Below are 57,510 nucleotides of genomic sequence, written 5' to 3'. Positions count from 1 at the left end.
GCTTCATTTTAAAACGTTAAGTTAGCTAATAGTCATTAAATGAATGTAGATAACTTATCAAAACAGCCAGTTGATTGAGCTTTTTGCCTCACCTCCTTGGAACTGGAGCGCATTGTAGAGATTTTATTGGTAAGGTCAACACTTATTTTAAAACTTTTATTTGTTCGGTTGAAATACAGACATAATGAGCAATAATCATCATTATTGCTCATTATGTATCTTGTTTGGGCAGGCTAAGTATAGAAGTAGTTATTTATTAAGCAAACAAATCAAACCAGTTAAAAAAACTTATTACTGCCTAAAGTTTTACGCTATAATCATAGTTCTTCTGGGGTGTTTGTATGTAACTATGTCCCTGAGCCGATAAGTTTTACCTTAGGATGTTGACTATTAGCTATTGTGCAAGCCCGGCTCGTATCGGGAAGCCTACGGTTAAAATGATACTTCCGCCCTGAACACACGGTGTTCAGGACTACGGTCTACTGCGGCACCTTGGAAGAACCTTTATTAATAATACATCATGACTATCAATCTATAAACACGACACTTCCGCGCTATCCTCAAGAAAGCACACGATGTACCGGACTACGGTCTACTGCGGCACCTTGGAAGAACCTTTCTTAATAATCTATCATGACTACCAATCTATAAACACGACACTTCCGCGCTAACCTTAAACAATGCACAGTGTTCAGGACTAAAGTTTAGTGCCCATATTGAAAGAACCTTCGCTTATATTCTCTAGCTTAATCTTAAAACTGATAATAGTGAATTTTAGCATTTAATACGGCTACTTAGCTTTGTTGATTTATCTATCAATAAGTAAACTTACCGGTTAACCTTTTAAGATCTTCTGCCTTATTAGATGCGATCCCTGCACTATCAGCAATTACTTCTGCTGTTTCTTTACTACTACAAACTTCAATTGCTACTTGCTCTAAGCTTTTAGTTGTATCAGATATTGTTGTGCTCATTTGATCAATAGCGGCCGCGATCATTGCAGTGTGATCACTGGCTTTTTCGGTATTCGCTTTTAAGCTATCAATCACCCCTCTCGCTTTGATGCCTTGTTCTACACCATGCAAAACCGCTTGTTGTCCTTGACTCATGATATTACTTGCACTTTGACTTAACTTTTGAATGGCAACTACTGTATCTGTAATCTTAGTCGTTGCTAATACTGTTTTAGAGGCTAAGGTTCTTACTTCATCAGCAACAACAGCAAACCCTCTCCCCGCTTCGCCCGCTCTTGCTGCTTCAATCGCAGCATTAAGTGCCAACAAATTTGTTTGCGCCGCAACTTCATCTATAACATCAACAACATTGCCAATGTCCTTAGCACTATCCCCAAGCGCTTGAACAATGTCAGTGGCTTCATTCACGACTTTCAAAACTTGGTTAATGGCTTCTTCAGTTTGGTGCATTAGCTGTGCGCCCTGATTACCGGCCTGTGATGTTTCTGAAGCAGCACGATGTAATTCGTTTGTCGTGCGTGCCACTTCATTCGCTGTAACACTCATTTGCTCTGATGCTGATGCTAATTGTGTGGTTTGCTCGGTAATTTCTTCATTATTTTTTGCTAGCAATACTGTAGAATTCGACAAATCAGTGGCAATATTTGTCATTTCCTGACTAGCATTATCCGTTTGTTTAACTAGGTGTTGTAAGTTTTTTGCCATGTTATTCACCGACTCGATTAACTGCGCAAACTCATCATGTTTATTTGAAAAACGCGTGATGACGTAGGAAAAATCTCCTGATGAAATTCTCCCAAGTACCTTAATTGTTTCTATTAGCCCTCTATTGATGCTTCGGCCTGTCCATATTAATAGTATGATTATCACTGAAGCAGTGACAACGGCGGAAATAAGTTGGATCAAACGTGCATTAAATGTAGCCATATTTGAGGTGGCGATCGATTCTGGCAAAATTTGCTCTACTATAAATTCACTCGCTACTTGTGCCTCATGTTCGAGCGCAGGCAACAGTTTCATCAACATGATTTCTTGTTTTTGCATCAAGAGATGCTGTTCAAAAGCATGATTAAAGTTTGCTTTATAATTATCTATCGCTGGTAACATTTCAGAAAAATCTAACTCCGTTACTAACGCGTTAAGTACTTCAATTGCAGCTTTGAATCCTGCCTGATCAGTAAGTGAGTTATTCGTAAAGTGCTCTTTTTCAATGTACATTACCCGTCGCATTTGTTGTTCCATTTGGGCAAAACCAGACACTTGCGCTACCGCTAATTGCGCACTTTTATTTAATTGTGCTAATAAACCCGAATTTTCATCAACACCAAGCTTGCGCTTTATATTAATCCAGACAATCATTTCTTCATTATATTGGTTGAGCAAATAGGCTAGCTGGTTAACATATTGCTTCAATTGTTCTGAGTCTGATGAATTTTCAATACGTTTTAAGGCTTGTTGTTGAGTTTCAGCGAATTCTTGCAAAGCTTGTTCAAATGAATCGATTTGCTGGTAAGCCAGTTTTGTTCGCCTTAAAGAAAGTGAAAAAGCCCCTATTTGTGAGTCGCCAATTATGCGCGCAACACTTTGTGTTTTGGCAACTTTGGCCGAAGTTTCATTTAATTGATTTAACGCGCTAAATGCTATAACACCCTGAAATACGAATCCAATTGTTGCAACAATAACGACTAAAATGAATTTTTGCTTTATTGATAGTGACACAGATACTCTCCGGTTTATTAATTATTATTGGAGAAAGAAGATGGCACTTAGTTAGGTTACCTAACACTCTATACTTGTAATAGAAACTAACTTGGCTCATCGCTAGCTTCACTCTACCCACTAAAAACTAGGTTATAAATACGTAATTGCACTTATATATGCTAAGGGTTTACACTTAGAGGCTATACTTAAAGTATTACCCAAACAACTCAACTTTATATTAGTTTGATTGTTCCGATTGTTTTGTACTAAGTAACATCTCAGCAACAAGGTTATAATTTTGAAAAAACAATTTGCACTCAAAAACCAAGATGATACAGAGTTTGTTCAACCTAACGTAATCCACCTTTTTTCATTGGTGGGTATGTTTATTACGTTGGTAATGGGAATTATTGAGTTGTTCAATGAACATACAATGTTAGCTTCTATTCTATTCGTGGCGAGTTTTGTCTATTTTCTTGGTTATTTTGCTTTTACTCGGTTAAATAATTCTGCTTTAAGCGCTGCAATTATTCTGTATTCTCTATACCTGTTAATGTTTTATCTTGTTTATTCAGGAGGCGTTGAAAATACTGGCCCCTTATGGATTTTTATGGTTGCACCTGTGTCTGTGTTTATACATGGATTGAAGCGTGGTCTGATTGATATCGCAGGGTTTCTTATTATTATCTCCCTAATCATGTTTTTTCCAATAGAGATAATGGATCATGCGGTGTATAGCATAGAATTTAAATTACGATTAATATATTCTTTTTTAACTGTCACTTTCTTATCGGCCTTATATGAGTACTCCCGTGAGAAGTCGTATTTACACACTGTCGAGTTAAGTAAAAAATACCGACAACTTGCCAACCTTGACCCGTTAACCCAACTATCAAACCGCCGTGACGCTCTGAATATTTTAAAGCGAGAACAAGTAAGAATGAAACGAAACAAAGAGCCCTTATCGGTAATTTTATGTGACATAGATTTTTTCAAAAAGATCAATGATCATTACGGGCATAATGCTGGTGATACAGTGTTAGTTGAGCTCGCTAAGCTATTTAAACACAGCATTAGAGAGCAAGATTGCGTCGCCCGATGGGGCGGTGAAGAGTTTTTATTTATTTTACCTCAAACAACAGCTGAAAATGCCAATATTATAGCTGAAAAAATTCAAGAAAACATTCATGAGTTTGCTGTACCTATTGAAGGAGAAGAAGTCAGCATCACCGTCAGTATGGGCATAGAGCAACTGGATAGGAGTAAAAATATTGATAATGTAATCAATAGTGCGGATAAATACTTATACCAAGCAAAAGATGCGGGTAGAAATCAGATTTTCCCTAAACATAAGTAGTGGAGTCGTAAGATTCGATTTTTACCTGCCACCACGTTTGATTTTACTATTATGACTCTGGGTTGTAGATACTCAAGCCATTTAGACGTCTAGGCGTAAAAATGCTAGAAAAGTATTACATATCAGAGTAGAATCTGCTTATTGCTATTGTACTAATGTCAATTTTTGATATTTTACCGCTGATTTTTTAAATAAATCATTGTTATAAAAGCAGATATTTAACGTTAAAATTCAAATTGCTGAGGATTTATGTCTAAACATTTTTTTACTTCTGAGTCTGTTTCTGAAGGTCACCCAGATAAAATTGCCGATCAAATTTCTGATGCGGTTTTAGATGCGATTATTGCAAAAGACAAATTTGCCCGTGTGGCATGTGAAACCATGGTCAAAACGGGTGTAGCCATTATTTCTGGTGAAGTAAGTACTGACGCTTGGGTTGATTTAGAAACCATTACACGTAATGTTATTAGTGATATTGGATACACTTCTTCTGATGTCGGTTTTGATGGTGAAACTTGTGGCATTATGAATTTAATTGGCCAGCAATCACCCGAAATTGCTCAAGGTGTTGACCGTTCTAAACCAGAAGATCAAGGGGCTGGCGATCAAGGATTAATGTTTGGTTATGCGACTAATGAAACCGAAACCTTAATGCCTGCACCACTATATTACGCCCACCGCTTAGTTGAGCGCCAAGCTGAAGCACGAAAATCAGGTGTACTTCCGTGGTTACGACCTGACGCCAAATCACAAGTTACCTTTGTTTATGAAAATGATAAACCCGTAGCCATAGATACAGTGGTACTTTCAACTCAACATAACCCTGATATAAAGCAAGATGATCTTGTTAATGCGGTAATGGAAAACATTATTAAGCATGTGTTACCAGAAGCGCTTTTAACAAAAGAAACTAAATACTTTATAAATCCTACCGGTCGTTTTGTCATTGGTGGTCCTGTAGGTGATTGTGGATTAACCGGCAGAAAAATCATTGTTGATACCTATGGTGGTATGGCTAGGCATGGCGGTGGCGCATTCTCGGGCAAAGATCCATCGAAAGTTGATCGTAGTGCTGCTTATGCCGGTCGTTATGTTGCTAAAAACATTGTCGCTGCTGGTATTGCTGATCGTTGTGAAATTCAAGTTTCATACGCAATAGGTGTAGCTGAACCAACTTCAATCTCTATTGATACGTTTGGCACGGGTAAGGTAAGCGAAGCTCGATTAGTCGAGCTGGTGCGTGAGCATTTTGATTTACGCCCATTTGGCATAACCAAAATGTTAGATTTACTCCACCCGATGTACCAACAAACGGCAGCTTATGGTCACTTTGGTCGTGACCCTTTTGAAATGACGGTAGGTGACGATACTTTCACCGCATTTAGTTGGGAAAAAACAGACAAAGCTGACGAATTACGTAAAGCTGCTGGCATCTAAACCCTACGCTTTAATAGCACCTTATAGGTGCAAACGTTAAGACAATTCGTATATAACCAGCACTTATCTATTAGGTTGCTGGTTTTTTTATCCTAATCACAACCAATTAGTTTTCTGCTAACATTGTTTTTTGCCACTTCTACCCTTATCTTCTAAGTATTGACAACAAACACTTAGCTTATAAATAAAAACATGTCTAAAACACGGATTTACCAAAATAGTGACTTGATTATAAATGAAACCATGAAATTATCTGATGATGCTTTTGGTCATATCATTAGGGTGTTACGTTTAGTTGAAGGCGATATTGTTACTCTGTTCAATGGTAATAGCCCTTACCAATACACTGCTAGGTTAGTTGATGTTAAAAAGAAACAAGCCAGTGTTGAGATAATAAATAAAACACAGGTAGCAAATGAATCACCGCTAAATATTCATTTGGGGCAAGGAATTTCACGCGGAGATCGCATGGACTATACCTTGCAAAAATCAGTTGAACTTGGGGTAAACAAAATTACCCCCTTATTTACCGAACGTTGCGGTGTAAAATTGTCTGGAGATCGTTTGGTCAAAAAACGTGAACAATGGCAAAAAATTGTCATTAGTGCTTGTGAACAAAGTGGCCGTTGTATCGTACCTGAAGTAACAGAGCCTCTGCTGCTTCAAGACTGGTTAGCACAAGAGACTGAGGCATTAAAAGTAAACTTACACCCAAAAGCTATGCATTCTATTATGACATTCCCAATGGCTGCAGAAATCGCTCAACAGCGGGTTAGATTGCTCATCGGCCCTGAAGGCGGGTTAAGTCAGACAGAAATAGCGCAAGCCAATCAGGCTAATTTTCAAGAGGTATTATTGGGTCCAAGAGTGCTTAGAACTGAAACTGCCGCACTGACGGCAATCACGGCATTACAGTGTCGCTTTGGCGACTTAGCATAACGTTATTGCAATGTTATTAAATCTGCTTTTAAACAAAGCCCTGTGGTAAGAATCATCTCGGTGTTTTTTTAGTATTTGAAACAGCCTTAATTCAACTACCGAGCCAGATAATATGAAGATAAAAATTTAACGATAGGAACAAAAATGACTGCAGCACCATCTAAAAAAATCAAACTCGGCATTGTGATGGATCCAATATCGCAGGTTAAAGTAACTAAAGATTCCTCTATGGCAATGATGTTTGAAGCCCAAAAGCGAGGCTATGAAATCTATTACATGGAAATGAAAGATTTGTATCTTGATCGAGGTCAAGCACGTGCTAGTACCCAAAAGTTATCGGTATTTGATGATACTAAACATTGGTATGAACTATCAGATCAACAAGATATTGCGTTGCATGAACTCGATGCCATTTTAATGCGAAAAGATCCTCCGTTTGATACCGAGTATATTTATGCTACTTATATACTTGAACGGGCTGAAGTTGAAGGAACGCTGATCGTTAACAAACCACAAAGTCTCCGTGATTGTAATGAAAAGTTATTTACTGCTTGGTTTGCCGATCTCACGCCACGTACTTTAGTCACCAGAAACGATGCGCAAATTCGTGCTTTTCATCAAGAACTAAAAGATATTATTATTAAGCCGCTCGATGGCATGGGAGGCTCTTCTATATTTCGCATCAAGGAACATGATGCCAATGTTGGCGTTATTATAGAAACACTAACTAACCTTGGCCAACAATATGCCATGGTACAAGCTTACATGCCGGAAATAGTTGATGGTGATAAACGAATTCTCATTGTCAACGGCGAACCCATGCCCTATTGTTTAGCTCGCATTCCGGCAACTGGAGAAACACGCGGTAACTTAGCGGCAGGAGGTCGAGGTGAAGCACGGCCATTGAGTCCAAGTGACAAGCTAATTGCTGATACCATTGCCCCTGAGTTAAAGAAACGTGGCTTATACTTTGTTGGTTTGGATATTATTGGCGATAAAGTAACAGAGATTAACGTAACGAGCCCTACTTGCATACGTGAAATCGAAGCCGCTTACCCAATTAATATCAGTGGTAAGTTAATGGATGCCATAGAAGAAAATATCAGACAGTAACCGTCAATATAAGGTACATAAATGCAAAGTTTAGAGAACCAATTTTTAATTGCTATGCCTTCACTAGGCGATGATTATTTTAATAAAACTGTCACTTATATCTGTGAGCATAATGACGATGGCGCTATGGGCCTGATAATTAACATGCCGGTCAACATCACATTGCATGACTTGTTGAAGCAAATAGAAGACAACGATAAAGAAGAATCCACACATATGGCGAGTGAACAACCGGGCGATGATGACACAGAGCAACACCTCGAGCACTCAAACACGATGCAACCTAGCGATACGGATATGATAGTAGAAAAGTTCTATCGCGATAATAGTTTAGAACAATTAGTATTATCAGGTGGCCCAATAGCTCAAAATCGTGGCTTTGTTTTACATCGCACACAAGCCGGTTGGAAAAGCTCACTAGCCTTGAGTGAGGATATTATGATCACCACCTCAAAAGATATTTTAATGGCACTGGGTACTGAAAATGCCCCTAAACAATTTATGGTCACACTTGGCTATGCAGGCTGGGGGCCCGGCCAACTAGAAGCCGAATTAAAGGCAAATTCATGGTTAACCATTGATGCTGACAGCGATATTCTATTTAACACCCCCATCGAGCAACGTTGGCAAAAAGCAACTGAAAAACTCGGTATCGATATCGCCCATTTATCTTCGGATGTTGGGCATGCGTAAACAATATCGAGACAATTGTCATGGCAAATAAAAACACACCAGTTGGTCAACGCACTATCATAGGCTTTGATTTTGGAAAAAAATTTATCGGCGTTGCTGTCGGGCAAGAAGTCACTGGCAATGCTTCTCCGCTTGGCTCAATCAAAGCAAACGATGGCATACCTCATTGGGACACGCTTGCTCGTTATTTAGAAGAATGGCAACCTGATTTCATTATAATTGGTTTACCACTTAATATGGATGGTAGTGAACAACAACTGACTAAGGATGCAAGAAAATTTGGCAATCGAATTGCTGGCCGTTTTGGTATAAAAGTTGAATTTCAAGATGAACGTTTAACCACCGCAGATGCCAAAGCACAGTTATTTTCCCGCGGGGGCTTTAAAAATTTAAAAAAAGATAACATTGATGCTGAGTCTGCTCGGCTAATTATTGAAAGCTATTTGGAGCAAAGTTATCAGTAACGACTCTCGTCAACATCAATCAAACTAGCCAAATGAACATATTTTCAATAATTTCTCCTTTAATACTGGTGGCTTTACTTGGCTTTATTTGTACAAAGAGCCGATGGCTCACCAGAGAGCAACTCGACGCATTAAGTAAATTTACCTTTTCAGTCAGTATTCCTGCTTTCTTGTTTTACCAAATGGCTAAAGCTGAATTCAGCGAGCAAGTAAGCCTTGAATTATTTGCTGCTTTTTATTGTCCAGTATTAATCTGTTATTTTATTGCTTACCTCATTAATTATTTTTTTTATAAAAGTGACCAATGTTATAAAGACGGCACCAGTGCTATACAAAATAGTGCTGCTTCGGCAGTGTTTGCGTTAGGTGCTAGTTACTCTAATAATATCATTGTGGGTTTGCCATTATTATTAGCCGCTTTAGGAGAACAGGTGATTGGTGTTATTTTTCTCATTGTTACTTTTCATAGCGCGCTACTTTTTGCAATAACAAGTAGCATCTGCGCTAAATCAACATCTAAACATAATGCAATTCCATTTAACTATTTCAGTTTCACAAAGCAAACTCTTAATAATCCACTCATTATTAGTATCTTGTTAGGTTTAGGTGTCAATGTGTTAGGAGTGACCTTGCCCGATTCATTGCAAGCGGGCTTAGTGCTAATTGCAAAACCTGCTATTGCTTTAGCACTTTATATTTTGGGTGCATCACTTGCTTTTTACCAGGTTCGCCAAGAACTCTCTTTTATCAGTATCTCCTGCTTAGTAAAATTAATCTTGCTGCCAAGCCTAGTATTCGTTGCTAGTCGTTATATTTTCGAGCTTGAATCCTTTGTTGTCACTGTTTTAGTGATGTTAAGTGCTTGCCCTACAGGCGTAAATGCATATTTGATCGCAGCAAACCATCAAAAACATCAACAGACAGTCGCCGGCTCTATTGTAGTAAGCACACTTATTAGCATTGTAACTCTCCCATTATGGTTGCACTTTTTACTATAACAATGACATTCTCTGCGTGAACAATAAATATCGCTTTGTTTTGACGTTAGTGCTCACAACGATAAGGTTTTTTTGACAAATAAGGCTAGCTCGCTCGAACTGAGCGATTACTTTGATCGCCATATTAAAACCACCTTAAATTTTGATGCCATAACTGCCTTGAAAAACAGCGCTGACAGTCAAAAGTTTATAGCCAAGCTACTTCAAAATGCAGAATGAGCTTACTATCTTGGGTTATCATTAAGTTTAATAAAGTATTAGCTGTAATATTCTGAATAAGTAATAATGTGAACCAAGTTTTTACTCGTTTTCCATGAAAACGACCTTATTAAAGATAATCACATGAGCACACAAAAGCATTTCCCTTATGTAAATAATAAAATGTTTGCTGAAAAGGTTGACTTAAGTAATATTGCCCACCATGTTGGTACGCCTTTTTATTGTTATTCAAATACCGCCATTCGACAGAACTTTCAAGCCTATGAGCACGCTTTTTCATCGCAAGACACGCTAATTTGCTATGCTGTTAAAGCCAATGGTAATCAAGCTGTGCTCTCTACCCTAGCCAAAATAGGGTCAGGTGCTGATGTGGTGTCTATGGGAGAAATCTTACGCGCCCGTGCCGCTGGTATTCCAGCGGAAAAAATAGTGTATTCTGGTGTCGCCAAAGCAGAAGTTGAAATTGAATACGCATTAAATGAAGGCATTTTTCAATTCAATGTTGAATCAGAGCCAGAACTTGAGCTAATTAGTCAGGTTGCAAAGCGATTAGATAAAGTGGCTGCTATTGCTATTAGAATTAACCCTGACGTCTGCGCTAACACACATGCTAAAATTTCAACAGGAAAATCTGAAAACAAATTTGGTGTGCCTATTAGTAAAGCTCGACTTGCATATAAGCAAGCCGCATCATTACCTAATATTAAAGTGCAAGGGGTTGATGTACATATTGGTTCACAACTGACCGAGCTTGCACCATTTCAAGAAGCTTATCAGCGTATTGCCCAATTAATCGTTGAGCTTAGATCGGACGGTCATGATATCAGTGTTGTAGATATAGGTGGCGGGCTAGGTATCACTTATCTCGATGAATCCATTCCAAGCAAACAAGCTTATGCAGATGTGGCGCAAGCACAATTAAGCCATTTAGGTTGTAAAATTGTTATCGAGCCGGGGCGCTCATTATTAGGCAATGCAGGGGTCTTAGTTTCTAGTGTTGTTTTTGTAAAAACCGGAGAAGAACGACAATTTTTGATACTTGATGTTGGTATGAATGATTTAGTTCGACCGAGTATGTACGATGCTTATCATGAAATCCTCGCCGTAGATAACTCAAGCACAGAACTTAAAACCTATGATGTTGTCGGTCCAGTTTGCGAAACAGGTGATACATTTGCTAAAGCACGAACCGTGAAAGAGTCCAAATCTGGTGATCTTATTGCCATTATGAGCTGTGGTGCATACGGCGCGGTAATGTCATCAACCTACAATACACGCATGCTAGCTCCCGAGGTGATGGTCAAAGAGAATGAGTTTGCCATCATTCGTCAGCGCCCAAGTTATGAAGCAGTGATCAATGCTGATAACGTACCAAGCTGGGTTTGATAAAAAAAACTTAACACCAACTAGCTTCATCCGCTGGTTGGCGAAGCTGCTCTTCGATATTAGCCAATAGCACTCGATAACCAACATTACCATACAGTATCTGCCGCCCATTATCGATAATATACGTCGGGCTTCCTTTTAACCCGAGGGACCTTGCCTGCTGATAATTTTGCATTAAACTTGCCATCGCACTACCGTCACTAATGGCTTCAGTTATCCTTTGACGGTCTAAACCCATGGTTTGGGTAATAGTTAATAATGTGTCTAAATGGCTAATATCTATAGCTTCAATAAAAAATGCTTGTCTAAATTTTAATGCTAAATCTGTACTATGCTGGCTTGAATAGGCTAATTCAATTGCTTTTAACACTAAATGAGGGTTAGCAGAAGACGTTGGACGGGTTTTAGACCAGATATCTGTATTGACAGGGGCATCTTGATAGCTTGCTGCTGATTCTTGCACATGCTGAGCAAAACCCTGAAAACCATCACGATCTCGCCATTGTGTAGGTATTTTGTTGGTTGCATCACCAAACACATCAAGATAATGATATTTGAGTGCTATTTGATCACCAAGTTGTGTGTTTAACTCATCAATTCGACGTTGCGCAATCCATGCCCAAACGCATAAAATATCACTATAGTAATCAACCCTTAATGGTAAATTCATAACTGGTACTCTATTGATAATACTGTACTGTATTTAATGATATCACTACTATTTATTAACACACACAGCAAACATCATCAATCATGCTGGTTATTACCCAGACATTTTGGTAGCCAACTCGTTTTAATTGCTCTGCAGCAAAGGTTGCTCTTGCCCCTGTGGCACAATGAATAAAAATAGCCAAATTTTCATCTGGATATTTTTGTAACATAGTCATCTCAAGTAAACCACGCGGAATGTTAATTGTATTGCTGCCAGACTTTTGTGCAAACTCTTCAGGCTCTCTAACATCAATCATAATACCATTTTTATGCTTACATTTTTCAACCGCATCTATAGCAGAAATTGTGTTGAGTGATTGTCTCGCCTGAGCTATCACTTCAGGGATTGTTTTTAACATAGTTACTCCTTAATAAATTAGTGTTAGCAAACAACTAACGGCATTGCGCACTACTGTCTTTTAAACCTAATTTTTTCAAAATTGTCATCATTAAACACCATTTTGTTAATGACGATTGTAATAAGTTCACACCTATAAAAGCCGTTAACCACATCCAGTTTGGTGAATGAAACTGGGTAAGAACTAGCGAAACCAAAATCATAGCGCCTGCAATCAAACGAAGTGCTTCATTTACTGTCATAGTTTTCTCCTCATAATATTAAAACTTACTTAAGAACACAATATTAGCATATACTAATTTATATTTTTCTTATTTACATTATATTAGCCTTTACTAAATTAAAGTACAATAGTAGAATCAAATAAAATTAAATAACAAAAACTGGCTTTAAGATGGCTTCAGATCAAACAAAATTATTAGAAAATGCTCAACAAGTTGCGACTATTTTAAAACAACTGGCGAACCCTTATCGGTTGATGATTTTGTGTAGCATCGCTACGGGTGAACTAACTGTTGGCGACTTAAATGAACAAGTGGACTTATCACAATCAGCACTGTCTCAACATTTAGCAAAATTACGCGAAAGTGAAATCGTCACAACCAGACGCGAGTCACAAACTATTTATTATCGGATTGCCAACCCCAAAATTAGATACCTTTTAGAGGTTTTACAGCAACAATTTTGTGAGGATATTGGCAACAATTAGAAAACAAAAGGCAATTTAGCTGCCTAGTCAAGCATTTTTAACAAGGCAAACAAACACCACTAAGCTGACCAATTATGCACACTCAAAATAATTATACTTCTCAATTACTCAGTCGCGTTTTAGCAAGTAAAATACCTTTTATTATGTTAATCCTATCAATGTTTGCTGGCATGGCAGCATTGCACTTCACCCCACGCGAAGAAGAGCCTCAAATTGTAGTGCCAATGATAGATGTTGTTGTTACTGCGCCTGGTATAAGTGTTTCACAAGTTGAACGACTAGTTACGACCCCTTTAGAGAAGTTATTAACACAAGTGAGTGGTGTTGAGCATGTCTACTCCGTGACACATAACAGTCAAGCCGTAGTGACCTTAAGGTTTCATGTTGGTGAAAACCGTGAGCGAGCACTGCTTAATACCTACAATAAACTCTATTCTAATACCGATAAAATTCCTAACATTGTCAGTAATTGGCGTGTACAACCTATTGAAGTGGATGATGTGCCTATTGTGATGCTGGGTTTATGGAGTAGTGATAGCAATGCTGTTGATGACTATAGTTTACGGCGCTTAGCTGAGGAGGTATCCACCTTCTTACAAGCCATTGACAATACTAGTGAAGTAAATATTATTGGCGGTCGCTCAAGAGAAATTCAAGTTAATTTAGATCCCGAACAGTTGACTGCAAGAAAAATTGCCATTGGCGATATACTCACCGCCATTCGGGCTTCAAACACATTGCAGCACCATGGCAATTTAGCATTAGAAAACCAGTCTTTTCGCTTTGAGAGCGGTGATGTCATTCGAGATATTGAAACGTTAAAAGCAACACCAATAAGCGTGATAGATGGAAGTGTGGTGCTACTAAACGATATTGCCAGTATTGTTGATGGCCCTAGTGAGCAACTCAACTATACTTGGATTGATTTTGCCAATGACCATCAACAAGCGCTATATTCACAAACGCCTGGCAATATAAATAATGGTGATTATCCGGCTGTCACCATTAGTGTAGCCAAACAACGTGGCAGTAATGCGGTGACGGTAGCTCAAGCAGTACACGACAAAATGGCTCAGCTACAACAATCCATATTTCCACATGGTGTCCATGTTGAAATATTGCGTGATTACGGTGAAACAGCCAATGAAAAAGTAAACAACCTCACCACCAGCTTGGCATTTGCCGTATTTACTGTAGTGGTCTTTATTGCCGTTTTCTTAGGTTGGCGCTCTGCTATTGTCGTTGGCCTAGCTGTACCGGTATGTTATGGCATAACATTATCACTAGACCTAATTTTTGGTTATACCATTAACCGAGTCACTCTGTTCGCCTTAATTCTAGCATTAGGTTTATTAGTCGATGACCCAATAACTGGTGTGGATAACATTGAGCGATATCTAAAAAAGATAAAAGGCAAAACCACAAAAAAAGAGCTCAACGGTGCAATTGTTCATGCTATAAATGAAATTCGCGTGCCGTTATTAATGTCAACATTAACCATAGTATTAGCCTTCGTACCACTCGCCTATATCACTGGTATGATGGGCCCTTATATGGCGCCAATGGCCTTTAACGTTCCCTTGAGTGTTATTAGTTCAACACTTGTTGCTTTTCTAATTACACCTTGGCTAGCAGCGAAATTTATCAAAGCAAAACCTCATCAGCAAATAAATAATACTAATACCGCAGAACAAGGGTTTAGTGTCTTTTACCGTCGCTTGCTAACACCGCTGTTAAACAGCCGTAAAAAAGGTAAGTTAGTACTCTGGCTAGTACTAGTATTGTTTGTAATAGCCGCCCTATTACCTGTGCTGCGTTTGGTTCCACTTAAATTGTTACCTTTTGACAACAAAAATGAAATACAAATTATTGTCAATATGCCAGAAAACGCGACCTTAGAGCAAACAGCTGCTATGGCGAAAAGCATTTCTGTTAAAGTGCAACAATTCCCAGAAATAAAAGCGATTTCTGCCTATGTTGGCACCCCTTCTCCAATAGACTTTAATGGCATGGTGAGACAATATTATCAACGCCTATCGCCAAATATGGCTGACTTGCGCATTATCCTATACGACAAAACCCAGCGACAGCATCAATCTCACGCCATAGTTTTAAGGTTAAGAGAGCAGCTCAAATCACTAAATAACCCAGAACAAGGTATTAATATCAAGGTGGTTGAAGTGCCACCCGGCCCACCAGTACTCAGCACCTTAGTTACTGAACTTTATGGCGATGAATTTACGCAATACAGTGAACTACAACAAGCTGCTAACATTGTTATGCAGCGATTAACACAAGAGCCGCATGTAGTAGAAGTGGATTCAACGGTGGGTGATATTCAGCACAATTTGCGCTTTGTTACCGATAAAACTAAAGCGGCATTGTCAGGTGTTTCAACACAAAATATCAATCAAACACTAGCGGTAGCCAATGCTGGAAGAGTTGGCGGTTACATGCATATAGCCAACGAAGCCTCGCCATTAGCAATTAATGTCAAAATCCCACTTGAACAGCGCGAAACCCTCGCTGATTTTTACAGGTTAACGCTCAAAGGGCAAAGCTCAATGTTACAAAAGAGTACGGCTCAAGGGATAGATATTGCCCCTCAATCTATAGTATCCCTTGGTGAATTAGGGCGGTTTGAGCACACTACTAGTGATCAACCCATTTTCCATAAAGACTTAAAGTCTGTGGTATATGTAACTGCTGATCTTTCAGGTAGAACGCCTGCAGCTGTAATTGCCGATATTAACAGCGATCTTCAGTACAAAACGGCTCCTGAGAAAATATTAACTACTGAGCAAACAAAACAGTGGCAAAGCCGAACTTTCTTGAATAGTGGCGGTGGTAACAACTGGGAATTGCCTGAAAATATACACTTATCATGGAGTGGTGAAGGCGAGTGGCGCATCACTATTCGTGTATTTCGAGATATGGGTATTGCCTTCGCTTTTGCATTAACCGCTATCTATTTTGTACTTCGCATTCAAACAGGGTCAGCAGCACTATCAGCTATTATCATGTCGGCTATCCCGCTGACAGTGATTGGTATAATGCCAGGCTTTTTTATGCTTAATCAATTAGGGGAACGTGAAATAGCTAATGCACCTGACCCCGTACTATTTACCGCCACAGCGATGATAGGCATGATAGCACTGGCCGGTATTGTCGTACGAAACTCGCTTATTTTAATCGAGTTTATTACCCAAGCACGTAAACAAGGCAGCCCTATCAAAGAGGCGCTAATACAGGCAGGAGCCGTGCGCATGCGCCCAGTTTTATTAACTGCTGGCACTACGTTATTAGGTAACTTAATTATTACCTTAGATCCTGTTTTCAGCGGTTTAGCAATAGCGATTATATTCGGTATTATTTCATCCACTATCTTCACTCTCTTGGTTGTACCTATTGTCTACTTATTAGTTTTTGAGAATAAAAGTGCTGACACTAAAACAACTAAACACATGCATTTAACAGAGGAAGCATTATGACACACAACGATGCAAAACAAGGTACTGCACAAAAACTAATCATACCGCTTATAGCCTTAGCCCTCTTGTTGTTAATGGTTGCTTGGCTTGCTGGTTATTTTAATGAGAAAATATCCCCTGTAACCAAAGAGGATTTACAGCAAAAATACAATATGGCGGTTATTGATAAAACAGACAGTTATACTGTAAATGCCAGTAAAGTACCTATTTTTGAGTCTGTTGCCGCAAGTATTGAAGCAAAACAAGCCACCATTATTTCTTCCAGAATTTTAGCTCGTATAGACAATATTCACGTCAGAGCCGGAGACACAGTTAAGCAAGGCGATCTATTAATTCAACTCGAGCAAGGTGATTTAAAATCACAAGTATTACAAGCCAAACAAAATGTGAATGCCTTACGTGCTCGGCAGAATGAGGCTAAACAGAACCTTGAACGCTCAAAAACACTTATGAAAAAATTGTTGATTTCTGAATTTGAGCTAGACAAGAAGCGCGCTGACTATCAAAGCATTAATGCAGAGTTAACGGCAGCAAAACAAGCGCTCTCTCAAAACACCACAAGGTTACAATATGCCAACTTGCTTGCCCCCATCAATGGCATTATTGTCAACCGTTTTGCTGAGCCAGGTGATACCGCTCAACCAGGCACCAAACTACTCTCTTTGTACAACCCTTTATCCTTGAGAGTTGAGGCACAGGTAAGAGAGCGTTTAGCATTAACACTCAAAATCGGCCAATCAATTACGGTTGAACTACCTAGCCTTAATAAAACCCTAGTTGGGCAAATAGAAGAAATAGTCCCCGCAGCAAACACTGGCTCTAGAAGCTTTTTAATCAAAACACGCATTAGCGCCAATGAAAATTTACTATCAGGCATGTATGCCCGTTTGCTAATCCCCGCAGGAGAGCAACAGCAACTCTTGATACCCATCAACAAAGTTGCTCAAGTGGGTCAATTAGATTTTGTCTGGCTAAATGTCAATGGTGAAGCGCAGCGTCGCTTTGTTAGGTTAGGAAAAGTTCAACAAAACAACATGGTTAGTGTGATTTCAGGGTTAATGCCTGGTGATGAACTAATGCCCCAAAAATGACGCCATAATTCACATTTGTATAATAAAAAGCTTTAGTTATACTTAGCAACTCGTTACGATAATAAATTAATATTTCATAAAGCAAAGGTGTTAATTATATGTTTGGTTTTCCTAGTAAAGAAGAATTCTCAGCTCTGCAAAAAGAAAATAGTCAACTTAAAGAACAACTCTCATCATTAGAAAGTAAAGTTGCCAATACCAACCATGAAAGTCAGCAACTCGCGCAAGATATGGCAAACAATACCGAGCGCTACCAGCATCAAGGAGAAATCAATAATTTATGGTTAGACTCTGGTACTTTAATAAACGATATTCGTGAAGAACTTGCCGCTTCCTCTAATATACTTATCGATCATCGTGACGAATTTCAATCTTCAGAAGCATTATTCAATGAAATTCTTTCAATGCTAACCACTACAATTATTGCTACAACAAAAATTAGTAAAGACAGCCAAAATGCTTCCACTTCTGTTGATAACTTGAAATCAGCCACTGCTGGTATTAACGACTTTGTTAATATCATCAAAGGTATTTCGGATCAAACTAACTTGTTGGCCCTTAATGCAGCTATTGAAGCGGCAAGAGCAGGTGAGCAAGGGCGCGGATTTGCTGTTGTTGCTGATGAAGTTAGAACGTTGGCGCAACGCTCGGCTGAAGCATCAAATGAAATTTCAAACTTGATTGAACAAGTAAATCAGCAAATGGAACAAGTCATTGGTGGAATTCATGAAGTTGGGGAAAACAGTAGCGAAATAACACAAAGCACAAGCAATATAGAAACAACTGCCAAGAGCATAGTCAATACTTCTAAAAAGATGTATGCAGTAATAACAAACTCTACTGCCGATGCATATTTACAGACGGTGAAAATGGATCATGTCGTTTGGAAGTTGGAGGTTTATAAGGTCATTGTTGGTGAATCTACTCAAAATATCGACGATTTTTCTAATCATAAAAATTGTCGACTAGGCCAATGGTACTTTCAAGGTGAAGGTGCTGAAAAGTATTCAAAATTTAAAGCTTTTAAGCAACTTGATTCACCCCATGAACAAGTACATAAATATGGTATAAGCGCGTTAAAAGCAGCAAAAACGGGTAATATGACTCAGGCGATTAAAGATTTAACGACCATGGAACATGCTAGCACCGATGTAATCAACTTATTAACTGCACTAGCGCATCAAATAAACAAAAGTTAACCTCCATAAACGCTAGTTTTATTTATCATGCAAAAGATGCTTAGCGTTTTTTGCATGAAATAAAGGTTAAATCTTTTAGTTTGAACTTATGGCTCTGATCGTATCTTAAAGTGGTATGTACAAAAACACTTTAAAGTCTGTTTTTCAACTAGTTAACTGTTTTTATCTCTGTACTATTTCTTCCATGTTCTTTAACATGATAAAGGCAAACATCCGCAATGGATAACCACGCTTCTAATTCTTTAGCATAACTTGCGTTACCAAAGGCAACTCCGATAGAAGCAGTTAACTTAAACGTATTATCTAAATCACATTTAAAACAGAAGTTCTCGATTTTATTACGTAACTCTTCACATCTCACTTTAGCTTCATCAAAGCTACTGCATTGGGAAACTATCACAAACTCTTCACCACCAAACCGAGCGACTACATCAGAATCACGCTTGAACAAAGATGAGATTATTTGTCCTAGCGTTTTTAAACAGTAGTCGCCAAATAAGTGGCCATATTTATCATTAATAACCTTAAAGTGATCGATATCTAAAATGATAAACATCATTTTAGAATTATTACGCGTTAACACAGCTTGAATTAAAGAGAAGTTTTTTTCAAAATAACGTCGGTTGTTAAGACCTGTTAAAGTATCAGTATTGGCTAAGTTTTCTAACGAGTTATTCGCTTGAGTTAATTTATCAGTTTGTTCTCTAACTTTGTTTTCTAATTCCACTTGATGACTTAATATGGCCTGCCGACTTATTTTTAATTCCTGGTAGAGTTCCTCTATTTCGATAGGTGTATCATATGGAATCGTAGTTGGATAAGGCCTCGTATCATCTTTTGATAATTCTCGCATTACAAACGCTAAAGGGCGATTGATTGTATGGGCAAAAAGCTTAGCTAAAAATCCAGCTAAAAATAGAATGATAAATAACGCTAAAAATATCAATAAGTATAAGCGCTCTGTTATATTTAAAAGCACGTCATGCTCAATTAATGAATAAATCTTCCACCCTGATTCTAATTCTTTTTCTTTATATAAATAATTCTTTTTCCCCGTATTGGGAGTATTTAATGTAATTAAGCTATGTTCCTGATGTAACAAGTCGACTTGGTAGTCCAATTTGGTCAAGGTATCAAACCCAAAAACTTGTGACCCATAAATTATGCTATCATTGTTGTCTGTAACAATAATTTTAATATCACTATTGTCATGGCCTTTTTTATGATAGAAACCAAACTCACCAACATTTAATGAACCTTCTACAATTCCCACAGGTTTACTCGTATTATTTTTAGCATAAATGGGGGCACTTATTGCCACTATGGGCGCATTTCCAAACCCTCTTCCCTGAAATATAGGAGACACATTTAATTGTTTTTTGTTCATGGTATTTATAAAGTAAGGGCGATCCTTTACGGAGTATTGATTTAATTTTAAATTTGGTAGCATGCTTTTTGGCGATGCCTGTTTAATGATCCCATGTTCAGATGCAATAAACATAGTAATAAACCCTGGATATAAACTGTGTAGTCTTGATAATATTTCATCATTACTTTCAGGGTGTTGTGTGAATGATATTTGGTCAGCTAAACTTTGAATAGCAATTCGGTGTTCATTAATATAACTATTTCCGATACTAGCAATATAAGCATTGCTAATATTTAATTCATTTTTAATATTACTTCTTTGTAGGTCTACAAAGCGTGTGCTTAGAAAAAGAGAAGCACCAACCGCTATAAAGACAGAAATACTCCAAAAATAATAGAATAACCACTTTGGTAAACTTTTATTGAGTTTAGGTTGGTAAAACCCTTTATTTTGCACATAAAAATCCAAGGTAAACATTATGATACATGCAAAAGACGTATAGAGTACCGCATTGATACCTTGTTTAAAAATTGTAAATAAAACGTAGCCTTGTGCATAATCAAGGTGAATTAGCACTAATATGGCGGTTAAAGGCATACCAATTATCAACCAATACAATAAGCCGGCTGAAAGCACATACCAACCACGGGCGCGTAATATTGAGATAAAGAGGGCTTCAAGACCAAACGTTATAAAACCATTGGGATGCCCCCAATAAAAATAAAGAGGTATAACGGTAATTAACGCACAAACAAAGGTAAAACTTGGCCTAAGTAAGGAAGCCGCTATAATGTAAGCTGCATTTCCAAGGACGAGTGATATGTTAAATGCTAAGGAAACGGGAAAAAAGTTCACTAACGCCCCAACAACACCCAATACTACAGCAAGAAAAAATTGCTTTTGATTTGAAGATAGCTTTTTTTTAAACAGAATACTTGACATATGTTATTAAAAGTCCGGTGATTTATACCTGCAGTCAACCCAATAATTAGTATACGATATATTTTAAAGCAAGAATGTCGCTTTTAAACAATAATTACAACCTTTTTCCTCTGCCTTTCATCAAGCAATAACATGGTTTTATAAGATGCTTAACTTTTGATCACAAATGATATTTGCTAACCCTGCGGCTTTTACCTAAAATATCGACCATTCTATTTTTGCAAGCAAAAGGCTAAGTCATGGCACTTCCTGATAAATTTATATTTTCGATGAACCGCGTTAGCAAAGTGGTTCCACCAAAACGCACCATTTTAAAAAACATATCTCTTTCCTTTTTTCCCGGCGCTAAAATTGGTGTACTAGGTCTAAATGGCGCAGGCAAGTCAACTTTGCTGAGGATTATGGCGGGTATTGATAAAGAATTTGAAGGTGAAGCAAATGCACTCTCAGGTACCAAAATTGGTTATTTACCCCAAGAGCCTCAGCTTGATGAAAATAAAACCGTACGTGAAGTGGTAGAAGAAGCAGTATCAACCGTAAAAAATGCACTCAAACGTTTAGATGAAGTTTATAACGAGTATGCCGAAGAAGGTGCTGACTTTGATGCACTGGCAAAAGAGCAAGGTCAACTAGAAGATATTATTAATACCCAAGATGGTCATAATATTGATAATGTACTCGAACGAGCTGCCGATGCATTGCGCCTACCAGCTTGGGAACAAAAAATATCGGTACTCAGTGGTGGTGAACGTCGCCGCGTGGCCTTATGTCACTTATTATTACAAAAACCAGATATGTTATTGCTGGATGAGCCAACTAACCATTTAGATGCTGAATCTGTTGCCTGGTTAGAGCGTTTCTTACATGACTACCCTGGCACTGTAGTTGCGATAACCCATGATAGATACTTCCTTGATAACGTAGCTGGCTGGATTTTAGAACTTGATAGAGGTGAAGGTATTCCATGGGAAGGCAATTACTCCTCATGGCTTGAGCAAAAAGATACACGTTTAGCGCAAGAAAGTAAAAGTGAAAACGCCTTACAAAAAACCATTAAACAAGAGTTAGAGTGGGTTCGTTCTAACCCAAAAGCACGACAAGCTAAAAGTAAAGCACGTATGGCGCGATTTGAAGAACTAAGCAGCCAAGAAAATCAAAAACGAAATGAAACTAATGAGCTTTACATACCACCTGGACCACGTTTAGGTGATAAAGTTTTAGAAGTAAATAACGTAAGCAAATCATTTGATGGGCGATTATTAATTGATGATTTAAGCTTTTCAATACCTAAAGGGGCTATTGTTGGTATTATAGGCGCGAATGGTGCAGGTAAATCGACGTTATTTAAAATGATGTCAGGGGCTGAGAAACAAGATGCCGGCACCATAGAGCTAGGCGAAACAGTTCAGCTTGCTAGTGTAGATCAATTTAGAGATGATATGGATGAAAACAATACCGTATATCAGGAAATCTCTGAAGGTCACGATATTTTAGAAATAGGCACCTACCAAATACCGAGCCGTGCGTATTGTTCTCGTTTTAATTTTAAAGGTAACGATCAACAAAAATTCATCAAAGATTTATCTGGTGGTGAACGCAATCGTGTTCATTTAGCCAAACTAGTAAAAACCGGCGGTAATTTATTATTACTCGATGAACCAACCAACGATTTAGACGTGGAAACGTTACGCGCACTTGAAGAAGCAATTTTAGAGTTTCCAGGTTGCGCTATGGTCATTTCTCATGATCGCTGGTTTTTAGACAGAATTGCCACTCATATTTTAGATTACCGAGATGAAGGTCAGATTAACTTCTTCGAAGGTAACTTTACTGACTATGAAGCTTGGCTGAAAAAAACCTATGGTGCGGCAGCTATCGAGCCTCATAGAATAAAGTATAAAAAAATAGGCTAAGAAATTTACCAAGTCTTTACCCTTAACACCAGGCACTTAAAACTTCTATATTGATTTTTTAAGTGCCTTTTTTTTAAAAGACAGCTATGCTAAAGCTATGATGCATAGAGAAGAAAGATTATATGGAAAATAGACGCCATTTTACCCGAATATTATTTTCAATTAACGCCGAGTTAAATCTTGAAGGTAAGATCTATCCTGTGTCTATACATGATATTTCTCTCAATGGTGCATTAGTGACGGCAATATCTGCAGAGCAGTCATTTAAAGATAAGCGCGGTACTTTAACCTTCTTTTTAACTGACAACGTATCGCAGGTCACTATGGATATTATTGTGGTGCACCAAAAAGGAGATGAAACAGGCTTAAAGTGTGACGCAATTGATATCGATAGTGTTAGCCACTTACGTCGATTAATTGAGCTTAATCTCGGTGATAGCGAACAGTTCGATAAAGAACTAAGCCAACTTACACGAACCCGTTAAAATTATTACTTAGTAAACTTTTTATTCTTCGAAAACTCCGTATTAAAGGATCCCCTATGAATCACATCGTAATTTCATGTATTGGCCCAGATAAAACTGGCATTGTTGATACCTTATCTAAAATCATTAATGAACACCAAGGTAACTGGCAGGTAAGTAGCTTGCATCACTTATCTGATTTTTTTGCGGGAGTTATTGAAGTTGCTGTAGATGAGACTAACACCCAATCATTAATCACAGCACTTAGTCATATAGAGGGTTTAAAATGCCAAATAGAGTTAGCTACTAAGCATACTGACAAAGCGAGTACCAACTTAGCACTAGAGCTTACAGCCAATGATAGAGCAGGAATTGTTCAAGAAATAGCTTCGGTTATCAACCATCAAGGCGGTAATTTAATCAAGCTAGTTAGTTCACGGTCTAGCGCTGCACATACCGGTCAACTTATGTTTAACGCTAAGGTACAAATTGCTGTAAATGAAACTGACGTTGATAAATTAATAGGCGCACTAGAGCATATAGCAGATGATCTAATGGTAGATATTACTAGGTAAGCGCGCTATACCTCAATTTACTGGACTCAGCCCACGAAGGCTTTAACGCTTAGAAAGTATCTTAACAAGCTAAGCCTTCATCAAAATAAATCGCAAACTCACTCCCTTTCCCCCACTCGCTATTAATGACTAGCTCCGCCTTATGATGGAGTAATACATGTTTAACAATGGCCAATCCAAGCCCTGAACCGCCAGTATCGCGCGAACGTGATTTATCAATGCGGTAAAAGCGCTCAGTTAAACGATTGACTTGATCGGCTTTAATACCGTAACCATTATCTTTGACACTAAAAATCACTTTATCGCCATTTTTCATCCAGTTAATCTCAATAACCCCATTTTTTGGTGTATAGGCAATAGCATTCGATATCAAGTTAGCGCAAGCACTTTTAAGCTCAGTTTCAATACCAAAAACACCAACCTCTTCAGTAAGATTAGTTCGAATGTGATGTTGCTTTGATTGATTCAGCCACCTAGCATCTTCAACGAGGTTTTCAATAAGTTTTGGCATATCTACTAGCTTCATATCATCGTCATCACGATTGTTTTCAACTTTAGATAAGCTAAGTAATTGCTCGACTAAGCGCTCCATTCGCGATACTTGCCCTTCGATGGTATCAAAAATCTTTTGCCAATGAGGGTTAAATCCATGTTCAGTTTCTTGAATCATTTCCACATACCCCCGAACTACAGTCAGTGGCGTTTTTAATTCATGTGATACATTAGCAACAAACTCGCGACGCATTTTCTTCATTCTATGGTATTTAGAAATTGCTCGTGCCATCAAAAAAACACGTTCGCTACCAAAGGCCATCACAGAAATTTCTAATTGTAATTCATCATTTATCGGGGAAGTAATCAAACAAGGAGACTCAAAATTATCTTGTGATAAATAATCAGAAAAAACCGGATCAACTAGCAGTTGCTCTATCTGCTTACCAACATCATCAGGAAAGCGCATACCCAATAAGCGTTGTGCTTTTTTATTCCCTGACATAATCACTAGTTTAGGTGATAAAATAAGCGCAGCATCGGGTAATGCCTCGATGCCAGAGTGAAAACGAAAATCATGATTATTGATAACGGGTATTTTGGCTGGCATCATTACTTTCTTGTTTACATTAAAATACAACATGAATTAGCTATAAAAATTAGCTAGCTCTAAAGCGTTTCTTTTAGCTTGTTGCTGAGGTTAGTTTATTAACCTTTCCTGTTGATTTTCCTGAAAAGCGATAGCCTGCGCCACGAACCGTTTGAATGAAGTCTTCATGACCAGCTCCTGAAATAGCCTTTCGTAAGCGCCTTATATGAACATCTACGGTTCGGTCTTCAACATACACATTAGTTCCCCAAACGTTATCAAGCAACTGCTCTCTAGAGTATACTCGTTCGGTATGGGTCATAAAAAAATGCAGCAAGCGAAATTCTGTGGGGCCTAAATCAACAGGAACTTCATCAATGGTGACATGATGCGAAACAGGATCTAACTTCAAACCATGAAATTCTACTTTTTCAGCTAATAACGTTGGTGATACCCTTCGAATAACAGCTTTAATACGTGCCACTAGCTCTTTGGGTGAGAAAGGCTTAGTCACATAATCATCAACACCAGCATCTAGCCCTTTTACTTTATCATCTTCATCAGCACGAGCGGTTAACATAATGATAGGGATATTACGGCTATATTCACTTTGCTTTAATTCTTTAGCTAATTTAACGCCGCTGCCACCGGGTAACATCCAATCAAGTAAAATCAAATCAGGATAAGGTTCAACAATTTTTTCCTTAGCTTGTTTTATATCAACTGCCTCAACTGAGTTAAAACCGTTTTGCTCTAATACAAAGGTGATCATTTCCCTAATTGGAGTTTCATCTTCAACAACTAAAATGTAGCCACTCATCGCAACGTCCCAAAATAAATTTACTTAATGTAATATCATAATATTGTGCATGACAAACATGACATAATTATGACAGTTGTTCCAATTATGCCAATAGCACTAATAATTATCATAGCAAATATGTCCCTATGCTAACCAACCGCTATTTTATGATACAAAAAAGCCGCTATGCGGCTTAATAATAAAGTATCTAAACCCACTAGAACTTATACTGAATACCCGCAGCTAAGTAATCTTCATCTGAATCGGCTGTTTTAAGATCAAAGGTAGTGTAGTAAGCATAGAGTTTTGTGGTTTTTGCTAGTTTATAATCAACGCCAGCTGTAATACCTGTATTTTTCTCTCCACCTTTGTGGTCTGCTATTTGATATTGGCCTTTTAATGTCGTCGCCCCTACTTTGTATTTAGCCGAAACCATCAAACCGTCCATTTCAGCACCACTATCAATGTTTTCTTGGTTTTGTAGCATTAAACCTAACGTCACACCTTTGACTTTACCTTGAACCGTAGCTCTTACAGTATCATAACCTTTAACATCTGAGTCCATTGCTACCGAGGCAAATACCTTAGATTTTTTAAGTTTTTTATCACCGTAGAAAGCGGCTATTGATAGCGCATCTTGCCCATCAACATCCTCTTCAGCCATATACGTTACACCAAGTTGAAAACCATTAAATTTAGGTGATTTATAAGTAAGGGTATCACTTAAACGGTTTTCACCTTTCCAAAGGTGTTTAATGTCTGCATTATAATCACTAAACAAATCGGTTTTGCCTTGAGATTGCTTCATCATAGAATCATTTTTACCTAAAAGCACCTCACCTAAAGCCCCTTTCAAACCAATAAATTGATTACGAGCCTTAAAAACATCGCCGTCACCATCAATGTCCACTTCAAATTCTGCTTGGTAGATCACCGCTAGATTATCGTTGATTTCATGAGTACCTTTAAAACCAATGCGAGAAGCATTAGAGTTAATTTCGCTGAAGCGTCCTTCACCATTGTCTGATGATTGTAATGACACATCTGCTCGCCCGTAAATATCAACATTCGCGGCAAGTGCCGGCTGTGCTAAAATTGTGCATACTGTTAACGCAAGAGTACTTTTTACTAGTTTCATGTTTTAAGCCCTTTATAAAAAATTGTATTTAAAGAATACAAGTAATAAATTATTTGCTCGCTATGCTATTAGCGTTTTATTACATAAATATGACAACAGCATAAAAATATGACATGTTACTAAAAATAGCACGAGAGTTTACTTTATAGATCATTTGTTCTAATTGAGAATTATCTATGCATATTGCCTCTTAACTTTTTATAAAAAATTTCCTTGAATAAAAAGTAGTTAACGTCATAATAACGGTAAAGAATATGAATTAAATTACATGAAAGTAACAAGCCTTTCGCGAAAACTACTGACTAGAGTACTCTCCTTTTATTTTATATTAACGGTGAGCGTTACCGGTATTCAAATTATTGCCGAGTACTTCAATACAAAAAATCATATCAACAGTGAACTCCTCACCTTAGAGAAAACCATCAGTGGCAGTTTAACGCGCGCCGTGTGGGAGCTAAATACACAACAAGCAATTGACATCTCAGAAGGGCTTATAGCCATTCCCATGATCAAAGGGATTATTGTTACTGATGAAGCAAACAATGTCATTACTCAGCTAGGAGAAACTATTTCTCCTGAAAAAATAAAAGCACACATGGGAAGATATAAAAACGACTCAAACGGCATCAGCTCGATTACAGAAGGGCTGTTTGGTCACTCTTTTCCGCTAATTTTTGAGTTTTCTGGGCGAACAACCAGTGTCGGTAGAGTTATACTACTCTCAAGTGATGCAGTAATATTCAGTCGTATTGAAGTGGGGATTTATTTCCTTATAGGCAATGCCATGGTCAAGACTGCATTTTTAGTGTTTTTATTTACGCTCGCTTTTAACCGACTATTAACATCGCCTCTTCATGAACTAACCGAACAAATTAGGCAAGTTGATTTAGATGACCCAGAAGCATCTAAACTACATTCAATGAATTATGAACAAAACGAGCTAAATGTTCTAGAAGATGCTTATAACAACTTAATAGATGAGTTAGTTGATTTCAAAGAAAAACTGGCAAAGTCCCAACAAGAAACGGATCTTGCTAAAGAGCAAATCGATGAACAAAATCTTCTACTTGAACAAGAAGTGGCTAAAAAAACCTCCTCGTTAAGTAGCATAATGTTAAAAATGGAAGTTCAACAAAAACAATTATTGCAACAAAAACAGAGCTTACAAGAAGAAAATATTCGTCGCAGTAAAACAGAAAAAACATTATTAACAACCAATAAAGAGTTAATACACTCTATTGAAGAATTAAATAAAGCCAAAGAACGACTACTCGAAACCGAGAAAATGGCCTCGCTAGGTAAAATTTCAGCTGAAGTATCCCATGAAATTAGCACTCCCGTAGGAATTAGCATCACCTCGTCTAGCTTTTTATTAGAGCAAATAGTGCGTTTAAAACAAGCACTAGAACAAAATAAAATGTCTAAACGCAGTATTGCTGACTTCATTGAAAATGCAAATAAAAGTGCAGAGCTATTAACAAGTAATCTTAATAGAGCATCTGAACTACTGACCAGCTTTAAACATGTGGCCGTTGATCAAACCAGCGATAAAACACGCTTAATCAATGTCGGAAATTATATTGACCAAATCATCCAATCTCTGCACCCTAAATTAAAAAAAACCAATCATTGTATTAAAGTACATTGCGATGAAAGCATTGAAGTATACAGCCACCCAGGGGCTATTGCTCAGATTATTATTAACTTAATTATTAACTCAATTACCCATGCATTTACCCATATCAACCGCGGTGAAATAACTATCGATGTTAAATTACACCACAGCAAATTAATTATTGACTATAAGGATAACGGTCATGGTATGAGCAATACTGCATTAAGCAAGCTATTTGATGCTTTTTATACGACCAAAGAAGGCAAAGGAGGTACAGGTCTAGGAACTCATATCGTTAAGAATCTCGTGGTTGATACGCTAAATGGTACCATTACCGCACAAAGCGAAGAGGAACAAGGATTGAGTTATCATATCGAATTACCCGATATGCGATCTTAACCTAAGCATTTAATAAATGCTGATGATCCCTAGGTGCTTTTCAGGTAATATGGCTTTTTAAAAAAAACAGCCTTACTGTTAGTCACTATGCCCTAAGCACATTAAAGGGCTTAGCTCAGTGAGCATACAAGCCTAGGATAGACTTTATGTGGTTTAAAAACCTATATTTTTTCGCGTTTACTCGTCCATTTGAGCATTCAGACCAAGCGTTAGAAAAACATCTCAACGAACACCTTTTCACCCCTTGTGGCTCTACCGAACAATCACATTTTGGTTGGGTAAACGCCCTAGGGAAGCACGGAGATTCACCTGTGCATACCGCCAATGGCAATTTTTTGATTTGTGCACGTAAAGAAGAAAAAATATTACCTGCTCCTGTTATCAAAGATATGCTCGAACAAAAAGTCAATGTTTTAGAACAAGAACAAGGTCGCGGTGCGACTAAAAAAGAAAAAGAGCAGTTTAAAGAAGACATTATTTTTGAACTCTTACCTCGCGCATTCTCTCGTATTTCAGATACTCACGCTTATATTAGCCCTAAAGATAATATTATTGTTATTAATGCTAGCGCCCGTGGCAAGGCAGAAGATTTATTGGCCTTACTTCGTAAAGTGTTAGGCACCTTGCCTGTCACCACGCTAGAGCCTGATGTTCAAGCCGATGAAACCATGACTGACTGGCTAATTAAAAAGAATTTATCTGCCAAATTTCAATTGGGGATGGAAGCCGAATTTAATGCCCTTGGCGACGATGGCGCTGTTGTCAGAGTTAAAAACCAAGATTTAGAAAGCGATGAAATAAAGCACCACCTTGATGCTGATAAATATATGGTTAAAGTAGCACTAGAATGGGATGAATCGTTATCTTTTATGCTCTGTGATGACTTGTCGATTAAACGTATTAAGTTTTTTGATGTTATCCAAGAACAAAATGATGATATTGATAGCGATGATGTTATTGCCAAATTAGATGCTGACTTTGCGTTAATGGCAGGTGAATTAAACCGCTTTATCCACGACTTGCTTGCTGAGTTCTCATTAAAAACTACTGACGTATTAGAGAACGAATAATCACACTGAATTATTACCTATTTGGAGTCAAACATGACAATTATTAACATGGCTAATATTGACTTAGCCAATAAGCGCGTACTTATTCGTGAAGACTTAAACGTGCCTATTCAAGATGGCAAAATCACTTCAGATGCCCGTTTACTAGCGGCATTACCGACAATACAGCAAGCGTTAGAAGCGGGAGCAAAGGTCATGGTTATGTCTCACCTTGGCCGTCCAACTGAAGGGGAGTTCAATGAAGAGTATTCGCTAAAACCTGTTGCTGATTATTTAGCCGCTGCCCTTAATTACCCTGTTCGCTTGGTTAAAGACTACCTTACAGGTGTTGATATTGGCGATGGTGAGTTAGTGGTACTTGAAAATGTAAGATTTAATCAAGGTGAAAAGAAAAATGATGATGCCTTAGCACAGCAACTTGCCAATTTGTGCGATGTGTATGTGATGGATGCATTTGGCACTGCGCATCGGGCACAAGCAAGTACTCATGGGGTAGCAAAATATGCAGCTATTGCTTGTGGAGGCCCATTACTTACCGGCGAATTAGACGCCTTAGGCAAAGCACTTGACAACCCTGCCCGTCCGTTAGTTGCCATTGTGGGTGGCTCAAAAGTATCGACTAAATTAACCGTGTTAGAATCATTATCGACCATTGTAGATCAGCTTATTGTTGGCGGAGGTATTGCTAATACTTTTATTGCCGCAGCTAATTACAATGTTGGTAAATCATTATACGAAGCAGATTTGGTAGCTGAAGCTCAACGCTTAACAGCTCAAGCTCGAAGTAATAATGGCGATATACCTGTACCCAGTGATGTAGTTGTTGCTAATGAATTTTCTCCTACTGCTGCAGCTACACTGAAAAAAGTCAATGATGTTACCAATGATGAGATGATTTTTGATATTGGTCCTGACTCAGCAGAACAACTTGCTACCATCATTAAAAATGCAGGCACGATTGTATGGAATGGACCTGTCGGCGTGTTTGAATTTGATCAATTTGGTAAAGGCACTGAAACTATCGCTCAAGCCATTGCTGATTCAACTGCTTTTTCAATTGCTGGCGGTGGTGACACCTTAGCCGCAGTTGATAAATATAATATCAAAGATAAGGTTTCATATATTTCCACAGGAGGCGGAGCTTTCTTAGAATTCTTAGAAGGAAAGAAATTACCCGCGGTAGAAATTCTAGAGCAAAGAGCAAGTCAGCTGTAACTAGCTTCCCACCAAAAAATCACTGCAAAGTTACAATTTCATCTAAGTTCCCAAGTAAAGACAAGTTAAAGCGCCTTTACTTGGGTTTATCTGCATCGTTACTTTGTAGCTAACTTTCAAAGGTTCAAATCAAAACCTAGTCAACATGCAGGCATTTCCCTGATTGTTTTAGTAATTTTTTTACAAAGCCTTCAGTGAAATAACAAAGTATCAAAATTATAATTTTTAATGCCTCAAATGCTGAAAACCTGATATAATTTTATTGATATTATTGAATGTTTTCATATCCACCCACAAAATCAATTGGCTTAACCTAGGAGTAATCAATGGCTTTAATTTCAATGCGTCAAATGCTTGATCATGCAGCTGAATTTGAATATGGCATCCCTGCATTTAATGTAAATAATTTAGAGCAAGTGCGTGCAATTATGATTGCAGCAGATAAAACAGACAGCCCAGTAATTTTACAAGGCTCTGCAGGTGCTCGTAAGTATGCTGGTGCACCATTTTTGCGTCATTTAATTCTAGCAGCGATTGAAGAGTTCCCTCATATCCCTGTGGTTATGCATCAAGATCATGGCACCTCGCCAAGTGTATGCCAGCGTTCCATTCAATTGGGTTTTTCATCAGTGATGATGGACGGATCGTTAATGGACGATGGTAAAACACCAAGTAGTTACGAGTACAATGTTGATGTTACCCGTCGAACCGTTGAAATGGCTCATGCTTGTGGCGTATCTGTAGAGGGTGAACTTGGCTGTTTAGGTTCATTAGAAACAGGCGAAGCTGGCGAAGAAGATGGTATTGGCGCTGAAGGTAAGTTAACTATGGAGCAAATGTTAACTAACCCTGAAGAAGCGGCTGATTTTGTACAAAAGACGCAAGTCGATGCTTTAGCTATTGCTTGTGGTACTTCACACGGTGCCTACAAATTTACCCGCCCCCCCACAGATGATATTTTAGCCATAGATCGTATCAAAGCTATTCATACCCGTATTCCTAATACTCACTTGGTTATGCATGGTTCATCATCAGTGCCACAAGAGTGGCTTGCGGTCATAAATGAGTTTGGTGGTAATATTCCAGAAACATATGGTGTACCGGTTGAACAAATTCAAGAAGGCATTAAAAATGGCGTTCGCAAAGTCAATATTGATACTGATTTAAGGTTAGCATCTACTGGCGCAACGCGTCGCTTTTTGGCGCACAACCCTAGTGAATTTGATCCACGTAAATTTCTTGCTGAAACCACTAAAGCCATGTCAGAAATTTGCGTTGCTCGCTATGAAGCATTTAATACTGCAGGGAATGCTAGTAAAATCAAACCGATTAGCCTAGATAGCATGTTCGACCTTTATCAATCTGGTAAGTTGAATGCGCTGATCAAATAGCGATTATTGCTGAGAGTATTCAAAAAAAGGGCTTTCTGCCCTTTTTTTATGCACTAATTTCATTGAGCTACTTTAAAAAAACAGAAATCTCTTTATAATGACGCCCATTAACACTGTGATTTTGGTCACACTCCATGAGTACGCTGTCGATAAATTTAGTTTTATCTTTAACTAAAGTGTTTATAAATCACAGCTCAATAACCTTGCTTAAATTTGTTTAAATAAAGAGACACAATGATTCGTTCATTTACTTTTATAACCTTTTATCTTTTAAGTGTTGGCGTTTATGCAAAAGGAAGCATGGCTCAAGCAGAAAGCATCTATGTGACAAACCAGTCAACCGCCCTATTTTCACAAGCAAGCCCTGCTGATATTATCACTAGTTTAGAAAAAGCAAACAAAGTCAAACAACCCCCTTCACCGATGTTTTCCGGCTCTGCTGAACTTGGTTTATTATATAAAACGGGTAATACTAAAAGTGGAGATATGAAAACAGGGATTGATCTTCGCTGGAAAAATGGTGCTTGGTTGAGTTTGTTAAATATCGACTTGTTATTAAAAAAAGCCGACGTCTCTGATGAAAATAATAACACTCACTTTAAAACCACCGATAAAAAATCTACGATAACATCACAAACAAACTACAGCATAAACAACCAAGAAAAAAACTATATCTATGGCAATATCTGGTTTGAAGAAAATGACTTTAGTAGTTTTATTAACCAAAATTCAATTTCAACAGGCTGGGGACGTCATTGGTACAAGACCACAGACGCGTCACTTTGGGGAGATATTGGCCCAGGATATAAACGAGACTTATTTAAAGCGACAGACACAGCACCAGAACAAACCGATGTGAGTTGGATCATCCAAGCACAAGCCGTTTATATCAGAAAATTAGGAGAGCATGTTGAATTAAAACAATTTTTAAGTGCAAAGCAAGCTCTCAAAGCCAGTGATAATAGTATATATAAAGCGGTGACCACGCTGACAACTAAACTAATTTCAACACTACAATTAAAGTTTACCTTTAGCTTAGATTACAACAGCGAAGTTGAACTGGATAAAAAAAACCTAGATAGCCAAACAGCAGTAACCTTGGTCTATAGTTTTTAAAACGACTAATTTATTATTAAACTTAATTCATCATTACGGTTATAACATCAAGTAATAACCACAAAAATCTAAATTAACATAACATTGAAAAGGAAAACTCATGACTCACAAATTAGCACTTTCAGCTTTATGCTTATTACCACTCGCTTCGTTTGCTTCAGCAGCAGCAGATGCAGATCAAAAACCAGCATTAACAGCGTCGGCTGAATTAGGATTTTTATACCAAACCGGCGACACTAAAAGTGCCGACATAAAAGCCGGTTTGACCTTAAACCATGAAAAAGACAAATGGCGAAGTGTTGTAGCCTTTAATATTCTAGCCAAAAAATTAGAAACCCAAGATGACAGTGGTAATAAAACGTTTGAAAGTACTGCTAACAAATGGGATATCTCAGCGCAAACCAACTACACTATAGGTGAAGAAGGAAAAAACTACCTTTACGGTAACCTTGCTCATGAGCAAGATAAGTTTAGTGGCTATGAGTCGCAAAGCTCTTTTTCTGCTGGTTGGGGCCGTCATTGGTTTGAAAGCAAAACTTCATCATTCTTTGCCGATATTGGTCCAGGTGTAAAGCGCGATGTTGCGCTTGATGGTGAAACTAACACTAACTTAATTATTCAAGCGCAAGCATTATACAAACACAAGTTCAACGATAATGTGGCTTTTAAACAATCATTTATCGCGAGACAAGCAACTGAATCTGGCGATAATAGTGCATATAAATCTGAAACATCTGTTACCGCTAAATTAATTGATTCTTTACAATTAAAATTTGCACTGCGTATTGATTACGATACAGAAGTTGCACCAGGCTCTGAAAATACCAATACTGAAACATCCATGACGTTAATTTATAGTTTTTAAATAACCTGCTCAGCTTTTAAGCAACCAATCGCAACCAAGCGATTGGTTGCTAGATTGTAAGAACAAAACCTTAGATACTTGCCTAGTTTACCCATCACATTACCTGCTAAATAAAGCCGTCAATAGCCGCCAGTAAAGATACTTTCAGCATAACAATGACTTCTTTTGGTGCACCTTAAATGTATTCTGCCAACATTTAATGCATTAAGTACCTTGATGAAAAATCAAACTCATCACTAAAACTTAATATATTGATATTATTGATTTAATTTCCATCCTCTGTGTGTATGTATTGGTATGATATATGCAAAATAAATGACTATCTATTCTAATATCATCAGCCTAATACTTAGTCACATTACCGTATGATTCACAACGGTGATGGGGTCAATTAAATTCATGGCTTGATAAAGGAGATTTCATGGAATCTATACTGGTCATCATTACGCTCTCATTAGCACTAGCAAGTGTCTTAAATATAGTGCTAACTAAGTTTTCAGTTTCTCATATTATTGGTTACATTATTACTGGTACAATTATTAGTACTGTGTTTGATTTTAATGGTAGCGAAGACTTACACTCCCTGGAACTCATTGGTGAGTTTGGCATAGTCTTTCTAATGTTTACTATAGGCTTAGAAATGTCTTTTGCTAAACTCGACAAGATGAAACACCTCATATTTTTAAATGGCTTTTTGCAAGTAGCTTGTAGTTCATTATTAATATTTTCAGCGGCTTTCTACCTGTTTTCACTTGATCTTATTTCATCTTTAATTATTTCACTTTCATTTAGTTTGTCTTCCACAGCTATTGTTTTACCTTATTTAAAAAAATCTAAAGACATTGTCACACCATACGGTGAAAGGTCTGTGGCGATTTTGGTTTTTCAAGACTTAGCGGTTATCCCTATTTTACTTTTAATGAGTTTCTTAGCTAATAATGATATGTCGATGACTGACATTTTATTGAAAACATTTCTTTATGCAACGGCAATTATTGTCTTCATGTTTACCCTAGGTAAAAAAATCATTGGCTGGTTACTTAACTTCTCTGCTAATGCCAAAATGGAAGAGTTATTTCTCAGTTCAGTATTTACTATTGTAATTGGGGCATCATTACTTGCCCATGAAATGGGGTTTACCTATTCACTTGGCGCATTCATTGCCGGTATGATCATCGCTGAAACCAACTTCCATATAAAAGTAGAGTCTGATATCGCCTCGTATAAAGATTTACTTTTAGGCGCCTTTTTCTTTTCCATTGGCACCAAAATTGATGTGCTTTACTTTGCAAATAACGTGTTATTAGTCCTTGGTATTATTTTACTGGTTATGGTTGTTAAGGCTGGTATCATTTATTTTATAATCAGACGAAACACCAATAAAAGCGATGCGATAAAGTCAGGCATTGCACTTTGTCAAATAGGGGAGTTTTCCTTTGCTATTTTTGCGTTAGCATTAAACCAAAATATTTTACACCATGAATTAGGAAATATTTTAATTTTGACCACGGTGTTATCGATGCTGTTAACCCCATTTATGATTAACAACATATATAAAATTGCGTCATTGTTCGTTGTTGAGTTCTTTGAGTCGGATAAAATATCCCCCGTGAACATTAGCAATCACACCATTGTTTGTGGTTTTGCTGTTTTAGGGCGTATTGTTGCTAAAGAACTCGCTAAAAAAGAGGTCGATTTCTTAATTATCTCTGACAACTTACAGCATGTGTTGCTGGCCAGAAAAAGAGGTTATAACGCGTATTTTGGTCACTTAGATAAAACACCCGTTTTAGAGTCTTTGCGAGTAGATCAATCACAAAGTATTATTGTGACCGTCAATACAGTAAAGAATAAACAAATAATTTGTGAAGCTGTTTTAGCTCATTATCCTCAAGCTAATTTGATTGTAAAAGTGAATACTCTTGAAGAGAAAAAGACATTATCTATGCTTAACATTAAGGCCTTTGTCCATGCTCATCATGAAACCGCGGTATTACTGGTCAAACGTAGCCTAAATTAGTCCGCTCAAAGCAAACAAAAAGGCTAGCATATTTACATACGCTAGCCCTTTTACATCTAAGTGCTTACAAACTAAAGAAACACTTATTAGTTTTCGCTTATGGCGTTAGCCATTAATTGAACTGGTTAGACGTGTTTTTCGCGCCGCCTGCTTTTAGTGCATTCTCACCAGCAAAGTATTCTTTGTGGTCATCACCCATATCAGAGCCTGACATGTTTTGGTGTTTAACACAGGCGATACCTTGGCGAATTTCTTCACGTTGCACGTTTTTAACGTAACCAAGCATACCTTGCTCACCAAAGTACTCTTTAGCTAAGTTATCTACAGACAACGCAGTAGTGTGGTAAGTAGGAAGTGTGATTAAGTGATGGAATACGTTAGCTTCTCGTGCTGTATCTGCTTGGAACGTACGAGTACGCTCATCAGCGATTGCAGACAATTCAGTTTCGTCGTACTCTGCGCTCATTAAGTTATCACGGTTATATGCCGATACATCTTTACCTGCTTCAACCATAGCGTCAAACGCTTGTTGACGGAAATTTAACGTCCAGTTGAAAGATGGTGAGTTGTTATACACAAGTTTCGCATCTGGGTGCACTTTACGAACGTCATTCATCATACCCGCAATTTCATGGACAGTAGGGATTGCAGTTTCAATCCAAAGTAAATCTGCACCAGCATTAAGCGCGCCGATACAATCAAATACACAACGTTCATGACCTGTACCTTGGCGGAATTGATATAAACCAGAAGGTAAGCGTTTAGGACGAACTAATTTTCCATCACGGTTGAAACATACATCGCCTTCACCCATGTCAGCTACGTCGATTTCTTCAACATCTAAATAAGAGTTATAGATATCACCAGAATCACCTGGCTCTTTAACAACAGCAATTTCTTTGGTTAAACCAGCACCTTCAGAATCAGTACGAGCAACAATGATACCATTATCAATGCCTAGCTCTAAGAATGCATGGCGTAGTGCACGAATTTTTGCATGGAAATCAGCATGTGGAACGGTAACTTTACCGTCTTGATGGCCACATTGTTTCTCATCCGCTACTTGGTTTTCAATTTGAAGGGCACAAGCACCAGCTTCAATCATTTGCTTAGCCATTAGGTAAGTGGCTTCAGCATTACCAAAACCTGCATCAATATCAGCAACAATTGGCACAACATGCGTTACGTGATTATCAATTTGGTATTGAATATCAGCAGCTTTTGCAGAATCATCAGCGGCTCTTGCTGCATCTAACTCACGGAAAAGACCGCCTAACTCACGTGCATCGGCTTGGCGTAAGAAGGTGTAAAGCTCTGCTACTAAAGAAGCAACCGATGTTTTTTCATGCATTGACTGATCAGGCAGTGGACCAAATTCAGAGCGAAGTGCCGCGACCATCCAACCAGAAAGGTATAAATAACGACGATCTGTCTTGCCATCAAAATGTTTCTTAATAGAAATCATTTTTTGTTGACCAACAAAACCATGCCAGCAACCAAGCGATTGAGTATATTTAGTCTTATCTTCATCAAATGCTGCCATATCGCTGCGCATAATGTCTGCTGTATATTGAGCGATCTCTAAACCTGTTTTAAATCTATTTTGAGTTCTCATACGTGCGATAGATTCAGGGTTAATTGGATCCCAAGAGCTACCTGCTTTTGCTTTAATCGCTTGAACCGCTTCTATTGCACTTTGATAATTAGACATAATATTCTCCAATGGTCTTATTTAACATTAATCTTGCTGTTGTAATTAATTATGATGGTGTAACTCAATCAGTAAGCTGTCACACCGGACAACAAAAATAATAGTCAACAAACCAACATTAATGAAATATATAATTATTATTACGGCCATTCACACAGAAAATACACAAACCAATTACCTGAGGTTTTATTTATTATTTTATAAAATACAGTTAGTTAAAAACATAGACGCTTAATACCTATTAAATTGCTTAGCAAATAATTTTTGAAAAACATTGAATAATATAAAAAATTGGCTTATATCTATTTCAATTATGTTTTTACCGAGAGCCATTAAAGTTATGAATATTTCTAAAATTGATTTGAACCTACTCATTTATTTAGATGTGTTACTAAGAGAAAAGAATGTAACCCGAGCTGCTGGTCAACTTAATATTACCCAACCAGCAATGAGTAATGGTTTAAAAAGATTACGCACCCTATTTAATGATCCGATACTGGTTCGTACTTCTGATGGTATGTCTCCGACAGAGCGAGCAAGAGCACTCGCTCCTGCCATAAGGAAAATATTACTTCAGTTAGAAGAAACCTTACAAGGTGAAGAAGAGTTCAACGAACAAAATAGCACCCGGGTATTTCGCTTAATGGCCAGTGACTATGCTGCCTCAACGTTATTACCAAAACTATTACAGCTCCTTAACAAGACCGCACCGAACGTAACTATTGATATTATGACTCCCAGCGACGTAACATTTCATGATGTAGAAGCCGGAAAAATAGATATGGCAATAAACCGTTTTGATGAGTTGCCTCAATCTTTTCATCAAAAATCCGTTTGGCGCGATTCTTTTTCTTGCCTGTTAAGCGCAGATAATCCCGTTGTCACTAAGTTTAATTTAAACTCTTACTTAGCAGCTAAACACGTTTGGGTATCAAAAACGGGATTCGGGGTTGGCGTTGGCATGAACCCAAATGATGTACAGAAACTGGGTTGGGTTGATGAAGCACTATCAAGGTTAGGCAAAAAACGTGATATAAAAGTATTCACCCGTAATTACCATGTGGCTATGCAGCTTGCATTTGAAGACAATCTCATTGCCACTCTGCCAACTAAAGCAGCGATGTTGCATAAAGATGATGCCAATTATATTATTGTTAAACCGCCCTTTGAGATCCCGGATATGGAATTAAAGATGATCTGGAGCCCGTTATTGCATCATGATGCCAGTCATGTTTGGTTTAGGCAGTTGGTGATTGAAGCAGCTAAACAAGTGCAATTAGACGTTCACGGTTAACGTACACTTAACATGTAATTTTGAATCACCCTTGTAATCGAAAATTCAGGTGGCAACTAATTATCGCTTGAACCGTACAACAACCCATTCAAACCTCCCGTTGCTATTTGGACAAGCACTCAGCAACACGGGAGGTGTTTCATATCAATGTGATTACCTTTCTTTTTTCATCCTAGCAACCCAAGCAGGATATTAACAAAAACACTACAAATAAACTTTATCATTCACCAAATCAATAGTAGTTATAATACTCCTGATGTTGCTAGTATCAGTAATTAGCAATAGGATAGATCAATAATGAAATGTCACTAACTAATAAAGCTTTCATTTTGCTTTCCAAGAGCAAAAAAGTGCAAGCAAAGTAAGCGAGGAAAACATGACTCAAACAGTACAATTAGCAGGCTTAACAATAAACCAAGATTTATTTGATTTCATCGAGCAAGAAGCACTACCAAGATCTGGTGTTATCTCTTCGCATTTTTGGCAAAGTTTCGCCGATATTATCAACGATTTATCTGATGAAAACGCCGACTTACTTGCAACTCGTGACAGTTTACAAGCTAAAATTGATAGCTGGCATCAACAAAACCAAGCAGAGAATTTTGATTTTTCTAACTATAAACAGTTTTTGACTGATATTGGGTATTTAGCCCCCGTAGTTGATGACTTCACAATTAGCACTGAAAATGTCGATGCAGAGCTAGCTAGCATTGCCGGTCCTCAACTCGTTGTCCCTATTATGAATGCCCGCTTTGCTTTAAATGCAGTAAATGCACGTTGGGGTAGTTTATATGATGCTCTCTATGGTACCGATGTAATTAGCACAGATAATGGCGCAGAAAAAACTGCCGCTTATAACCCTGTACGTGGTGCTAAAGTAATCGACTTTGCTAAAACCTATCTAGATCAAGCAATTCCATTAACTAAAGGCAGTCATCACGAGGTTGTTGCTTATCATTTAAACGAGCAATCACTGATGGTAAGTCTAAAAAATGGTGAGCAAAGTTCCTTAGAAGATAGCAGCGCATTTATTGGTTTTACTGGCAGTATCAATCAACCTAACACCTTAGTGTTTAAACATAATGGTTTACACCTAGAATTAGTGTTTGATGCCAATAGTGAAATAGGTAAAGCTGATCCATCTACGCTTAGCGATGTAATACTGGAATCGGCCTTAACAACCATTATGGATTGTGAAGATTCAGTTGCTGCGGTGGATGGTGAAGATAAAGTCATAGCATATCGTAACTGGTTAGGGTTAATGCAAGGTAATTTGACTGAAGACATTCAAAAAGGCGGTCGAACATTCACTCGAACCATGAATTCTGATAGAAACTATCAATCTCTTACTGGCGAGAATGTCACGCTTAAAGGTCGCAGTTTAATGTTTGTGCGAAATGTAGGGCATTTAATGACTAACAACGCCATAATTGATAGCCGAGGAAGGGAAATACCTGAAGGTATTTTAGATGCAATGATCACCTCACTTATTGCTTTGCATGATATCAAGGGCAACAGTGAATTAAATAACAGCAATGAAGGCTCTATCTATATTGTAAAACCTAAAATGCATGGGCCTGATGAAGTTAAGTTTGCCGACACCTTGTTTGCACGAGTTGAAGATGCGCTGTCACTACCGCGTAATACTATCAAAATGGGTATTATGGACGAAGAAAGACGCACCAGTGTTAACTTAAAAAACTGTATTTTTGCAGCTAAAGCACGTGTGGTATTTATCAATACCGGCTTTTTAGATCGCACAGGTGATGAAATTCATACCTCAATGGCTGCTGGGCCAATGGCACGTAAAGCAGATATTAAACTAACGCCGTGGATTGGCGCCTATGAAAACAACAACGTTGATGTAGGTTTGGCCTGTGGTTTTAGTCAAAAAGCACAAATAGGTAAAGGCATGTGGCCAATACCTGATCAAATGGCCAATATGATCGCCACCAAAATCAATCATGTGGAAGCTGGAGCAAATACGGCTTGGGTTCCTTCACCCACAGCAGCAACCTTACACGCATTACATTATCATCGTGTAAACGTATTTACCCTCCAACAAGAATTGATGCAACGTAAAAGTGCTAGTTTAGATGACATATTAACGATTCCATTAGCCGAAGACACCAACTGGAATAACGATGAAATAACTGAAGAGCTAGATAATAATGCTCAAGGTATTTTAGGTTATGTGGTCCGTTGGATAGATCAAGGAATTGGCTGTTCAAAAGTACCTGACATTAATGATGTCGGCCTTATGGAAGATAGAGCAACGTTACGTATATCTAGTCAACATATTGCAAACTGGCTACATCATGGTATTTGCAGCAAAGAACAGGTACAGGCAAGTTTAGAGAAAATGGCAAAAATTGTTGATGCTCAAAATGCTGACGATCCAAGTTATCAGCCGATGAGCGATGATTTTACCAATAACATTGCTTTTAAAGCTGCTTGTGCACTGGTATTTTGCGGCACTAAACAACCAAGTGGTTATACCGAGCCACTACTACATCAATTCCGATTAGACAAAAAGGCGAGTCAAAAATAGCCTTAAGTTCCCCTTATAGTAAGCCAACAATGTAAAAGCCAACACTTGATTTGTTGGCTTTTACATTATGCTTATCTTGCACTTTATCGTATCAAGAATACAAACCATCTCATTAAACTAGCTTTTACGTTTAGATAAATTTATAATGTTTTACAAAGTAGAATGTCAATATTTTATTTTCAGCTAGATTATTAAAAGGAGAGTTAAAATGAGACTGCTAATATCACTATTATTAATCATTTCAATAACAATTTTCTCATGGTCTAGTTGCGCTAAAAGTAGCGAAATTAAGGTGAATGCTGTTTATTACCAATCTTCTACAGCTAACATGTTAATAGTACAGCCACTTTTTTCTCAGCAACGTAATAATGAATTTGTGATTACATCTAACCAAACCGCTCATAAAGCACATAATTTTTTTGAAATGGCTATCGTGTTCAATGAAAAGCTGCAACAATTCATCGCATTCTTTTCTGATTTAACAGATAAAGTTAAAGCATTAACTGATGACGAACTGGCATCGCAAAACACCCATTCAACAGCCCGCGAACAACTAACTGACCGTAACTGTAATAGCAAAAACTAACATCTGTTAATACTTTTCTAACAAAGGCTCGCTTCAACTCCCCTGCACTGACAAAGCTAACCGCTAAGGTAGCTGTTTCTTTACCCATTGCTTAATTTTTCCTGCTAAAACTATCAGCCTAACTTTTATTTGTTGCTCAGATACGCTATGGTTATTCTTTTTCAATTTATACATAGGAATAATTATGTCTCAAGCGGCAGCCCGCCATTTATTGGTTGATACTGAAGAACAATGTTTAGCATTAAAAGCTGAAATAGAAGGCGGAAAAGACTTCGCAGAGGTTGCGCAAGCACACTCAAATTGTCCTTCTAAAGCGCAAGGTGGTGACTTAGGTACTTTTGGCCCAGGTCAGATGGTACCTGAGTTTGATAAAGTGGTATTTTCAGCACCATTAAATGAAGTTCAAGGCCCAGTACAAACTCAGTTTGGCTATCATTTACTTGAAGTTACTGCACGTAGTTAAAATATTTGCTCATCGTTATTAGCGTTTAGAAACAAAAAAAGCCGCAACAGTGTTGCGGCTTTTTTAATTGTTTCAAAAAGGTAATTTCTGGGTATTCTCTAGCATTATACAAATATAGCTTTCATAAACCAGAAGAATAAAATAGACAAGCCAGCACCTACAGGTAAAGTAATTACCCAAGAAACCACAATATTACGTACTACACCTAAGTTAATTGCTGCTATACCTCGAGCCATACCTACACCTAACACCGCACCCACTAAAGTTTGTGTGGTTGAGATGGGTAGGCCTGCCCCAGATGAAATAACCACAGTACAAGCAGCGGCTAATTCTGCTGCAAAACCACGACTTGGCGTTAAATGCGTAATACCCGTACCAATAGTTGCAATAACCTTATGCCCAAAAATAGCAAGACCAGCAACAATCCCTAAGCCGCCCAAAGGTAAAATCCACCAAGCGATAGATGATTTAGCTGCAATTTGACCACCATTATCAACAATACTCACAACCGCAGCAAGTGGACCAATGGCATTAGCTACATCGTTTGAGCCATGGGCAAAGGCCATAGCACATGCAGTCACTATCATCAAAATGGCAAAAACCTTTTCAACATTTGCATAGTGAGTTTTCATTGCCGCTGTTTCGTCGAACTTAATACGGTTTATAAAAACTTTACCTATGATAGCAACAATAATAGCTGTTGCTATTGCATAGATATATCCATCAGCAGTACCAATATGAAGATTAAGATGCTTTAAGCCTTTTTTAATGGTTACAAGCGCAAGTACAAAACCCGCTAGAAACATATAAAATGGTACCCAACGCTTTGCTTGTTGTAGTGGCTTCTCAGTGTCAAAAATCAGTTTTTGCGCGCTATTAAAAATAATAAAGGCTATAACACCTGATATAAGGGGTGTGATAATCCAACTACCCACAATGCCACCCACTTTAGACCAAGTCACGGCATCAACACTAACCCCCATTGCAGCAAAACCAACGATAGCCCCAACAATAGAGTGAGTGGTAGAAACAGGCCAACCTAAAGCAGATGCAATAAGCAACCAAGTAGCTGCAGCAAACAAGGCAGAGATCATGCCAAAGACAAGTAGTTCAGGAGTGTCGATAAAAAAGCTGGCATCAATAATACCTTTACGAATGGTAGAAGTAACCTCACCACCAGCTAAGTAAGCACCGGCAAATTCAAAAACCATCGCAATAATAATGGCCTGTTTAATGGTCAACGCTTTAGAGCCAACAGACGTGCCCATAGCATTAGCCACATCATTTGCACCAATACCCCAAGCCATAAACAAACCGACAACGGCAGCGATGATAACTAAGGTAGTACCTGAGTTGAGTAAAATTTCCATCAGTATTACCTTATTTTCTAGCTAAAAGAATTTCTAAACGAGCGCCAACACGTTCAGCAAGATCGGCTAAATCACCAACCCAATCAATAATTTGATATAAGAACATGACATCAACAGGGTTTAGCCCGTTTTCCAGCGCTAGTAAATCTTTGCGTAAGTTTATTTGCATGGTGTCAGTATCATTTTCGATTTCATCAAGTTGATTTATCATTTTCTCAACTAATTCAACTTCACGACCACGAAAACCAGTTTCTAACAAGTCATCTAATTCGTTAATCGCTTCTGCGGCTTTTTCAGTCGCTTCAACACAGCGCGCCAAATACGCATTGAATTGTTCTTGCAAACTCAGAGGAATCTCTAATTTTCGGCCAATAATTCGACCAGAAATGTCTTTCGCCTTGTTGGCAATCTTGTCTTGCTGAGTTAATAACTCGAGTAAATCTGCTCTATCAACTGGCATAAATAATCCGCCAGGTAGCTCTAAGCGCAATTGTCGCTTCAATGCATCAGCATCTTGCTCAAGTTTTGATAGTTTGCGACGTACCTTTGCCGCTTTGCTCCAGTCTTGCTCACTACAAGCATTAAAAAAGGGAATTAGTTGATTACTACACTTCACAACTATTTGGATATGTTTTTCTAAAGGTTTAATAGGTGATTTTGCAAATACACCTAAAATTGAGTTTCTGGCCATAATGGTTTCCAGTTATTTTTTCATTGTAAGTTAATCAAAGCAGATAATAGCCCATTTACTTAACGAAGGTAAACGTTGCTAAGGACTGTAAAATCACAATATACACAATTAGTTTATTTATCGGCGGCAGTATATGACACTTATATGACAGTTTTATTACAAATAAAAAATGCAGAAAGTTGAGTATAAACGAATATAGTATAATACAGGTATTGGGTAAAATCACTTTGATCAAATCGACTTCTCATGGAAATTGATCCATATTGATGTTGATTATCATCAAAAGTGTAGGCATAGTTTCATTATTTACCTAAGCCTAAAAAGTATAATAATATATCCGCTCCGGCTAGGTCAGTTTACCCGAATTAAATATTAACCAATACTAAGACGCTTTATTCAAAGCTATTAGCTTGAGTTTACTTAACATTGAGTTGCGGGTTCGCTCAGCTTTCGCTAGTTACGTTAAAATACAAGAGATACATTGGTGTCAACAATACAGTTTTGTCTAGTTATATCAGCTTTACTTTGCTCACAGCATATTCAGGCTAAAAATTCACAATGTGTTGCTCTAACCGCTAACATAAAGGTGTACGCTTGAATAATTTCTGGAAGCAAATCTTCTCTTATGGTTTTTTAAGAATAATTGGCATGGGTTTATCGGTAATCTATGTCCTTATTCTTGCAAAAATGCTTGATGCAAATTCATTAGGTGTTTATTACTTAACCATGACAATGATGAGTTTTTTAATGGTCGTTTCCAGACTAGGCTTTGATACTTTAATCTTAAAAACCACATCAATTTTGATCAGCGAGCGCAATCTGATTGCGCTAAAAAAATTACAAGGATATGTATCAAAAAAAATATTACTATTATCCATACTAGTGATTATCACTACGTTTTCAATCGCTAATCATATTGCTGAGGTATTTTTTGATGGTGCAAACAATTATGGCCTACTGATTGTCTCATCTACTTTGTATTTCTATAACATGGTTTTCATCTACTCAGAAACCCTTAAAGGTTATAATTGCCTAAATTTATCAGTGTGCTTACCTAATGTTTTATTTCCTGCCTTAAATCTAATCGCTTTATCTGTTTTGTTTCCTTTTTTTGGCGAAATCAGTGTGTTTTATGCTGTGAGTATCAGCGTGATTATTGTCTACCTTATTTCATTAATAATAGTCAAAAATCAATTTGAAAAATATACTCATACACCTAACATAAAAAATGAACATCAACCCTTAGCTATTCCCTACAGTTTTTATTTTATTGCATTATCAAACTATATTTTTGCTTTTATCGATACATTAACTCTTGGTGTATTTTCCAGTAATGCCGATGTGGGTATATATAGTGTGTTGCTCAGATTAGTCTTACCTTTTAGTGTGCTGTTAATCATAATCAATAACGTTTTTTCACGTAAGTTCTCTATTTGGTATGAAAACAAACAACTTGGTAAATGCATAGACACTTATAAGTTATTGATAAAATATTCACTACTATTCGCCACTGTGTACTTTGCAATAATCCTAAACTTTGGGGATGATATGTTGCTGTTTTTCGGTAATGATTATTTAATGGGTAAAACCGCATTAATTATTATCTCTTTTGGGTATTTTATTCTCTTAGTTACGGGACCAAGCGCCGCTGTGTTGATGATGTGTGGTCATGAGAAGCAGTATAAGAATATTGTCGTTTGTACCGGTATCTTAGGTGTAATGTTGAGTTGTATTTTAACGTATTTATTTGGATTAATTGGCGCTGCAATTTCGACAACAATTTCATTAATTATTAAAAATTTAGTCTCGTTTTATTTAGCGAGCACTTGCTTAGGAGTTAAGTTTCGTGGTTAAGATTGAGGGTATTAAAGGTGAGTTGCATGTCATTATTATTTGGCAGCACGCGCGCAACATGGAAACTAAAATAATTAATGATATTGAGAGTGAGTTTTCAATCCGTGCTAAACATTATATTGAATGGAGTGAAAAAACAGCCTATAAAAATTTTTCTCGGTTTTATGCCATTAAGAGTCGTTACGCAAAGGGAAAAATGAAGCATTGCGGTGCTGGTGAGTTCGTTTTGTTAGTTGTAGAAGACTCACACCCCGTATATGAGGACAGACAAACTAATGATGGTGTAGTTCGTGTTAACAAGAATTTGTTTGATAAAAAAACGTTATATCGACAATGGACAGGTGAAGGACACAAAATTCATGCCACTAACACAGTTGCTGAAACCAGCCATAATTTAGCGCTTTTTTTTGGAGTTAATTATCAAGACTTTGTTCAATCACTCTCTTCTACAGTTCCATTATCAGTTGAAGAAAATTTGGTCGGGCACAATGGTTGGCGGGATTTTTCAGAATTTTTTAAAGTGCTGAATGAAACGATAAATTATGTGGTTTTACGCAATTTCGAAGGCTTTTTTGATAATATTGTTTGTGATGAGCATTTAGACATAGATTTATTAGTGGCTAACTATAACGAAGCAATGTTAGTTGCCAATAGCAAAGAAGTTTACCCCCATAATAGTCGTGTGGTTAATCAAGTATTAATTCAGGGTGAGATGGTTGATTTTGATTTTCGTTGTATTGACGATAAGTATATGGACCAACACTGGTCACAAGCACTACTAAACGCTAAAGTGCTAGATCAAGCTGGATTTTATAAACCCGCTACAGAAGACTATTTTTATTCACTTCTATACCACGCGCTCATTCATAAAAAAACAATTTCAGCTGATTATTTATCGCGATTTGAATCATTATCGAAAAGTATAGGTATGGAGAAACTTGATACTAGTCGCAAAAATCTACTAGGCTTATTATCGCAGTTCATGAAAACAAACAATATCGTGTTTACTGAGCCCAATGATTTGTCTGTTTATTACAACACAGAAGATTACCAACAAAGTGTCTCGCTACAAAGAAAAGTACTTACCCAATTTTTCCACCTCAAGCATAGATTAAAAATAAGCCTTTTAAGGTTAACCAACTAATGTTAATAAAGCTTTTTTTAATCAAATTGCGTGCTTTATTTTTCGGAGGCTATTGGTACTTAAGGCTATTTCCCTCTTTCAAGAAAGATATGTTGAAATTAAAGGTGAGTAAGCTAAAAGTAACAAGAGTTGATTTGTGGACTACGCATGTCATGTTTTTTACCGGTAGCCTTCAACACAAACCCGTATTTGTTAAACTCTATCGCGACAATAATAAAAACCAAAGAGAAGCTAGAATTTTACAACACATTAATATCATGGATTGTCGATCTCCCCTGCTGTGCATTATGCAAGACGGTAGCTCACCTCATGGTTATTTTGTAATTGCTGAGCAAATAAAAGCAACACCTCTTGCACAGTTATTAGACAAGATATCATTTAACTTGTGCTTATCTTTACTAAAACAGTTTATTTTAATTTTAGATGACTTTAATCGCATGGGTGTAGTTCATTGTGATATCACCCCTAACAATATTTTAGTTAATGACACGGCCCAAATCACAATTATCGATTTTGAATACGCAGTTTGTCATCACTCTCAAACCTATTGTGATCTGCGTTTTGAAACGAAGAAAATTTTACAATCTCTTGGCGGAGATTATTCTGCTACAGGTTTAGTTTGGGATGACGCGACCTCTTTTAGCAAAATAATTAACAACATATTAAAGCATAATAAATTTCCAGAAGGCGAATTAAACCAAATAGTTGAACAATTAAATATTTTGGAGTCTAAAATTGGCCGCAATCAATACAAATATTAAACTTGTCCCTATTCTTATCACTTTCTTCTTATTCGAGCTTTTTATTGGTGGCTCGGGTCAAGTATTTAAATTTTTCAACATCCCTTTTCGTCAAATCATTTTTGCCGTTATTTTGCTGATATTTTTGTTTGATTTAATAACCCGTAATATAAGGTTCACAGTCAATTTCATTAGTCTAAATATTGTATTTATTTTGCTAGGTGTACTGTTATCTGCCATTTTGGGCTTAATAAATGCACATAAAGCAAGCATAATAATCAAAGATGTTACCCCTATGCTTTATTTTCTGTTGTACTTCCCTCTCCATGCCTACTTTTTGAAATATAATATTACCTACGCTTACGTATTAAGAATATTAGTTCACTCAACGGTTATAATGTCTATCGCGGTAATTATCACCTTCTTAATACTAAATATTGCTTTTAACGGTGACCTCTATATCTTCAGAGCTGTAATTGAACAAACCATAGGTAAAGATGTTTTTTGGTTTAGAGCTAATGGTTTTGTATTTTATCCGGGCTTAGTTTATTCACTTGTCGCTGCTATTTTATTATTTGGCAAACTGGTTGCCTATAAAAAATTATCACTCTATGAAATTTTTGCATTATCTTTATCTATCTTTGCATTAGTGATTTCGATGACAAAAGGTTTAATCTTATCATTGGCAATCGGTTTTTTATTATTGATATTCACCAAGAAAACAACACTAATGACTAAAATGTCATCTATAGTGCTCTGTGTCATCATTACTTCTATCCTGTTTTCTTTATTTGATTTTTCTCGTTTCACTGACCTAAGTAATGATACTGGTACCAATACTCGCATTAAAACTATTGAAGAGTCTACCGAAGTTATCAATGAGAATGTTATACTAGGCAATGGTTTTGGTACCGAATTACCCACTAAAAAGTTTCATCAAGAAAATTCATTTATCGATATTTTTGTCGAGCAAGGCTTAGTTGGTTTATCTTTATATTTAATCATGTTTACTTATATATTTATTAGAAGAAAAGTTAACATAGATATAACAATAGCCGCATCAACCGTCGCTATAATGTCGTTAACTAACCCCTATGTTAATAATCCGCTCGGTATCGGCTTAATAATATTAACGTTGATATTTATCGGAAATGATAAGGTTGTAGTCCATGAGTAAATCAGCCCCTCGGTCGTTGGCAAAAAACGGCGCAGTAATTATAACTTATAACCCTGATAATGATTTTGAACTCAACCTTGCGGCTTCAGCGGCTCAACTAAATGTCATTATTATTGTTGATAATGGCTCCACTTCACCTTGTTTACAGAAAATAAAACAATGTGCTTCTAAATATAGCAATGTAATATTAATTGAAAACAACGCCAACCTCGGCATTGCTAAAGCCTTGAATATTGGTTGTCAGTATTTGTACGATCATCAAGCCGCCTATGCACTATTGCTCGACCAAGACAGCTTAGTTACAGGTGGAATGGTTGACAGCTTACTTCAAACTATGTCTAAGCTGGATGCTTGCGCCGTAGTAAGTCCAAAGATATTAGCTAAAGACAGTGATAACAGCTTAGGCAATATTCCTTCTCGCTACATGGTCCCTTCAAACGGCCTTTTTTATAAAAAAGCCTTAGTTGATAACGCGCCTTTAAAAGTGTTATTTAATATCACTTCTGGTAGCTTAATTGATTTGGCGATATGGCAGAAAATAGGTAAATTTGAAGAGGATTACTTTATTGAAGGTGTTGACAATGAGTATGGACTAAGAGTAAACAGCTTAGGTTATTTTATTGTTATAGATCACCATGCCTCTTTGGTTCAGCAATATGGTAATCAACAAATTAAAATGTTTCTTGGTAGACGATTTTTCCCCACCTTTCACAGCCCATTACGGCATTATTATGTTGCAAGAAACCGCCTTATGATTTGGAAAAAATATTACAAAAAATATCCGTATTACCTAACATGGGATTTATTGTCATTTTTTAATACCTTGTTTTTAATTCTTGCTTTTGAAAATAACAAATACCAAAAAATAAAGCACATTGGTAGAGGATTTATAGATGCTATCTGTGGAAAAAAAGGAAAGTATGATGCCTAAAACCAACACTCTAGACCCTAGGAAAAGCTTATGTATGCACCTGTAAGTGTCATAATACCCTGCTATCAATGTCAAGATACCATCGTTAGAGCAATTGACTCGATACACAATCAAACGCTCGTCCCAATGGAAGTGATATTAGTTGATGATTGCAGTCAAGATGCGACCTTAGATTTCCTTTATTCATTAAGGAATAACTACCCTAAAGGTTGGTTACAGATTTTCAGTTTAAAGCGAAATGCTGGGCCAGGGTCTGCTCGTAATAAGGGGTGGGAACATGCTAGTCAAGACTATATTGCCTTTTTAGATTCAGATGACAGTTGGCATCCTAATAAAATAGAAATTCAATACCTATGGATGTCAGAGAACAAATCGGCCGTGATGACAGCACATACCAGTGAAATATATGAAGACCGCAATATTGATGGCGAATTAAATAATGTATTTAATCAAATAAACTTTTCAACAATGATTTATTCCAATATCATCCCGACCCGCAGTGTCATGCTAAAAAGAACTATTGAACTACGTTTTGTTAACGGTAAACGTTATGCTGAAGATTACCTGCTATGGATGTTAATTATAGCAAAATATTCACAGACTTATTTTTTAAATAAACCACTAGCTTATTCGTATAAAAATGACTTTGATGCAGGGGGCTTAACGAGTAACTTATGGAAAATGCATTGTGGTTTACTAGATGCTTACCAAATATTGTTTAACAAAAAACATATTTCAATAACGACTTTAATCTCGATATACGCCATAAATTATTTAAAACTATCAATACGTACTATTAAGAAATTATGCCTTTCATTTAAGTAATGATTTCAGCTTAATATAAAAAATGCTAAATTCAGGAAGCTAACAACTTCCCTCCTAAAAAGTATGTGGGACTATCATGAGTAAAATTGCTTTTATAGCAGCATCTCCCGTAACCATTAAGGCTTTTCTTATGCCTTTTGTGAATGAGTTAAAAAAAAATCATCAAATGCATTTAATTGCTAATTTTGAGGATGAGTTAGATTATAGTGTCATTCCAAAAGGGGTGATTGTGCATCAAGTCAAGATAAACAGAAATCCTACTGTTTTTAGTGATTTGTTAGCATTGATACAATTAATTAAGCTAATTTATACAGAAAGTTTTGACCTAGTGCACTCTTTTACTCCAAAAGCTGGGTTGCTTGCTCAAATAGCAGCATTTATTTGTAGAACTAAAAATAGATACCATACTTTTACAGGTCAAGTTTGGGCAACAAAAACTGGCTTAAAGCGCTACTTTTTGAAGAAGATGGATTGTATTATAGCTCATTTATCCACTCACCACTTTGTTGATAGTATTTCACAGAGAAACTTCTTATTAGTTAATAAGGTTACCTCTGAAAAAAAGAGCTCCGTTTTGGGGCATGGTTCGATTTCAGGAGTCAACCTAGATAAATTTAAATTTAGCCAGCATAGTCGAAGTCAACTTAGAGAGTCTTTAGGGCTTAATGATGATGTCTTTATATTTTTGTACGCAGGCCGTTTAAAAATTGATAAAGGCATACCTGAACTGTTTACTGCCTTTGACAACATATCAAAAACCAATGACTGTAGGTTAGTTATAGTAGGTCATGATGAAGAGCAACTGTTATCCAAAATTGAAAATAATAACAAAGTGATTTTTTGCGGTTTTAGCGATGATATTCCCGCTTATTTTTCAATGGCAGATGTCTTATGTCTACCTAGCCACCGAGAGGGGTTTGGAAATGTCATTATTGAAGCCGCGGCCTGTGGACTTCCTTCATTAGGTTCAGATATTTATGGCTTATCTGATGCTATATCACATAATAAAACTGGCCTGCTCCATAAAGTAGCGGATGTACAAGATCTTGAAAATAAAATGCTTCAATTGTATTCAGACAGGGAACTCTTGCATACTTATGCAATAAACTCGACCAAACGAGTACATAAGTTGTTTTCTGAAAATTTAATTGTCTCTGAGTTTGTTAGCTTTTATAAGTTGCATAATTTATAAAACAGTTTTTCTAAAGGAATTAATTTTGCTAAAACGCACTTTCGATATTATTGTCTCAGCTTCGTTGATTGTTGTATTTTCACCTATCATGCTGTTTCTTTGCTATAAGATCGCCAAGAAGTTGGGTACACCGATCTTTTTCAAGCAAAAAAGACCTGGGCTCGATTCTAAAGTGTTTGAGATAATCAAATTCAGAAGCATGAAAGACTCTACCGATAACCAAGGCAACCTGCTCAGCGATCAACAACGACTAACCTCTTTTGGCAAAAAGCTACGCTCATCAAGCCTAGACGAGCTGCCAGGTTTATGGAATGTATTAATGGGTGACATGAGTTTGGTGGGCCCTCGCCCATTATTGGTTGAATATTTACCTTTATATAATAATGAACAAGCAAAGCGCCATACTGTTCGTCCAGGGATCACTGGCTGGGCACAAGTCAATGGGCGCAATGCGATCAGTTGGCAACAAAAATTTGAATTGGACGTTTGGTATGTCAATAATCAATCATTTTGGTTAGATCTGAAAATTATGCTGTTGACTGTCAAAAAAGTATTCTCTCAGAGTGATATTAGTGCCGAAGGTGAAGCAACTATGACTAAGTTTATGGGAAATACCAAATCATGAAGCTGGTAATTATAGGTGCAGGAGGTCACGGCCGCGTGGTAGCCGATTGCGCTCAACAACTTAAGCACTATCAGGAGATCGTTTTTTTAGACGAATGCTTCCCCAACTCAAAACATGACTGTGAATGGCCAATCATAGGCTCAATGTCAGATGTGGCAGCCCATCTAGAAAATTCAACGTTTATAGTCGCTATAGGGAACAACCAAATTCGAGGAAAAATACTCAAACAGCTTGTGCATGCGGGCGCAAACATTGCGACACTAGTTCATCCCTCAGCAGTTATTAGTCCTAACGCCGAATTGAAAAAAGGCACTATAGTGTGTGCTAATGCCGTCGTTAGCGTAGGATGCACTATAGGCGATGGTTGTATCATCAATACAGGTGCTACCGTTGATCATGATTGTAAGCTTGAGTCTTACGTGCACATTTCTCCTGGTGTTAATGTTGCGGGCGGAGTCACGATAGGCAAACACTCATGGCTAGGTATTGCTAGTACTGTGATAGAATGCATAGTCATTGCACCAAACTGTCAAGTAGGCGCAGGAGCAGCTGTGATTCACTCTACTCAAGAAAATTCTCTTTACCTAGGCGTACCAGCAAAACGAATACGCGCTTTAAAAAATATTTAACAGGAATTCACATGCTCAATACTCCTTTTTCTCCATGGCCTTGCTTTACAGAACAAGAAATAACGGCTGTTAGCGAAGTATTACGCTCAAATAAAGTAAACTACTGGACTGGCCAAGAAGGCAGATTATTTGAACAAGAATTTGCTCAATTTTGTCACAGCCAATATGCCGTTGCGGTAGCCAATGGCACACTAGCATTAGATTTAGCTCTGCAAGTATTAGACATTAGCAAAGGGGATGAGGTTATCGTTACCTCACGTACTTTTATCGCTTCAGTGAGCAGTATTATTAATGCTGGAGCTATCCCAATTTTTGCTGATGTTGAGCTTAACAGCCAGAATATCAGTGCGCGAACTATCAAAGCCGTGCTGAGTAAAAAAACTAAAGCCATTATGTGCGTCCATTTAGCAGGTTGGCCTTGCGAAATGGACGATATAATGAGCTTAGCACAACAACACAATATAGTTGTGATAGAAGATTGTGCCCAAGCGCATGGAACTCAGTATAAAGGCCGCCCAGTGGGCTCGATAGGTCACATAGGTTGCTGGTCTTTCTGCCAAGATAAAATTATGACCACTGGGGGTGAAGGCGGAATGCTCACAACCAATGATGAGACACTTTGGCGCAAGGCATGGGCATATAAGGATCACGGAAAATCCTATGCTGCCGTATATGAAACAAAACATCCACAAGGCTATCAATGGTTGCATGAAAGCTTCGGCACAAATTGGCGCATAACAGAAATGCAATCAGCTATAGGTCGTATCCAATTGACTCGCATGCCACAATGGCATCAAGCACGCAAAAATAATGCAGATAAAATTCGCCAGGTTTGTCAACAATATACTTGGCTAATAGTGCCTGAAATTCCAGAGCATATTGAACATGCATTTTACAAGTGTTATATTCACGTTGTGCTAGAGTTATTGCCGGTAGGCTATACTCGTGATTCTATTATTACAGAAATAGAACAAGCAGGTGTACCATGTTTTTCTGGTAGTTGCTCTGAAGTTTATAAAGAAAAAGCCTTCAAACAGACAAATTTAGCGCCAAAACTTCCTTTAGTTAATGCGAAACTGCTTGGCAACAATAGTTTAATGTTTTTAGTGCATCCAACATTAACAACAGATGAAATGAATAAGAGCTGCCAAGTGATTAACAGAGTATTTGGCCGCATAGATCAATTAATACAATCCAAAAACATATAATAATAACCGTAAAATAGGTAAGGAGACCAGTATATTAAATATATTTTACAATAAGTTAGTGTAATACTAATTGAGGTGTGGCAAATATGATTAGACGCATAGATTTAATTCCTAGTTCGATAAAGTTATTTGTAGTATTGACTTTTGACTTTCTCTCTATTTGTTGCGCTTTTTTTCTTGCTTATTTTATCCGCGTTGGCATTGAAGGTATTGATATCTCATGGCGCGAAGTTGCCGTATTCTTGACAGTTACCCTCTCTACTTTTCTCCTTTTTTATATAACAGATATATATAACTCTGTTGTTCGATATTTTAATGCTAAATCATTCCTGCGGATACAAAGCTTACTTATTGTTACTACCATTATCTTTTATCTCTCAGGCCTATTGTTTGATGCCTTTATACCTCGTTCAGTACCTATTATCTTTTTAGTGATTACCAGCGTGTTTATCGCTGGAGCTAGAGCTCTTATTGGTTTTATCATGGATAAACATTGGTTTAATGAGCGCGAAGGCGTGGTTATTTATGGGGCAAGCAATGCTGGTCGCCAACTTGTACACGCACTTTCTTTAGGAAACAAATATCAACCGCTTGCCTTTATAGATGAAAAAGAGCGTTATATCGGCCGCAACGTATTAGGTTTAAAAGTATTTCCTTATTTAAAAATAAATCAACTTGTCAAAAAATATGGCCAATTCAAAGTGTTAATTGCCGTACCTAAAGTTGACCCTATTCGATTAAAACAAATTGTTGCTTCTCTTGAGCCCTATGCGTTGGAATTATTAATCATCCCCAGCATGTCTGATATTGTTTCAGGTAAGCGTACTATTGATGAACTTCGCGAAGTTTCTGTTGACGAGTTATTGGGAAGAAAAGCCGTTAAACCAATCCCTGAATTACTCTCGGCAAATATTACTAACAAAATAGTGATGGTCTCTGGTGCTGGTGGCTCTATAGGTAAAGAGCTCTGTCGACAAATTGTGCAACATAAACCCCGAAAGTTAGTACTGTTAGATGTATCTGAAGCTTTTCTTTATGAAATCAACCAAGAATTAACCGAGCTGTTACAAGAAAATAAGAGTGAACTCACCATTGAACCATTAATCGGCAATGTACAAAATGGTATGTTGATGACCCATATTTTTAATACTCACAATGTTCAAACTATTTATCATGCGGCTGCCTATAAACATGTGCCTATGGTTGAGCACAACGTCATTGCTGGCATAACCAATAACGTTTTAGGTACGTATGAAATCGCACAAGCGGCAATCTATTGTGAAGTAGAGACTTTTGTGCTTATTTCTACCGATAAAGCGGTTAGGCCAACTAATGTCATGGGTGCTACCAAACGTCTCGCTGAATTAGTACTACAAGGCTTAGCAAAGAAAGATCACGATACCCGTTTTATTATGGTGCGTTTTGGTAATGTATTGGGCTCGTCTGGCTCTGTGGTGCCCTTATTTAAAAAACAAATCAAAAAAGGCGGCCCTATCACTATCACCCATCCTGACATTATTCGTTATTTCATGACAATTCCAGAAGCAGCGCAGTTAGTCCTACAAGCAGGCGCTATGGGCACTGGTGGCGATGTCTTCGTGCTAGATATGGGAAAACCGGTAAAAATAACTGATTTAGCCTATAAGATGACCCATTTAATGGGGTTAACCATCAAATGCGACGACAATCCTGAGGGTGATATTG

The 57,510-nt window shown here is 37.5% G+C and carries 48 protein-coding genes and 1 other RNA gene (1 of these 49 only partly in view); 38 read left to right on the top strand and 11 right to left on the bottom strand.

The features are described 5' to 3' along the window. Positions 1–322: 322 nt before the first annotated feature. A non-coding RNA gene (ssrS, locus tag ABXG98_RS10220) (6S RNA) lies at positions 323–503 on the top strand. A 312-nt stretch (positions 504–815) separates the two neighbouring features. Here the strand turns inward: ssrS and ABXG98_RS10215 are convergent. Next, a complete protein-coding gene (locus tag ABXG98_RS10215) occupies positions 816–2,693 on the bottom strand; it encodes a methyl-accepting chemotaxis protein (protein ID WP_353538571.1) in 1,878 nt (625 codons plus the stop codon). Positions 2,694–2,973: 280 nt separating this feature from the next. Here ABXG98_RS10215 and ABXG98_RS10210 point away from each other — a divergent pair, with 280 nt between their 5' ends. The 8 genes from ABXG98_RS10210 (at position 2,974) to lysA (ending at position 11,281) form a co-directional block, all read left to right on the top strand. Then, a complete protein-coding gene (locus ABXG98_RS10210) occupies positions 2,974–4,032 on the top strand; it encodes a GGDEF domain-containing protein (RefSeq protein ID WP_353538570.1) in 1,059 nt (352 codons plus the stop codon). A 249-nt stretch (positions 4,033–4,281) separates the two neighbouring features. After that, the gene (metK, locus tag ABXG98_RS10205) at positions 4,282–5,469 is read left to right on the top strand and encodes a methionine adenosyltransferase (RefSeq protein ID WP_353538569.1); all 1,188 of its coding nucleotides are present in this window, start codon (positions 4,282–4,284) and stop codon (positions 5,467–5,469) included. A gap of 192 nt (positions 5,470–5,661) precedes the next feature. Next, on the top strand, positions 5,662–6,408 hold the full coding sequence (rsmE, locus tag ABXG98_RS10200; RefSeq protein WP_353538568.1) for a 16S rRNA (uracil(1498)-N(3))-methyltransferase: 747 nt from the start codon (positions 5,662–5,664) through the stop codon (positions 6,406–6,408). A 144-nt stretch (positions 6,409–6,552) separates the two neighbouring features. Then, entirely contained in the window at positions 6,553–7,521 is a 969-nt protein-coding gene (gene gshB, locus ABXG98_RS10195; protein ID WP_353538567.1) for a glutathione synthase, read from the top strand. A 21-nt stretch (positions 7,522–7,542) separates the two neighbouring features. Then, a complete protein-coding gene (locus ABXG98_RS10190) occupies positions 7,543–8,214 on the top strand; it encodes a YqgE/AlgH family protein (RefSeq protein WP_353538566.1) in 672 nt (223 codons plus the stop codon). Positions 8,215–8,234: 20 nt separating this feature from the next. Further along, positions 8,235–8,678: a Holliday junction resolvase RuvX gene (ruvX, locus tag ABXG98_RS10185; protein WP_353538565.1), complete on the top strand. Its 444-nt coding sequence runs from the start codon at positions 8,235–8,237 to the stop codon at positions 8,676–8,678. 32 nt (positions 8,679–8,710) lie between these two features. After that, positions 8,711–9,676, top strand: a complete 966-nt coding sequence (locus ABXG98_RS10180) for an AEC family transporter (RefSeq protein ID WP_353538564.1) — start codon at positions 8,711–8,713, stop codon at positions 9,674–9,676. Between the two features lie 342 nt (positions 9,677–10,018). Beyond that, on the top strand, positions 10,019–11,281 hold the full coding sequence (lysA, locus tag ABXG98_RS10175) for a diaminopimelate decarboxylase (protein WP_353538563.1): 1,263 nt from the start codon (positions 10,019–10,021) through the stop codon (positions 11,279–11,281). Positions 11,282–11,291: 10 nt separating this feature from the next. Here lysA and ABXG98_RS10170 read toward each other — a convergent pair whose 3' ends face one another. Genes ABXG98_RS10170 through ABXG98_RS10160 form a run of 3 tightly spaced genes read right to left on the bottom strand, consistent with a single transcriptional unit; the run spans position 11,292 to position 12,592 of the window. Further along, on the bottom strand, positions 11,292–11,951 hold the full coding sequence (locus ABXG98_RS10170) for a DsbA family oxidoreductase (protein WP_353538562.1): 660 nt from the start codon (positions 11,949–11,951) through the stop codon (positions 11,292–11,294). Between the two features lie 55 nt (positions 11,952–12,006). Further along, positions 12,007–12,351 (bottom strand): rhodanese-like domain-containing protein, encoded by a 345-nt coding sequence (locus ABXG98_RS10165; protein ID WP_353538561.1) that lies wholly within the window; start codon positions 12,349–12,351, stop codon positions 12,007–12,009. Positions 12,352–12,385: 34 nt separating this feature from the next. After that, positions 12,386–12,592 carry a YgaP family membrane protein gene (locus ABXG98_RS10160; RefSeq protein WP_353538560.1) on the bottom strand — a complete coding sequence of 69 codons (207 nt, stop codon included), beginning with the start codon at positions 12,590–12,592 and terminating at the stop codon, positions 12,386–12,388. A gap of 152 nt (positions 12,593–12,744) precedes the next feature. Here ABXG98_RS10160 and ABXG98_RS10155 point away from each other — a divergent pair, with 152 nt between their 5' ends. From ABXG98_RS10155 to ABXG98_RS10140, 4 genes are all read left to right on the top strand, one after another. Beyond that, entirely contained in the window at positions 12,745–13,059 is a 315-nt protein-coding gene (locus tag ABXG98_RS10155) for an ArsR/SmtB family transcription factor (protein ID WP_353538559.1), read from the top strand. Positions 13,060–13,133: 74 nt separating this feature from the next. Beyond that, the gene (locus ABXG98_RS10150; RefSeq protein WP_353538558.1) at positions 13,134–16,550 is read left to right on the top strand and encodes an efflux RND transporter permease subunit; all 3,417 of its coding nucleotides are present in this window, start codon (positions 13,134–13,136) and stop codon (positions 16,548–16,550) included. Beyond that, the gene (locus tag ABXG98_RS10145; protein ID WP_353538557.1) at positions 16,547–17,641 is read left to right on the top strand and encodes an efflux RND transporter periplasmic adaptor subunit; all 1,095 of its coding nucleotides are present in this window, start codon (positions 16,547–16,549) and stop codon (positions 17,639–17,641) included. Before ABXG98_RS10150 ends, ABXG98_RS10145 begins: the two co-directional genes overlap by 4 nt. A gap of 98 nt (positions 17,642–17,739) precedes the next feature. Next, positions 17,740–18,840 carry a methyl-accepting chemotaxis protein gene (locus tag ABXG98_RS10140; protein ID WP_353538556.1) on the top strand — a complete coding sequence of 367 codons (1,101 nt, stop codon included), beginning with the start codon at positions 17,740–17,742 and terminating at the stop codon, positions 18,838–18,840. Between the two features lie 148 nt (positions 18,841–18,988). Here ABXG98_RS10140 and ABXG98_RS10135 read toward each other — a convergent pair whose 3' ends face one another. Then, positions 18,989–20,845: a sensor domain-containing diguanylate cyclase gene (locus ABXG98_RS10135; RefSeq protein ID WP_353538555.1), complete on the bottom strand. Its 1,857-nt coding sequence runs from the start codon at positions 20,843–20,845 to the stop codon at positions 18,989–18,991. Positions 20,846–21,390: 545 nt separating this feature from the next. Between ABXG98_RS10135 and ettA the strand changes: the two genes are divergently transcribed. From ettA to ABXG98_RS10120, 3 genes are all read left to right on the top strand, one after another. Beyond that, positions 21,391–23,064 carry an energy-dependent translational throttle protein EttA gene (gene ettA, locus ABXG98_RS10130; protein WP_353538554.1) on the top strand — a complete coding sequence of 558 codons (1,674 nt, stop codon included), beginning with the start codon at positions 21,391–21,393 and terminating at the stop codon, positions 23,062–23,064. A gap of 122 nt (positions 23,065–23,186) precedes the next feature. Further along, complete coding sequence (locus ABXG98_RS10125) at positions 23,187–23,549, top strand: PilZ domain-containing protein (RefSeq protein WP_353538553.1); 363 nt, start codon at positions 23,187–23,189, stop codon at positions 23,547–23,549. A gap of 56 nt (positions 23,550–23,605) precedes the next feature. Continuing rightward, positions 23,606–24,103 (top strand): glycine cleavage system transcriptional repressor, encoded by a 498-nt coding sequence (locus ABXG98_RS10120; protein ID WP_353538552.1) that lies wholly within the window; start codon positions 23,606–23,608, stop codon positions 24,101–24,103. A 61-nt stretch (positions 24,104–24,164) separates the two neighbouring features. Here ABXG98_RS10120 and phoR read toward each other — a convergent pair whose 3' ends face one another. The 3 genes from phoR to ABXG98_RS10105 all read right to left on the bottom strand — a co-directional run bounded on the left by phoR (position 24,165) and on the right by ABXG98_RS10105 (position 27,124). Beyond that, positions 24,165–25,208, bottom strand: coding sequence for a phosphate regulon sensor histidine kinase PhoR (phoR, locus tag ABXG98_RS10115; protein ID WP_353538551.1), 1,044 nt, complete (start codon positions 25,206–25,208; stop codon positions 24,165–24,167). A gap of 70 nt (positions 25,209–25,278) precedes the next feature. Further along, positions 25,279–26,004, bottom strand: coding sequence for a phosphate regulon transcriptional regulator PhoB (gene phoB, locus ABXG98_RS10110; RefSeq protein WP_353538550.1), 726 nt, complete (start codon positions 26,002–26,004; stop codon positions 25,279–25,281). Between the two features lie 199 nt (positions 26,005–26,203). Continuing rightward, complete coding sequence (locus ABXG98_RS10105; protein WP_353538549.1) at positions 26,204–27,124, bottom strand: porin; 921 nt, start codon at positions 27,122–27,124, stop codon at positions 26,204–26,206. 268 nt (positions 27,125–27,392) lie between these two features. Here ABXG98_RS10105 and ABXG98_RS10100 point away from each other — a divergent pair, with 268 nt between their 5' ends. The 7 genes from ABXG98_RS10100 (at position 27,393) to ABXG98_RS10070 (ending at position 36,815) form a co-directional block, all read left to right on the top strand. Next, positions 27,393–29,138 (top strand): ATP-binding protein, encoded by a 1,746-nt coding sequence (locus tag ABXG98_RS10100; RefSeq protein ID WP_353538548.1) that lies wholly within the window; start codon positions 27,393–27,395, stop codon positions 29,136–29,138. A gap of 146 nt (positions 29,139–29,284) precedes the next feature. Continuing rightward, positions 29,285–30,208 (top strand): recombination-associated protein RdgC, encoded by a 924-nt coding sequence (rdgC, locus tag ABXG98_RS10095; RefSeq protein WP_353538547.1) that lies wholly within the window; start codon positions 29,285–29,287, stop codon positions 30,206–30,208. A gap of 33 nt (positions 30,209–30,241) precedes the next feature. After that, the gene (locus tag ABXG98_RS10090; protein WP_353538546.1) at positions 30,242–31,423 is read left to right on the top strand and encodes a phosphoglycerate kinase; all 1,182 of its coding nucleotides are present in this window, start codon (positions 30,242–30,244) and stop codon (positions 31,421–31,423) included. A 326-nt stretch (positions 31,424–31,749) separates the two neighbouring features. Continuing rightward, positions 31,750–32,814, top strand: a complete 1,065-nt coding sequence (fba, locus tag ABXG98_RS10085) for a class II fructose-bisphosphate aldolase (RefSeq protein WP_353538545.1) — start codon at positions 31,750–31,752, stop codon at positions 32,812–32,814. A gap of 234 nt (positions 32,815–33,048) precedes the next feature. Beyond that, positions 33,049–33,930 (top strand): DUF481 domain-containing protein, encoded by an 882-nt coding sequence (locus ABXG98_RS10080; RefSeq protein WP_353538544.1) that lies wholly within the window; start codon positions 33,049–33,051, stop codon positions 33,928–33,930. A gap of 100 nt (positions 33,931–34,030) precedes the next feature. After that, positions 34,031–34,795, top strand: a complete 765-nt coding sequence (locus tag ABXG98_RS10075; protein ID WP_353538543.1) for a DUF481 domain-containing protein — start codon at positions 34,031–34,033, stop codon at positions 34,793–34,795. A 421-nt stretch (positions 34,796–35,216) separates the two neighbouring features. Then, positions 35,217–36,815, top strand: a complete 1,599-nt coding sequence (locus ABXG98_RS10070) for a cation:proton antiporter domain-containing protein (protein WP_353538542.1) — start codon at positions 35,217–35,219, stop codon at positions 36,813–36,815. Between the two features lie 112 nt (positions 36,816–36,927). On the opposite strand, the gene ABXG98_RS10065 is transcribed toward ABXG98_RS10070, so the two are convergent. Continuing rightward, positions 36,928–38,526, bottom strand: coding sequence for an isocitrate lyase (locus tag ABXG98_RS10065; RefSeq protein WP_353538541.1), 1,599 nt, complete (start codon positions 38,524–38,526; stop codon positions 36,928–36,930). 340 nt (positions 38,527–38,866) lie between these two features. Between ABXG98_RS10065 and ABXG98_RS10060 the strand changes: the two genes are divergently transcribed. The 4 genes from ABXG98_RS10060 to ABXG98_RS10045 all read left to right on the top strand — a co-directional run bounded on the left by ABXG98_RS10060 (position 38,867) and on the right by ABXG98_RS10045 (position 43,420). After that, positions 38,867–39,820: a LysR family transcriptional regulator gene (locus tag ABXG98_RS10060; protein ID WP_353538540.1), complete on the top strand. Its 954-nt coding sequence runs from the start codon at positions 38,867–38,869 to the stop codon at positions 39,818–39,820. 376 nt (positions 39,821–40,196) lie between these two features. Continuing rightward, positions 40,197–42,371: a malate synthase G gene (locus ABXG98_RS10055; RefSeq protein WP_353538539.1), complete on the top strand. Its 2,175-nt coding sequence runs from the start codon at positions 40,197–40,199 to the stop codon at positions 42,369–42,371. 208 nt (positions 42,372–42,579) lie between these two features. Continuing rightward, complete coding sequence (locus ABXG98_RS10050; protein WP_353538538.1) at positions 42,580–42,957, top strand: hypothetical protein; 378 nt, start codon at positions 42,580–42,582, stop codon at positions 42,955–42,957. 184 nt (positions 42,958–43,141) lie between these two features. Further along, a complete protein-coding gene (locus ABXG98_RS10045; protein ID WP_353538537.1) occupies positions 43,142–43,420 on the top strand; it encodes a peptidylprolyl isomerase in 279 nt (92 codons plus the stop codon). A 104-nt stretch (positions 43,421–43,524) separates the two neighbouring features. Here ABXG98_RS10045 and ABXG98_RS10040 read toward each other — a convergent pair whose 3' ends face one another. Both ABXG98_RS10040 and ABXG98_RS10035 read right to left on the bottom strand, forming a co-directional pair. Next, entirely contained in the window at positions 43,525–44,790 is a 1,266-nt protein-coding gene (locus ABXG98_RS10040) for an inorganic phosphate transporter (RefSeq protein WP_353538536.1), read from the bottom strand. A 10-nt stretch (positions 44,791–44,800) separates the two neighbouring features. After that, a complete protein-coding gene (locus ABXG98_RS10035) occupies positions 44,801–45,481 on the bottom strand; it encodes a TIGR00153 family protein (RefSeq protein WP_353538535.1) in 681 nt (226 codons plus the stop codon). A 594-nt stretch (positions 45,482–46,075) separates the two neighbouring features. On the opposite strand from ABXG98_RS10035, the gene ABXG98_RS10030 reads away from it, so the two are divergent. From ABXG98_RS10030 to ABXG98_RS09980, 11 genes are all read left to right on the top strand, one after another. Then, positions 46,076–47,335: an oligosaccharide flippase family protein gene (locus ABXG98_RS10030; protein ID WP_353538534.1), complete on the top strand. Its 1,260-nt coding sequence runs from the start codon at positions 46,076–46,078 to the stop codon at positions 47,333–47,335. Further along, entirely contained in the window at positions 47,328–48,479 is a 1,152-nt protein-coding gene (locus tag ABXG98_RS10025) for a hypothetical protein (protein ID WP_353538533.1), read from the top strand. Before ABXG98_RS10030 ends, ABXG98_RS10025 begins: the two co-directional genes overlap by 8 nt. A gap of 89 nt (positions 48,480–48,568) precedes the next feature. After that, positions 48,569–49,240, top strand: a complete 672-nt coding sequence (locus ABXG98_RS10020; protein WP_353538532.1) for a protein kinase domain-containing protein — start codon at positions 48,569–48,571, stop codon at positions 49,238–49,240. After that, positions 49,215–50,396, top strand: coding sequence for an O-antigen ligase family protein (locus ABXG98_RS10015; RefSeq protein WP_353538531.1), 1,182 nt, complete (start codon positions 49,215–49,217; stop codon positions 50,394–50,396). The genes ABXG98_RS10020 and ABXG98_RS10015 overlap by 26 nt, the downstream gene beginning before the upstream one ends. Continuing rightward, entirely contained in the window at positions 50,389–51,327 is a 939-nt protein-coding gene (locus ABXG98_RS10010; RefSeq protein WP_353538530.1) for a glycosyltransferase family 2 protein, read from the top strand. The genes ABXG98_RS10015 and ABXG98_RS10010 overlap by 8 nt, the downstream gene beginning before the upstream one ends. Positions 51,328–51,357: 30 nt before the next feature. Next, the gene (locus tag ABXG98_RS10005) at positions 51,358–52,152 is read left to right on the top strand and encodes a glycosyltransferase family 2 protein (protein WP_353538529.1); all 795 of its coding nucleotides are present in this window, start codon (positions 51,358–51,360) and stop codon (positions 52,150–52,152) included. Positions 52,153–52,228: 76 nt separating this feature from the next. After that, a complete protein-coding gene (locus ABXG98_RS10000; protein ID WP_353538528.1) occupies positions 52,229–53,344 on the top strand; it encodes a glycosyltransferase family 4 protein in 1,116 nt (371 codons plus the stop codon). A 25-nt stretch (positions 53,345–53,369) separates the two neighbouring features. Next, entirely contained in the window at positions 53,370–53,969 is a 600-nt protein-coding gene (locus ABXG98_RS09995; RefSeq protein WP_353538527.1) for a sugar transferase, read from the top strand. Beyond that, complete coding sequence (locus ABXG98_RS09990) at positions 53,966–54,598, top strand: acetyltransferase (RefSeq protein WP_353538526.1); 633 nt, start codon at positions 53,966–53,968, stop codon at positions 54,596–54,598. Before ABXG98_RS09995 ends, ABXG98_RS09990 begins: the two co-directional genes overlap by 4 nt. A gap of 11 nt (positions 54,599–54,609) precedes the next feature. Beyond that, positions 54,610–55,806, top strand: coding sequence for a DegT/DnrJ/EryC1/StrS family aminotransferase (locus ABXG98_RS09985; RefSeq protein ID WP_353538525.1), 1,197 nt, complete (start codon positions 54,610–54,612; stop codon positions 55,804–55,806). Between the two features lie 86 nt (positions 55,807–55,892). Then, positions 55,893–57,510, top strand: the 5' portion of a protein-coding gene (locus ABXG98_RS09980) for a polysaccharide biosynthesis protein (RefSeq protein WP_353538524.1). The gene runs 329 nt beyond the window's last position; only the first 1,618 of its 1,947 coding nucleotides appear in the window; the start codon lies at positions 55,893–55,895; its stop codon lies off the right edge, out of view.

The organism is Colwellia sp. KU-HH00111 (assembly GCF_040362745.1).
Taxonomy (GTDB): domain Bacteria; phylum Pseudomonadota; class Gammaproteobacteria; order Enterobacterales; family Alteromonadaceae; genus Colwellia.
This window is presented reverse-complemented; position numbering and strand designations above follow the sequence as displayed.

What these genes read in the sequence shown, in the direction of transcription:
- metK (WP_353538569.1), top strand. Translation starts at nt 4,282, where the DNA reads ATGTCTAAACATTTTTTTACTTCTGAGTCTGTTTCTGAAGGTCACCCA.
- rsmE (WP_353538568.1), top strand. Translation starts at nt 5,662, where the DNA reads ATGTCTAAAACACGGATTTACCAAAATAGTGACTTGATTATAAATGAA.
- gshB (WP_353538567.1), top strand. Translation starts at nt 6,553, where the DNA reads ATGACTGCAGCACCATCTAAAAAAATCAAACTCGGCATTGTGATGGAT.
- ABXG98_RS10190 (WP_353538566.1), top strand. Translation starts at nt 7,543, where the DNA reads ATGCAAAGTTTAGAGAACCAATTTTTAATTGCTATGCCTTCACTAGGC.
- ruvX (WP_353538565.1), top strand. Translation starts at nt 8,235, where the DNA reads ATGGCAAATAAAAACACACCAGTTGGTCAACGCACTATCATAGGCTTT.
- ABXG98_RS10180 (WP_353538564.1), top strand. Translation starts at nt 8,711, where the DNA reads ATGAACATATTTTCAATAATTTCTCCTTTAATACTGGTGGCTTTACTT.
- lysA (WP_353538563.1), top strand. Translation starts at nt 10,019, where the DNA reads ATGAGCACACAAAAGCATTTCCCTTATGTAAATAATAAAATGTTTGCT.
- ABXG98_RS10170 (WP_353538562.1), bottom strand. Translation starts at nt 11,951, where the DNA reads ATGAATTTACCATTAAGGGTTGATTACTATAGTGATATTTTATGCGTT.
- ABXG98_RS10165 (WP_353538561.1), bottom strand. Translation starts at nt 12,351, where the DNA reads ATGTTAAAAACAATCCCTGAAGTGATAGCTCAGGCGAGACAATCACTC.
- ABXG98_RS10160 (WP_353538560.1), bottom strand. Translation starts at nt 12,592, where the DNA reads ATGACAGTAAATGAAGCACTTCGTTTGATTGCAGGCGCTATGATTTTG.
- ABXG98_RS10155 (WP_353538559.1), top strand. Translation starts at nt 12,745, where the DNA reads ATGGCTTCAGATCAAACAAAATTATTAGAAAATGCTCAACAAGTTGCG.
- ABXG98_RS10150 (WP_353538558.1), top strand. Translation starts at nt 13,134, where the DNA reads ATGCACACTCAAAATAATTATACTTCTCAATTACTCAGTCGCGTTTTA.
- ABXG98_RS10145 (WP_353538557.1), top strand. Translation starts at nt 16,547, where the DNA reads ATGACACACAACGATGCAAAACAAGGTACTGCACAAAAACTAATCATA.
- ABXG98_RS10140 (WP_353538556.1), top strand. Translation starts at nt 17,740, where the DNA reads ATGTTTGGTTTTCCTAGTAAAGAAGAATTCTCAGCTCTGCAAAAAGAA.
- ettA (WP_353538554.1), top strand. Translation starts at nt 21,391, where the DNA reads ATGGCACTTCCTGATAAATTTATATTTTCGATGAACCGCGTTAGCAAA.
- ABXG98_RS10125 (WP_353538553.1), top strand. Translation starts at nt 23,187, where the DNA reads ATGGAAAATAGACGCCATTTTACCCGAATATTATTTTCAATTAACGCC.
- ABXG98_RS10120 (WP_353538552.1), top strand. Translation starts at nt 23,606, where the DNA reads ATGAATCACATCGTAATTTCATGTATTGGCCCAGATAAAACTGGCATT.
- phoR (WP_353538551.1), bottom strand. Translation starts at nt 25,208, where the DNA reads ATGATGCCAGCCAAAATACCCGTTATCAATAATCATGATTTTCGTTTT.
- phoB (WP_353538550.1), bottom strand. Translation starts at nt 26,004, where the DNA reads ATGAGTGGCTACATTTTAGTTGTTGAAGATGAAACTCCAATTAGGGAA.
- ABXG98_RS10105 (WP_353538549.1), bottom strand. Translation starts at nt 27,124, where the DNA reads ATGAAACTAGTAAAAAGTACTCTTGCGTTAACAGTATGCACAATTTTA.
- ABXG98_RS10100 (WP_353538548.1), top strand. Translation starts at nt 27,393, where the DNA reads ATGAAAGTAACAAGCCTTTCGCGAAAACTACTGACTAGAGTACTCTCC.
- rdgC (WP_353538547.1), top strand. Translation starts at nt 29,285, where the DNA reads ATGTGGTTTAAAAACCTATATTTTTTCGCGTTTACTCGTCCATTTGAG.
- ABXG98_RS10090 (WP_353538546.1), top strand. Translation starts at nt 30,242, where the DNA reads ATGACAATTATTAACATGGCTAATATTGACTTAGCCAATAAGCGCGTA.
- fba (WP_353538545.1), top strand. Translation starts at nt 31,750, where the DNA reads ATGGCTTTAATTTCAATGCGTCAAATGCTTGATCATGCAGCTGAATTT.
- ABXG98_RS10080 (WP_353538544.1), top strand. Translation starts at nt 33,049, where the DNA reads ATGATTCGTTCATTTACTTTTATAACCTTTTATCTTTTAAGTGTTGGC.
- ABXG98_RS10075 (WP_353538543.1), top strand. Translation starts at nt 34,031, where the DNA reads ATGACTCACAAATTAGCACTTTCAGCTTTATGCTTATTACCACTCGCT.
- ABXG98_RS10070 (WP_353538542.1), top strand. Translation starts at nt 35,217, where the DNA reads ATGGAATCTATACTGGTCATCATTACGCTCTCATTAGCACTAGCAAGT.
- ABXG98_RS10065 (WP_353538541.1), bottom strand. Translation starts at nt 38,526, where the DNA reads ATGTCTAATTATCAAAGTGCAATAGAAGCGGTTCAAGCGATTAAAGCA.
- ABXG98_RS10060 (WP_353538540.1), top strand. Translation starts at nt 38,867, where the DNA reads ATGAATATTTCTAAAATTGATTTGAACCTACTCATTTATTTAGATGTG.
- ABXG98_RS10055 (WP_353538539.1), top strand. Translation starts at nt 40,197, where the DNA reads ATGACTCAAACAGTACAATTAGCAGGCTTAACAATAAACCAAGATTTA.
- ABXG98_RS10050 (WP_353538538.1), top strand. Translation starts at nt 42,580, where the DNA reads ATGAGACTGCTAATATCACTATTATTAATCATTTCAATAACAATTTTC.
- ABXG98_RS10045 (WP_353538537.1), top strand. Translation starts at nt 43,142, where the DNA reads ATGTCTCAAGCGGCAGCCCGCCATTTATTGGTTGATACTGAAGAACAA.
- ABXG98_RS10040 (WP_353538536.1), bottom strand. Translation starts at nt 44,790, where the DNA reads ATGGAAATTTTACTCAACTCAGGTACTACCTTAGTTATCATCGCTGCC.
- ABXG98_RS10035 (WP_353538535.1), bottom strand. Translation starts at nt 45,481, where the DNA reads ATGGCCAGAAACTCAATTTTAGGTGTATTTGCAAAATCACCTATTAAA.
- ABXG98_RS10020 (WP_353538532.1), top strand. Translation starts at nt 48,569, where the DNA reads ATGTTGAAATTAAAGGTGAGTAAGCTAAAAGTAACAAGAGTTGATTTG.
- ABXG98_RS10010 (WP_353538530.1), top strand. Translation starts at nt 50,389, where the DNA reads ATGAGTAAATCAGCCCCTCGGTCGTTGGCAAAAAACGGCGCAGTAATT.
- ABXG98_RS10005 (WP_353538529.1), top strand. Translation starts at nt 51,358, where the DNA reads ATGTATGCACCTGTAAGTGTCATAATACCCTGCTATCAATGTCAAGAT.
- ABXG98_RS10000 (WP_353538528.1), top strand. Translation starts at nt 52,229, where the DNA reads ATGAGTAAAATTGCTTTTATAGCAGCATCTCCCGTAACCATTAAGGCT.
- ABXG98_RS09990 (WP_353538526.1), top strand. Translation starts at nt 53,966, where the DNA reads ATGAAGCTGGTAATTATAGGTGCAGGAGGTCACGGCCGCGTGGTAGCC.
- ABXG98_RS09985 (WP_353538525.1), top strand. Translation starts at nt 54,610, where the DNA reads ATGCTCAATACTCCTTTTTCTCCATGGCCTTGCTTTACAGAACAAGAA.